At 41.4% G+C, this 57,671-nt stretch carries 46 protein-coding genes (2 of these 46 running past the window's edge); 27 read left to right on the top strand and 19 right to left on the bottom strand.

Annotated elements, in window-relative coordinates; genetic code table 11:
- Positions 1 to 901: the 5' portion of a S8 family peptidase gene (locus JF50_RS08790; protein ID WP_052262201.1), read on the bottom strand. It extends 941 nt beyond the left edge of the window; the window shows 901 of its 1,842 coding nt (coding positions 1-901); the start codon lies at positions 899 to 901; the stop codon falls past the left edge of the window.
- A gap of 423 nt (positions 902 to 1,324) precedes the next feature.
- Positions 1,325 to 3,166 carry a S8 family peptidase gene (locus tag JF50_RS08785; RefSeq protein WP_052262200.1) on the bottom strand — a complete coding sequence of 614 codons (1,842 nt, stop codon included), beginning with the start codon at positions 3,164 to 3,166 and terminating at the stop codon, positions 1,325 to 1,327.
- Between the two features lie 346 nt (positions 3,167 to 3,512).
- On the opposite strand from JF50_RS08785, the gene JF50_RS08780 reads away from it, so the two are divergent.
- The 6 genes from JF50_RS08780 to JF50_RS08755 all read left to right on the top strand — a co-directional run bounded on the left by JF50_RS08780 (position 3,513) and on the right by JF50_RS08755 (position 11,442).
- Positions 3,513 to 4,910 carry a TolC family protein gene (locus JF50_RS08780; protein ID WP_039609079.1) on the top strand — a complete coding sequence of 466 codons (1,398 nt, stop codon included), beginning with the start codon at positions 3,513 to 3,515 and terminating at the stop codon, positions 4,908 to 4,910.
- On the top strand, positions 4,897 to 6,219 hold the full coding sequence (locus JF50_RS08775) for an efflux RND transporter periplasmic adaptor subunit (protein WP_039609078.1): 1,323 nt from the start codon (positions 4,897 to 4,899) through the stop codon (positions 6,217 to 6,219). Before JF50_RS08780 ends, JF50_RS08775 begins: the two co-directional genes overlap by 14 nt.
- Positions 6,216 to 9,326, top strand: coding sequence for an efflux RND transporter permease subunit (locus tag JF50_RS08770; RefSeq protein WP_039609077.1), 3,111 nt, complete (start codon positions 6,216 to 6,218; stop codon positions 9,324 to 9,326). Before JF50_RS08775 ends, JF50_RS08770 begins: the two co-directional genes overlap by 4 nt.
- A 158-nt stretch (positions 9,327 to 9,484) precedes the next feature.
- Complete coding sequence (locus JF50_RS08765) at positions 9,485 to 10,039, top strand: elongation factor P hydroxylase (RefSeq protein ID WP_039609076.1); 555 nt, start codon at positions 9,485 to 9,487, stop codon at positions 10,037 to 10,039.
- The gene (locus JF50_RS08760; RefSeq protein ID WP_039609075.1) at positions 10,029 to 11,150 is read left to right on the top strand and encodes an ATP-NAD kinase family protein; all 1,122 of its coding nucleotides are present in this window, start codon (positions 10,029 to 10,031) and stop codon (positions 11,148 to 11,150) included. The genes JF50_RS08765 and JF50_RS08760 overlap by 11 nt, the downstream gene beginning before the upstream one ends.
- Before the next feature lie 13 nt (positions 11,151 to 11,163).
- Positions 11,164 to 11,442, top strand: coding sequence for a YfcL family protein (locus JF50_RS08755; RefSeq protein WP_039609074.1), 279 nt, complete (start codon positions 11,164 to 11,166; stop codon positions 11,440 to 11,442).
- Between the two features lie 55 nt (positions 11,443 to 11,497).
- Here the strand turns inward: JF50_RS08755 and JF50_RS08750 are convergent, their stop codons facing one another.
- Positions 11,498 to 12,709 carry an NRAMP family divalent metal transporter gene (locus JF50_RS08750; RefSeq protein WP_039609534.1) on the bottom strand — a complete coding sequence of 404 codons (1,212 nt, stop codon included), beginning with the start codon at positions 12,707 to 12,709 and terminating at the stop codon, positions 11,498 to 11,500.
- A 245-nt stretch (positions 12,710 to 12,954) separates the two neighbouring features.
- Entirely contained in the window at positions 12,955 to 13,830 is an 876-nt protein-coding gene (locus JF50_RS08745) for a LysR family transcriptional regulator (protein ID WP_039609533.1), read from the bottom strand.
- A gap of 123 nt (positions 13,831 to 13,953) precedes the next feature.
- Here JF50_RS08745 and JF50_RS08740 point away from each other — a divergent pair, with 123 nt between their 5' ends.
- From JF50_RS08740 to JF50_RS08725, 4 genes are all read left to right on the top strand, one after another.
- A complete protein-coding gene (locus JF50_RS08740; RefSeq protein ID WP_039609073.1) occupies positions 13,954 to 14,922 on the top strand; it encodes an aldo/keto reductase in 969 nt (322 codons plus the stop codon).
- Between the two features lie 36 nt (positions 14,923 to 14,958).
- Positions 14,959 to 15,447: a hypothetical protein gene (locus JF50_RS08735; RefSeq protein WP_039609072.1), complete on the top strand. Its 489-nt coding sequence runs from the start codon at positions 14,959 to 14,961 to the stop codon at positions 15,445 to 15,447.
- A gap of 415 nt (positions 15,448 to 15,862) precedes the next feature.
- A complete protein-coding gene (locus tag JF50_RS08730; RefSeq protein ID WP_039609071.1) occupies positions 15,863 to 16,915 on the top strand; it encodes a hypothetical protein in 1,053 nt (350 codons plus the stop codon).
- Between the two features lie 162 nt (positions 16,916 to 17,077).
- Positions 17,078 to 17,461, top strand: a complete 384-nt coding sequence (locus JF50_RS08725; RefSeq protein WP_039609070.1) for a nuclear transport factor 2 family protein — start codon at positions 17,078 to 17,080, stop codon at positions 17,459 to 17,461.
- A gap of 78 nt (positions 17,462 to 17,539) precedes the next feature.
- Here the strand turns inward: JF50_RS08725 and JF50_RS08720 are convergent, their stop codons facing one another.
- The gene (locus JF50_RS08720; protein WP_052262198.1) at positions 17,540 to 19,546 is read right to left on the bottom strand and encodes a spermidine synthase; all 2,007 of its coding nucleotides are present in this window, start codon (positions 19,544 to 19,546) and stop codon (positions 17,540 to 17,542) included.
- A gap of 135 nt (positions 19,547 to 19,681) precedes the next feature.
- On the opposite strand from JF50_RS08720, the gene JF50_RS08715 reads away from it, so the two are divergent.
- Positions 19,682 to 21,676 carry a winged helix-turn-helix domain-containing protein gene (locus JF50_RS08715; protein WP_052262197.1) on the top strand — a complete coding sequence of 665 codons (1,995 nt, stop codon included), beginning with the start codon at positions 19,682 to 19,684 and terminating at the stop codon, positions 21,674 to 21,676.
- 73 nt (positions 21,677 to 21,749) lie between these two features.
- Here JF50_RS08715 and JF50_RS08710 read toward each other — a convergent pair whose 3' ends face one another.
- Positions 21,750 to 22,613, bottom strand: a complete 864-nt coding sequence (locus tag JF50_RS08710; RefSeq protein ID WP_039609068.1) for a PD40 domain-containing protein — start codon at positions 22,611 to 22,613, stop codon at positions 21,750 to 21,752.
- Positions 22,614 to 23,082: 469 nt separating this feature from the next.
- Here JF50_RS08710 and JF50_RS26000 point away from each other — a divergent pair, with 469 nt between their 5' ends.
- The gene (locus JF50_RS26000) at positions 23,083 to 24,393 is read left to right on the top strand and encodes a cysteine hydrolase family protein (protein ID WP_052262196.1); all 1,311 of its coding nucleotides are present in this window, start codon (positions 23,083 to 23,085) and stop codon (positions 24,391 to 24,393) included.
- A 115-nt stretch (positions 24,394 to 24,508) separates the two neighbouring features.
- On the opposite strand, the gene JF50_RS25995 is transcribed toward JF50_RS26000, so the two are convergent.
- The gene (locus JF50_RS25995; protein WP_052262195.1) at positions 24,509 to 25,705 is read right to left on the bottom strand and encodes a helix-turn-helix domain-containing protein; all 1,197 of its coding nucleotides are present in this window, start codon (positions 25,703 to 25,705) and stop codon (positions 24,509 to 24,511) included.
- A gap of 154 nt (positions 25,706 to 25,859) precedes the next feature.
- On the opposite strand from JF50_RS25995, the gene JF50_RS08695 reads away from it, so the two are divergent.
- The 4 genes from JF50_RS08695 to JF50_RS08680 all read left to right on the top strand — a co-directional run bounded on the left by JF50_RS08695 (position 25,860) and on the right by JF50_RS08680 (position 29,452).
- Positions 25,860 to 26,294, top strand: a complete 435-nt coding sequence (locus JF50_RS08695; RefSeq protein WP_039609067.1) for a DUF6326 family protein — start codon at positions 25,860 to 25,862, stop codon at positions 26,292 to 26,294.
- A 92-nt stretch (positions 26,295 to 26,386) separates the two neighbouring features.
- The gene (locus tag JF50_RS08690) at positions 26,387 to 27,787 is read left to right on the top strand and encodes an FG-GAP repeat domain-containing protein (RefSeq protein WP_039609066.1); all 1,401 of its coding nucleotides are present in this window, start codon (positions 26,387 to 26,389) and stop codon (positions 27,785 to 27,787) included.
- Positions 27,788 to 28,174: 387 nt separating this feature from the next.
- On the top strand, positions 28,175 to 28,510 hold the full coding sequence (locus JF50_RS08685) for a hypothetical protein (RefSeq protein WP_039609065.1): 336 nt from the start codon (positions 28,175 to 28,177) through the stop codon (positions 28,508 to 28,510).
- Between the two features lie 243 nt (positions 28,511 to 28,753).
- Positions 28,754 to 29,452 (top strand): hypothetical protein, encoded by a 699-nt coding sequence (locus JF50_RS08680; RefSeq protein ID WP_039609064.1) that lies wholly within the window; start codon positions 28,754 to 28,756, stop codon positions 29,450 to 29,452.
- A gap of 364 nt (positions 29,453 to 29,816) precedes the next feature.
- Here the strand turns inward: JF50_RS08680 and JF50_RS08675 are convergent, their stop codons facing one another.
- From JF50_RS08675 to JF50_RS08665, 3 genes are all read right to left on the bottom strand, one after another.
- Complete coding sequence (locus JF50_RS08675) at positions 29,817 to 31,103, bottom strand: metal-dependent hydrolase family protein (protein ID WP_039609063.1); 1,287 nt, start codon at positions 31,101 to 31,103, stop codon at positions 29,817 to 29,819.
- Positions 31,104 to 31,284: 181 nt separating this feature from the next.
- Positions 31,285 to 32,835, bottom strand: a complete 1,551-nt coding sequence (locus JF50_RS08670; RefSeq protein ID WP_039609062.1) for a response regulator — start codon at positions 32,833 to 32,835, stop codon at positions 31,285 to 31,287.
- Between the two features lie 246 nt (positions 32,836 to 33,081).
- A complete protein-coding gene (locus JF50_RS08665; RefSeq protein WP_039609061.1) occupies positions 33,082 to 33,924 on the bottom strand; it encodes an HDOD domain-containing protein in 843 nt (280 codons plus the stop codon).
- Between the two features lie 212 nt (positions 33,925 to 34,136).
- Between JF50_RS08665 and JF50_RS08660 the strand changes: the two genes are divergently transcribed.
- The gene (locus JF50_RS08660) at positions 34,137 to 35,690 is read left to right on the top strand and encodes an AbgT family transporter (protein WP_039609060.1); all 1,554 of its coding nucleotides are present in this window, start codon (positions 34,137 to 34,139) and stop codon (positions 35,688 to 35,690) included.
- A 54-nt stretch (positions 35,691 to 35,744) separates the two neighbouring features.
- On the opposite strand, the gene cmoB is transcribed toward JF50_RS08660, so the two are convergent.
- Together cmoB and cmoA are read right to left on the bottom strand one after the other, a co-directional pair.
- The gene (gene cmoB / locus JF50_RS08655) at positions 35,745 to 36,713 is read right to left on the bottom strand and encodes a tRNA 5-methoxyuridine(34)/uridine 5-oxyacetic acid(34) synthase CmoB (RefSeq protein ID WP_039609059.1); all 969 of its coding nucleotides are present in this window, start codon (positions 36,711 to 36,713) and stop codon (positions 35,745 to 35,747) included.
- A gap of 10 nt (positions 36,714 to 36,723) precedes the next feature.
- Entirely contained in the window at positions 36,724 to 37,449 is a 726-nt protein-coding gene (cmoA, locus tag JF50_RS08650) for a carboxy-S-adenosyl-L-methionine synthase CmoA (protein WP_039609058.1), read from the bottom strand.
- Positions 37,450 to 37,566: 117 nt separating this feature from the next.
- On the opposite strand from cmoA, the gene JF50_RS08645 reads away from it, so the two are divergent.
- Positions 37,567 to 38,256, top strand: coding sequence for a DUF3334 family protein (locus JF50_RS08645; RefSeq protein WP_039609057.1), 690 nt, complete (start codon positions 37,567 to 37,569; stop codon positions 38,254 to 38,256).
- A gap of 38 nt (positions 38,257 to 38,294) precedes the next feature.
- Here JF50_RS08645 and JF50_RS08640 read toward each other — a convergent pair whose 3' ends face one another.
- Positions 38,295 to 42,059 (bottom strand): response regulator, encoded by a 3,765-nt coding sequence (locus tag JF50_RS08640; protein WP_080760176.1) that lies wholly within the window; start codon positions 42,057 to 42,059, stop codon positions 38,295 to 38,297.
- A 107-nt stretch (positions 42,060 to 42,166) separates the two neighbouring features.
- Between JF50_RS08640 and JF50_RS08635 the strand changes: the two genes are divergently transcribed.
- The 8 genes from JF50_RS08635 (at position 42,167) to JF50_RS08600 (ending at position 51,206) form a co-directional block, all read left to right on the top strand.
- On the top strand, positions 42,167 to 43,276 hold the full coding sequence (locus JF50_RS08635; RefSeq protein WP_039609056.1) for a response regulator: 1,110 nt from the start codon (positions 42,167 to 42,169) through the stop codon (positions 43,274 to 43,276).
- Positions 43,277 to 43,455: 179 nt separating this feature from the next.
- Positions 43,456 to 44,298: an isopenicillin N synthase family dioxygenase gene (locus tag JF50_RS08630; protein WP_039609055.1), complete on the top strand. Its 843-nt coding sequence runs from the start codon at positions 43,456 to 43,458 to the stop codon at positions 44,296 to 44,298.
- A 247-nt stretch (positions 44,299 to 44,545) separates the two neighbouring features.
- A complete protein-coding gene (gene nagK / locus JF50_RS08625) occupies positions 44,546 to 45,457 on the top strand; it encodes an N-acetylglucosamine kinase (RefSeq protein WP_039609054.1) in 912 nt (303 codons plus the stop codon).
- Positions 45,454 to 46,578: an N-acetylglucosamine-6-phosphate deacetylase gene (gene nagA / locus JF50_RS08620; RefSeq protein WP_039609053.1), complete on the top strand. Its 1,125-nt coding sequence runs from the start codon at positions 45,454 to 45,456 to the stop codon at positions 46,576 to 46,578. Before nagK ends, nagA begins: the two co-directional genes overlap by 4 nt.
- Positions 46,579 to 46,645: 67 nt before the next feature.
- Positions 46,646 to 47,773 carry a transmembrane glucosamine N-acetyltransferase NagX gene (gene nagX, locus JF50_RS08615; RefSeq protein WP_039609052.1) on the top strand — a complete coding sequence of 376 codons (1,128 nt, stop codon included), beginning with the start codon at positions 46,646 to 46,648 and terminating at the stop codon, positions 47,771 to 47,773.
- A gap of 255 nt (positions 47,774 to 48,028) precedes the next feature.
- Entirely contained in the window at positions 48,029 to 48,823 is a 795-nt protein-coding gene (gene nagB / locus JF50_RS08610) for a glucosamine-6-phosphate deaminase (RefSeq protein ID WP_039609051.1), read from the top strand.
- Positions 48,824 to 49,079: 256 nt separating this feature from the next.
- On the top strand, positions 49,080 to 50,033 hold the full coding sequence (nudC, locus tag JF50_RS08605) for an NAD(+) diphosphatase (protein WP_039609050.1): 954 nt from the start codon (positions 49,080 to 49,082) through the stop codon (positions 50,031 to 50,033).
- A 3-nt stretch (positions 50,034 to 50,036) separates the two neighbouring features.
- The gene (locus tag JF50_RS08600; RefSeq protein WP_039609049.1) at positions 50,037 to 51,206 is read left to right on the top strand and encodes a cystathionine beta-lyase; all 1,170 of its coding nucleotides are present in this window, start codon (positions 50,037 to 50,039) and stop codon (positions 51,204 to 51,206) included.
- A gap of 41 nt (positions 51,207 to 51,247) precedes the next feature.
- Here the strand turns inward: JF50_RS08600 and sbcB are convergent, their stop codons facing one another.
- On the bottom strand, positions 51,248 to 52,717 hold the full coding sequence (gene sbcB, locus JF50_RS08595) for an exodeoxyribonuclease I (protein ID WP_152614491.1): 1,470 nt from the start codon (positions 52,715 to 52,717) through the stop codon (positions 51,248 to 51,250).
- 387 nt (positions 52,718 to 53,104) lie between these two features.
- Between sbcB and JF50_RS08590 the strand changes: the two genes are divergently transcribed.
- Positions 53,105 to 53,422, top strand: coding sequence for a hypothetical protein (locus tag JF50_RS08590; RefSeq protein WP_039609048.1), 318 nt, complete (start codon positions 53,105 to 53,107; stop codon positions 53,420 to 53,422).
- A gap of 396 nt (positions 53,423 to 53,818) precedes the next feature.
- On the opposite strand, the gene JF50_RS08585 is transcribed toward JF50_RS08590, so the two are convergent.
- From JF50_RS08585 to JF50_RS08565, 5 genes are all read right to left on the bottom strand, one after another.
- Positions 53,819 to 54,832 carry an alpha/beta hydrolase family protein gene (locus JF50_RS08585; protein ID WP_152614490.1) on the bottom strand — a complete coding sequence of 338 codons (1,014 nt, stop codon included), beginning with the start codon at positions 54,830 to 54,832 and terminating at the stop codon, positions 53,819 to 53,821.
- Positions 54,833 to 55,054: 222 nt separating this feature from the next.
- Positions 55,055 to 55,513: a DUF2799 domain-containing protein gene (locus JF50_RS08580; protein ID WP_039609047.1), complete on the bottom strand. Its 459-nt coding sequence runs from the start codon at positions 55,511 to 55,513 to the stop codon at positions 55,055 to 55,057.
- A gap of 10 nt (positions 55,514 to 55,523) precedes the next feature.
- Positions 55,524 to 56,885, bottom strand: a complete 1,362-nt coding sequence (locus JF50_RS08575) for a tetratricopeptide repeat protein (protein ID WP_039609046.1) — start codon at positions 56,883 to 56,885, stop codon at positions 55,524 to 55,526.
- A 4-nt stretch (positions 56,886 to 56,889) separates the two neighbouring features.
- Entirely contained in the window at positions 56,890 to 57,549 is a 660-nt protein-coding gene (locus tag JF50_RS08570; RefSeq protein WP_039609045.1) for a hypothetical protein, read from the bottom strand.
- Positions 57,549 to 57,671: the end of an ExbD/TolR family protein gene (locus JF50_RS08565; protein ID WP_039609044.1), read on the bottom strand. 288 nt of this gene lie beyond the right edge of the window; the window shows 123 of its 411 coding nt (coding positions 289-411); its start codon lies off the right edge, out of view; its stop codon occupies positions 57,549 to 57,551. The genes JF50_RS08570 and JF50_RS08565 overlap by 1 nt, the downstream gene beginning before the upstream one ends.

Raw genomic sequence — 57,671 nt, 5'->3', positions numbered from 1 at the left:
AAACAGTTAAGTTCCAGAAGTTCGCATTTATTGGATCGGCTAAAGATGCATCATATGCTGGTAGTGCGTAACCATTTGGGTAGATTAAAGTGAGTAGTCCATTATCTCTGTCTAACCAGCGACCACCCATGAAGTGATCATTACCCGCCGCTTTTACGGCCATAGCACCGCGTCCACCATGACTTTCTGTTACTGCAATTTTAGTCACGTTGTCTAGATTATCAAAATACGCACGATAGTCGCCATAAATACTCGCGTCAGCAAATGTGTAACCGATACTTTGGTTTATTACGCGCGCATCTGTATGCTTGTTCATTGGTTGGACTGCACCATCCATATCCATGACTGCGCGAATTGCGAAGTCCAGATCAGCGTAGTTACCCTCTTTACCGATAAGGTTTGCACCGGTTAGCGTTGCAGCAGGTGCAACACCACGGCCGCCCTGACCGTTAAACGCAGCCGCTGCAGCAATACCTGCAACCATAGTGCCGTGGTTATCTACTTTAACACGGCCTCGTGACTCGTACTCGTAGATATATGGGTTAGGGTTTAGTGTGTCTCCTTGAGCCATATTTGGTGCAAGATCTGGGTGGTATGTAGCCAAGCCATCATCAATAATCGCGATGTTGATCCCTTGACCTAAAATACCGCGACGGTGTGTAAAATCGAGATTCAAATCAATGCCAGCAACTCCTGGTGTAATTGCACCAGCGTGTTGTCCATTATTTTGAAGGTGCCATTGATGTACAACAAGAGGGTCGCCGCCAGCTAGTTTATAAGTATATTCCCATACATGCTTAAATGGGTCATATTCCTCAGCGCTGTTGTCAAATGTTTGGGCGTGTGCTTGTCCTAACGCCAATAACAAACCTGCGGTAACAATATTTAATTTATTATTCATTATATTTCCACTTTGTTGATTGTTTAAGTAAATAAACGTTTCATTTCAAAAAAAATAACAAAGATTAAGAAAAAAAATTTAATTTTTGTTTTTAGTGCAAAATTTAATGGCTGGGGAATTCAAAATGTAAAAAAAGCATGTTTAAGTGGTTCACATAAAATAAGTGTTTCAACATGTTTTTGGGCTGAATTTTTTTGATATAAAAAGAACGAGTTATTCTAACGATTCGATTGAATATAAATAATATCATAACCGACTTAGTATTACTTGAGTCTGTGGATTTAAAAGTTAATAACCAGCGTTTTTAGTTTGCTAATTTATATCAAATATTGGTTGAGTAGGAGACTAAGCTGAAATGAGTTGTGTTTATGAGCTATAAATAATGAGAGAAGAGAGCTATGTGTATAGCTCTCTTTGGAGTGATTAGTGACCGTAGAACGTAATGCTCCAACCCGTTAACTGGCCAGGTTTAGCATTATTTGGTTGTACCTTATCACTGCGTTGAGGAACAACTGTGATTGAATCTTCAACAAATTTACCAGTGCCTAAATCGTACACTCGCTCTGCCCAAGAGTCTTTCGCATTGGTATCAATGATACGTAGTTTCCAATCACCTTTAGCTGACTCGCCATAGAAATGATTTGATAAAATGACATTGTTGTTAAACTTGTCACCTTCGATATCGGTACCTGCAGTTAAAATCACACTGCGCGTGTTACTCGGTGAGATCAGCTCGACAGATAAATCGCCAAGACGTTCATGTTCTAGGCTCAAGTGTACTTGTACTGCTTCCACTGTAAGGTCTTCTTTTTGACTGTGAACAGAGTCTGTGCCTGAGAAGTCACCGTCATAAATGAAGGCATCAGTAGCAACTGGCACGTCATATGATTTTATCTGTAAATCACCCATAATTGGGCCTGTTTGCAGCGCTTTCTCTACCGCAGCATCCACATTAACCAAACCAAAGCCATAGTCATAATGGAATGCATGTCCAGCCCCGTTCGTTTGCCAAGCAGGGATTGCTTCGTAATCACCAATCATACGTGGTTTTGAGTCTGCATCTACTTTGGTTGCGGTTGTGATCATCAGGTGTCTAACATCACGCCATGAAAGTTGGTGATTGGCAGACATGATAAGCGCGACTGCGCCTGACAGAGCAGGGGCGGCGGCTGAAGTACCATTCATGTTAAAGGCGTACATTGGGTTTTCGCATTGTGCTTCACTCGCATCTGTACACCACTTTGGTAAATCTGTTGTTACTGTGGCTGGGCTATAGCGGCCCCATTCACCAGCTGGTGCTGTAAGCAGTACAGCGGAACCACCTGTTGAGTATGCAGCAAGGTTACCTTTTGCATTTAGAGCAGAAACCGTTAAGTTCCAGAAGTTCGCATTTGTTGGATCTGCAATTGACGCATCGTATGCTGGTAGTGCATACCCATTTGGGTAAAATAAAGTAAGCAGACCTTTATCTCTATCTAACCAACGTCCACCCATAAAGTGACTGTTACCAGCCGCTTTAACCGCCATTGAACCACGACCACCATGGCTCTCTGTTACTGCTTTTTTAGTGACTGCATCAATATTGTCGAAGAAAGCACGATAATTGCCGTAAATACTTGCGTCAGAGAAAGAGTAACCGATACTTTGGTTGATGACGCGGGCATCTGTATGTTTGTTCATTGGTTGAACTTCACCGTCCATATCCATGACCGCACGAATTGCCACATCGCGACCTGTGTAATTCTTGTCTTTACCAATGAGGTTTGCACCCGTTAAAGTCGCTGCTGGCGCAACACCACGTCCGCCTTGACCATTGTATGCGGCAGCGGCTGCAATACCTGCGACTTTAGTACCGTGACTATCGACTGTTAAACGGCCTCTTTTATTATATTGATAAATATAAGGGTCTGGGTTTAATGTGCTGCCTTGTACAATATTTGGAGCAAGATCTGGGTGATAGGTCGCTAAACCGTCATCAATAATAGCGATGTTAATGCCTTGTCCTAAAATGCCACGACGATGTGTAAAGTCTAGGTTTAAGTCAATGCCAGCTACGCCTGGTGTAATTGCGCCTGCATGTTGACCATTATTTTGTAGGTGCCATTGATGTACAACAAGCGGATCCCCACCAGCTAGTTTGTAGGTATATTCCCATACATGTTTTGAAGGGTCATATTCTTGAGCACTATTATCAAATGTTTGCGCGTTTGCTTGACCTAGAGCCAGTAATAAACCAGCAGTAACAATATTTAACCTGTTGTTCATTGTGTGTTTCCATTTTTGGTTTTCTTGTTTGCTTTATTAAACGTGTTGTTTCCATAAAAATAACAAATAAAGTGAAAAAAATGTTTTTTTGTTTTTTAAACGTGAATTTTGTGAATAGAAAGCGTGTGTTAGAGGTGCTTGCAGTTTTGAACTAGGTAAGTAACGAATTCGATTTTTGATAAAAAACCCCTAATAAGGTTAGGTATTTTGATCGCAAATTGCCTTTGTTGGGTATGAATACTTCTACCTTGATGAATGTAAGGCTATGTAAAGTTCATTGGGTCATTGCATTACTTGTCAGTACACTAAAATAGTAATGTAGAGCTAAGCCTATAGGAATAAAATAATGCGGCTAAAAATGGCGTTGGTTGCAACTATGATAAGTTTACTGAGTGGCTGCGTAACAACGCACCATCTTGATGGGAACTATGTTGCGAATATCAAAACCCCTTCTAATTGGCAGTACCCACACACAGAGGGAAGCGTTCAGAGTGATTGGTTAAATCAAATTTCAAATCCACAGGTACATGCATTGGTTACCAAAGCGCTAGATAATAATTTACTACTGCGTAAGCAGTCTATTGAGATTGAATCTGCAAGACAAAGACTGATTATGAGTGGCAGTGCGCTTTGGCCAACGCTAACCTTAGCAATGGATAGTAGTAGGCGAAAGTCTGCTTCAGAGCAATATTCATCGGATCACGATTTATCTCTTAAAGTGGGTTATGAACTTGACCTTTGGGGTAAGTTAGGCGATTCAGAACGCGAAGCCAATCTTGAGGTGATGTCGAGCATAGAAAACTATAGGCAGCAAAGGCATGATTTGGTGGCAGACGTCATTATAAATTGGTTTGCCGTAATAGAAGGAAAGACGCAGCAATTGCTACTGGATCGGCGTTTACAAGTTGTAAAACAAAATCTAGATATCATTGAGTCAGGATATAAACAAGGGTTAAATAGCGCGTTAGATGTTTACCTTGCACGCACCGAGCTGAATAATGAGCAAGCTAAGTTAGCACAGCAAGCATCTACGGTTGGCAGTCGCATTCGCTCCTTAGAACGGCTAATCGGGACCTATCCAAAAGGTGCACTCGCCGTGAATGCTGCCTTGCCGCTGCTAGAGTCAACAGTACCAGTGGGGGTACCGTCTGCATTAATTAGTCGAAAGCCAGCGCTTATATCTAGCTGGTACGATTTATTGGCGCGAGATGCGGCGCTTGCTTATGCGCACAAGCAACGCTTCCCAAGTATTAATTTGAGTGCCAGTTATGGCTCAAGGGGAGACAACTTCGAAGACGCTTTTTCGTTATCCAATGTGGGTTGGTCACTACTTTCGAGCATTTCTGCGCCACTTTTTAATGCAGGCAACCTGGCTGCCAAAGAAGCATTAGCGAAAACTGAATTAAAAGCAAAAGAGTTAGCGTATCTTAACAGTCTTCAAGACGCTTTCGCCCTAGTAGAAAACAAAATCAGTGAAGAGGCGTCACTCAAACAACGTTATCAAGAAACTTTGGTTGCCCAAAAGAATGCTCAGTTAGCAGAGCAGCTATCATTTGAGCAGTATCAAAAAGGGTTAGTGAGTTACACCACGGTCCTAGATGCTCAAAAGCGCGCTTTTGATGCGCAAAGCAGTTTGATATCGATAAAAAACGAATTAATTAAGAATCGAGTAGAGCTTCATCTAGCCTTAGGTGGAGATTTCCAACAGACCCAGCCTGAGGAAGTGAGCAATGACATTGGCTAAACGATTTATATTACCTATCGCGATACTCACAGTGTCTGTTTTACTGGTTGTGTTTATTTCATCTAACCCACCCCAATCGAAAAGAGGGAAGGGAAAACCACAAGCTAAAATGGTTGTTGACTTTGAGGTGGTTAAAGAAAAACCTTTCACCATGATGATTGACAGCTATGGCATTGTAAAACCACGTACGCAAAGCGTTCTCGTGGCTCAAGTCTCTGGTGAAATTAGCTATGTAAGTGACAGCTTTAGAGATGGTGGCTTTTTTGAAAAAGGCGCATTGTTACTGCAAATCGATGAAAGAGATTACAAAGCAGAAGTGCAAGTTGCCAAAGCCGCTTTGCTTAATGCACAACAGAGTTTGCTAGAAGAAGAAGCAAGGGGTAAGCAAGCGCAAATTGATTGGTTACGGCTAGGCGATGGAGGAGAAGCCAGTGACTTGGTGCTTAGAAAACCCCAATTAGAGGCGCAAAAAGCCAATGTATTATCTGCTCAGGCAAAACTTGCAAAGGCTGAATTAGCTTTGGAGCGAACGCGTTTAGTCGCCCCCTTTGACGGTAGGATACTCAGCAAAAAGGTCGACCTTGGGCAAGTGGTAAGCAATAACAGCCAGCTTGCTGAAATTTATGCGACAGACTATGTCGAAATAAGGTTACCCATCAATAATCGTGATTTAGCGTTTATGCGCTTACCAGAGCATTTTAGAGATGGTAAAGCCAATACCCCTAACCCTGAGGTGTTTTTGTACTCAGATCTTGTAAAAGCGCAGCGATGGCGCGGAGCAGTTGTGCGTACAGAGGGCGCCATTAGTGAGCTTTCTCAACAGTTATATGTGGTAGCACAAGTGGACGATCCGTTTTCTGTGGAGCAGGCGGGTGACTTTGCTATTAAGATTGGTCAGTATGTGAATGCTCAAATAACGGGTCGAACACTAGAGGGGGCGATTGCTATTCCCAGTAGCGCTATTTACCAGGGGACCTACGTTTATATCCTTGAAGAGCAAGACTTATTGATGCGTAAGGACATCACTATATCTTGGCAGAATGATCAGTTTGCTATTGTCGATTCAGGGCTTGTCGCAGGCATGCGATTGGTAACGACCCCGCTTGGGCAGGTCAGTTCAGGGACACCCGTTGCACTGAATCGAAGTAAAACGGATGGTGCCCAAGACATGCTTTCAGAATCGCCAAAATGGGAGAAGTTATCTGAAAAACAAAAGATAAGGTTGAAAAAACTTGCGGAAAAACGCGGAGTGAGTATCGAGCAACTGTTGGCTGAGCGTGAACAAAAAGCGCGGGAGGCGGGCATATGATTGCTTGGTTTACACGGAACCCTGTTGCTGCGAACCTATTGATGCTGTCAATCTTGTTCGGTGGCTTGTTTTCAATGACGACAAAAATTCCTTTGGAAGTTTTTCCCTCTTTTGAATTGGACGTCATAAGCATCAATATGTCTCTGCGCGGTGCAACGCCAGAAGATGTTGAGCAAGGGATCTCAATACGTATAGAAGAAGCAGTGCAAGACCTTGAGGGAGTAAAGCAGATCTCCAGTCGCTCTTCAGAGGGATCTGCAAATGTCAGGGTTGAAGTCGATACAGGGTATGACCCCAGAGAAATGCTTGCAGACGTCAAAAGTCGAGTAGATGCGATAAATACGTTTCCAGCGGACGCCGAAAAACCAGTGATCTCCTTGGCTGAGCGAAAACGTGATGTGATCACTGTGACGGTAGCAGGGAATTACTCTGAGAAAGAGACACGCGAATTTGCTGAGCAAGTTCGAGATGATCTATTGCGTATCGATGGTGTGACACAAGTTGAGCTCGATGGTGTACGAGATTACGAAATTGCGGTTGAGCTTAGTCAAGATAAGCTTAGACAATATGATTTGACGATAAAGCAAGTGGCTAACTTGATAGGGCAATCCAGTGCAGATATTTCAGCAGGTAATTTAAAATCATCGGGCGGAGACATTTTATTGCGCTCAAAAGGGCAAGCATATCGCAAAAATGAATTCGCAAGTATTTCAATAAAAACCAGTGCCGACGGCTCGGTTGTCTATTTATCCGATATAGCGACTATCATTGATGGATTTGAAGAGACACCCGTACGAACACGCTTTAATGGTAAGCAAGCCGCATTTATTGAGGTTTATCGCATAGGCCAGCAAAGTGCAATTGAGGTCGCTGATAAGGTAAAGGAATATATCGAGGCGCGCCAAGACTCGCTCCCTAAAGGCTATGAGTTAAGTTATTGGGACGATGACTCGGTCATTGTAAAAAACCGCATCTCTACGTTAACTTCTAACGCACTTCAAGGTGGTATTTTAGTGTTAGCCTTGTTGACATTGTTTTTGCGCCCAGCCATCGCATTTTGGGTATTTATAGGGATCCCTGTCTCATTTATGGGAGCGTTTTTAGCGATGCCGTTCTTTGGGATCAGCCTCAATATAATGAGTTTGTTTGGTTTTATTCTCGTGCTGGGGATTGTGGTGGATGATGCGATTGTAACTGGCGAGAATATTTACACACATCTTAATAGTGCAGAGTCGGGGGAAGAAGCAGCAATAAAGGGCACGCAAGAAGTAGCAACGCCTGTGACATTCGGTATTTTAACGACCGTAGCTGCGTTTTTACCGCTGGCCTTTATTGATGGGGTTCGAGGTGCAATTTTCGCGCAAATTCCAGCGGTTGTGATCCCGGTACTGTTGATGTCACTGGTGGAGTCTAAATTTGTATTACCCGCACATTTGAAGCATTTGAAACCGCGTAAAAGCACACAAGAAGCAGGTCGCTTTAGTCGCTTTCAACAGCGCTTTGCAGATGGGTTTGAGCGGGCAATATTAAAGTACTATCAACCAGCATTGAAAGTTGCGATTTCTCACAAGGGAGCAACACTGAGTGCTTTTGCTGGTGTCTTTTTAGTTATTTTGGCCCTAATTACTAGCGGTTGGACTAAGTTTATTTTCTTTCCACGCATCCCCAGTGAAACAGTACGTGCAAATCTGACATTGCCGACCGGCACGCCTTTTGAGGTGACTGCAAAGTATATTGATTTGATGTCTGACAAGGCACAGGTCCTCAAAGATAAATACGTAGACCCAGATACTGGGGAAAGCGTGATCACGCATATTTTGGCAACAACCGGAGGGCGAGGTGGCGCATCTAATTCAGGGCGTGTGCGTTTTGAAATAACACCGCCTGAGTCTCGTTCCCTCAGTATTGACTCAAGGCAATTGGTGCGAGAGTGGCGCACTTTAATTGGCACTATTCCAGGAGCTGAAAGTCTAACTTTTCGGGCTGAAATTGGCCGCTCTAGCGACCCCATTGATGTACAACTGACAGGCACTTCTTTAGTTGTACTCAAAGAAGCGGCGCAACAGGTTAAGGCCAACTTGGCGACGTTTCCCACCGTATTTGATATTACGGATAGTCTAAGTGATGGAAAAGAAGAGCTGCAAATTGAATTAACCGCGCAAGGTAAAGCGCTCGGACTGACTAGAACAGACGTGTCAAATCAGATCAGAAGTGCATTTTTTGGCGCGCAAGTGCAGCGGATCCAACGAGGGCGAGATGATGTGCGCGTTATGGTTCGCTTGCCGTTAAATGAGCGTAGTAACTTAGCCACATTAAATACGCTGCTCATTAATACACAAAATCAAGGCGCAGTCCCTTTAAACCATGTTGCGACACTCTCTCCGGGTCAGAGTCCGTCGAGCATATATCGGATTGATCGATACCGAACGGTTAATATTACCGCTGACATCGAAAAAGAAAATACCAATATGACCGTGTTGCAAGAAGAGTTGAAGGTATTTTTAGATCAGCTTGTTGCACAATACCCTGGAGTGACGCATTCATTAGAGGGCGAAGCCAAAGAGCAGCGGGAGTCGTTTGGGTCACTGGGCTGGGCACTCTTGTTTGTGTTCTTTATTATTTATGCGCTGCTGGCTATTCCATTTAAATCTTATATACAGCCCTTAATCGTAATGAGTGTGATCCCATTTGGGCTAATTGGATCAGTGATTGGTCATTGGATTATGTCAATGGAGCTCACGATCATGAGTTTATTAGGCATGTTGGCGCTGATAGGCGTGGTCGTGAATGACTCGCTGGTACTCGTTGACTACATTAATAAGCAACGAGCTAAAGGCGGTGAACTCATGAATGCGGTGTTAACGGCTGGAGCTGCACGATTTAGACCAGTCATGCTGACCAGTATCACGACGTTTTTTGGTTTGATGCCGCTTTTGTTTGAGCAGCAAACACAAGCACAATTTTTGATACCCATGGCCGTTTCTTTGGGGTTTGGTATTGTCTTTGCGACTTTGATAACACTTATCTTAGTTCCAGTGAATTATTTATTGGTCGAGAAAGTGCAGCGCTTTAGCCGCAGTATTAGTTTAAGGCACGTAAATTCATAACGCGTTACCGATGGCGCTTGGCTGAGTTGGCGCCATCGATTCATAAATAGGTCATGTGAACGATAGCAGGTGACTTGACCCCGTGTCATATTTTTTACTTTCATATCAAAAGTACGTACAATCAGCGCCCATTGAAAAACCGCGCTCTATTGGCGTTTATGCACCAAATATCTGATCTAAGAAATATATTCGATACACAGTTTTTAAGCACACACAATACTCGTCTAGTTAGGGGGGGAGATGAACCTATCTACTTACCTGCCAATGATGAGTGTGCATATCATCAGGTGGTTTTTGCTCATGGTTTTTATGCCAGTGCTTTGCATGAAATAGCCCATTGGTTAGTGGCGGGTTATGCGCGTCGCTTATTAGAAGATTATGGCTACTGGTATTGCCCTGATGGCCGTGATAAATCGCAACAAGCTGAATTTGAAAATGTTGAAGTAAAGCCTCAGGCCATTGAGTGGGCACTGAGTGTGGCAGCTGGTTTTGATTTTAATGTATCGGTAGATAATTTAAATGGCGAACAAACCTGTCGTTTTAGTTTTCAAAAACGGGTTTATCAGCAAGTTTTAGTGCTATTAGACAGTGGGTTTAATTGTCGTACTGAGCGGTTATTAAAAGCGTTATCGGCGTTTTACAAAACGCCTTGGCCATTACAAAAAGAACAGTTTTCTTGGGATTGCCCACAGGAGTTAGAAGATGTCATTTAAACTCGGTTTAATTGTAAATCCCGTTGCGGGGTTAGGTGGTTCAGTGGCCTTGAAAGGCAGTGATGGTGCAGACACAGCACAAAAAGCATTGGCACTGGGCGCAGAACCCAAGTCCAATAATCGAACAAAGCTTGCGCTAGAACAGGTAGTGCCTTTTAAGGAGCGTATTCAAGTATATACGGCATCTGGTGAGATGGGTGAGCGTATCGCAAAAGAGCTTGGTTTTGATACACAGGTTATTTTTACTGCCAATGACCAAACAACCCCACAAGATACAGAGGATGCGGCGAAAAAGTTAATTGAACAGGGTGTTGATCTGATCTTGTTTGCTGGTGGTGACGGTACGGCACGAAATATATGTTCCGTGGTAGATGACAAGGCACCTGTATTGGGTGTGCCTGCTGGTTGCAAGATCCACAGTGGTGTGTATGCCATTACGCCAAAAGCTGCAGGTCGAGTGGTTGAAATGTTGATCAAAGGTGAGCTGGTTACCTTAGCTGAAGCAGACGTTATGGATATCGATGAAGCTGCATTTAGAGCGGGGACAGTTAAAGCAAAACGCTATGGCGAAATGCAAGTTCCCAGTGAAGTGCGTTATGTGCAGAGTGTTAAAAATGGCGGTAAAGAAAGCGATGAATTGGTTCTGGCTGATATTGCCGCATTCGTTATCTCTGAAATGGATGAAGAAGTTCGTTATATCATGGGTTCTGGCTCTACGGTTGAAGCTGTGATGGAAGAGCTTGGATTAGAGAATACCTTACTAGGGGTTGATTTGATCCAAGATCATGCGCTGTTAGGGCAGGATTTAACTGCGAAACAGCTGCTTGCGCTCACCAAAGACCAACCGACTAAGCTAGTGATCACCTTGATAGGTGGCCAGGGTCATATTTTTGGCCGAGGCAATCAGCAGTTGAGTCCTGAATTAATCAGACAAATTGGTAAAGAAAATATTATTGTGGTTGCGACAAAGCGCAAACTACAAGCATTAGATGGTCGCCCATTGATAGCAGATACGGGCGATCAAACACTTGATGATGAATTGAGTGGCTATATTAAAGTCGTCACAGGATACAATGATCATGTGATGTATGCCGTTGGGCATCAAGAATAAGTGAGGAGACGAAATGTCATTTGAAACCTATGTAGAGGCTGCACAGCAGTTTTTTGATGAATTAGTTGATCGTGCAGATGATGATGAACTCTTTGCTGGTGGCTATTTGCGAGGCCATTTTGATTTGGCTGTGGGCTACGCTCAAGTTGAGGAGCTCAATTTACAACCAGAAGAGTTAAATACGAAGATAGAAGAAAGCCTTGTAAAAGCCTACCGCAATGGCGAGCTAACAGATGAAGATAAAGAGCACGTTGTTAGTATTTGGGAGCAAGTTAAGGCATTAACTGCGTAATATATTGTCACTCATGACACATGGTCATGAGTGACTTTTATTTCCAAGGCTAACGTTATATAACCCAGCGCCATACTACAAATAATAGCGAAAACGAGACGAGGTATATTAGTCCCAACGTGGATAGCACTTTGACGGGTTTAGGCAATGACTTGTATATCTCTCCTTTGATTAAAGATAAGTTGAGCCAGGCAAAAAATGGCGTGGTTAAAAAAGCCATGGTCATCGCAAACATTAACATCTCTTTTAAGTTGCCTTTAAAGAATAATACAACAATCATACCTAGAGCAGACTGAAGTCCTATTAATAAGGATAAGCTGTGCTTGTAATTATGTGGCTTGATGATTTTGAGAGACTCATCTAATGTTCTAGCGTAGCCATCTAACACCGTAATGGTTGTGCCAAACATACATAAAAATGCCACAACGGCAATCAACCAACGAGACCATTCACCTATTGTCATTGCATACATGTCAATAAGTTGCTTTGAGAATGCTACGCCTGCCAATTCAATCTTTTGCTCTTGACCATATTGAAGTAGCACACCGAGTGCGAAAAACACTAATGCGAGTATCAGCATCATGGCGTATCCGAGGTTAAAATCAAACAAGCTTTGTCGTCTGGTAAGATTGGCTGTTTTTAATTTACTCTTTAGCCATAGAGAGTTGATGGCAGAGACTTCAATTGGGGCGGGCATCCACCCCATCAATGCAACCATAAAGCCCAATAATGCCAATTCATAGGGGGAAGGGGCCACTTGCGGCGTAGGGTGCGCTGGGCCATTCATTAATGCAACAATGAAGGCTGCGGCTGTGGCAATGCACAAGAATACCATGATCACCTTACTGGAGTTGTCCAGCAGTTTATAATGGCCAAAGATGAGAATGCCTAAACATACAAATAGCAGTCCAAAGCTCAGCGTTGTTAGTGATAAATCACCGGGTAATATATATTGCAATAGTGCTGCGGTAATCAGCAGTACACCGGCTGTGTTAACAACGGCTGCGAGTAAATTGACGATGAAAAAGAGATAAAAGAGAGAAGGGTTTTTATCTTTGTAGCCTTGCACCAAACTCTGGTTAGTGCGCAGGGTATATTCTACGCCAAAGCGAAAAAATGGGTATTTGAGTACGTTGACTGCAATGATTAGCCAAAGTAGCTGCCAACCAAAAAGCGCACCAGCTTGAGTTGCTGCAACAAGATGAGAGCCTCCTACCGATGCCGTGGCCATCAATATGCCAGGCCCAAGTGCCTGACTTTTAGACATAATGCTTGATAACACGTGAGATCCTTGTTTTTGATTGTTATGGTAACGTGTTAAAAAAATTATCCAAGTGAAATTTACGATTAAAAGATTCATAAATTATGAAACGCTCGTATCGCGTATACACACGTAGGTGCAGCGTGCAGTGTAAAACCTAAGTTATGAGGAAATGTGCTTTCAGGCCCGCCAGCGCCAGAGGCGATTAATAAAGGATATATGTAGGGCCTGTTGACACGTTCCTTTAAAAATTATTCTGAATCCAGGATAAAATAGTTTTTTATAAAATCAATGAATGTTTTGATTTTATGCGCTTTTTGACTTGATTGAGGGTAAACAAGAAACATCCCATTTTGTGGAGACTGGTATGCCTGTAGCACCTCAACCAGTTGTCCATTGTCTAATTGTGTTTGTACAAAGTAGTCTGCGATGCGGATAAGTCCTGCGCCTTCAATAGCATATTGTTTGATGAGCATATTGTCATTACTAGACATCCAACCATTCACCATCACGTGCGTATGTTCAAAATGCCATTTAGATTGTCCATTGGCGACGATGCAGGCTTGCGCGGTGAGATCACTGGGTTGGTTGATATGAGCGTGGCTTCTTAAGTAACTGGGCGATGCGACAATAATATGTCTGTAGTCAAATAGCTTGATGGCCACCATATTAAGTGGAGGAGACACGGTTGCCCTAAATGCAACGTCGTAGTCTTTGTCATTTAAATTGTGTGTTGTATAGCTAGAATTAATAGAAAACTCCACCTTAGGGTAGCGTTTTTTAAACTCTGCACAGAGCTTTGGCAGATAGATTTGCGCAAACATACGTGGCGCTGTAAGCCGAATTATACCTTCGACTTTTTCTGTATTGACACTGCGTTCTAATTCGAACAGTTGACCTCTGATCGATTTTCCTTGCTCAAACACTTGCTGGCCATATTGGGTAAGCTTCACACTTCGGGTTGTTCTGACCAACAATGGGGCATTAAGGACTTGCTCAAATCGTTTGATTTTATCTGAGAGCTGACCTTTAGAGATCCCAAGTGCTTTTGCGGCTTTTGTATAGTTAAGTTCTTCAGCTAGCTTGACAAAAAGCAGCAGCAATTCAACGCGTTTATGTTCATTCACTCGATCTTTCCAATACTTATTGTTCATATAAATGAACACAGATTTCTTTTTTTGGTACTTTTATTCAAAATATAGAACAATATCATATAGCCAGATATGTTTTACGACTAGCTGGAATAAAGTATGAAAACGAACTTACCGATTCAAAAGTATTTTCCGACAGTAGGCCCAATTGCCTATGGGTGCATGGGACTAGGCGGACAAGGCCCACACGTTTTAGACGCTGATGTATTACAAGCACATAAAGTCATTGATTGTGCCTTAGAGTCAAATATTCACTTTTTTGATCATGCTGACATTTATCGAGATGGGCGAGCAGAACGTGTATTTGGCATAGTACTATCTGAAAGGCCTGAATTGAGATCACATATGGTCATTCAATCTAAATGTGGGATACGAAAGAAGAATAAGGAGCATGTGGGCCTTTATGATTTTTCTGCTGAATGGGTGCGACAATCAGTGGATGGAATTTTGGCTCGTTTAAACTTGGAGTATTTAGATGTACTGATGCTGCATAGGCCCGATCCCCTTATGGACGTAGAGCAACTGGCCATGCAGCTAATAGAACTTAATAATCAAGGAAAAATCAAACATATAGCTGTATCTAATATGAACCTCCACCAAATCTCATTCTTACAAAGGGAGTTAGACTTGCCCATCATTGCTAACCAAATAGAAATGAGTTTAGCAAAGCTTGATTGGTTGGATGATGGTGTAATGGTTGGTACTCAAGGCAGTAACTTGGTTGACTTTGTAAGTGGCACAATCGAGTACTGTCAAAGCAATAATATTCAACTACAAGCCTGGGGAAGTTTGGCAAAAGGGCAATTTTCTGAACACGGGTTATACTCTGATGAGCTAAGAGTACGAAAAACCACGGAATTAGTTAAAACACTGGCAAATAAGTATCAAGTGAGTGGAGAGGCAATCGTACTGGCGTTTTTATTACGTCATCCAGCTAAGGTTCAGCCAGTGATTGGTACAACCCATGAGAAAAGGATAAAAAATGCAACACAGGCAATCGAAATTTGCCTTGAGAGACATGATTGGTATGACTTATACGTGACCTCAAGGGGGAATCCTTTGCCCTAAGTAAAATAGTGAGATCATAGAGCGAGGGGTATAACTATGACAACACATCCATTTGACACGTTTCAGACAGAGTCTGGATATACATTCTTTTTAACGCCATGTCCGGGTACTAAAGGCGTTGCACTCTTCTCTTCCTTGAAGCAACTCAAAGAGGCTAATGTAGCAGGCGTGATCACGCTGATGAGTGATGAAGAACTCATTCAAAGTGGTGTGACTGGGTTACAGGCTGGTTGCGCTAGCGTGGAATTGTACTGGTGGCAATTTCCAATGCCTGATGACGGGGTACCAAATGAAGAGTTTAGACTGCGTTGGCAAAAGCATTTGCAGCATATATTACATGTCATAACACAAGGACAGACTGTGGCGGTGCACAGTAAAGGCGGATCCGGTAGAACGTGCTTAATGCTTGGCTTGCTTTTGTTGGCACTTGGTCACACCAAAGCACAATCCAAACGATTAGTAACAACCGTATGGCCTGACGCGTTAACTAAGTCTCCCCAAGCTCAATTCTTTGAACACTTCTAATCTATAGGTATTGGATTGTCGCGACTAATCTAATACCTATTGCTCTAAGCAAAAATATCTGTCATATCTGTAATACAATCCAAAATTTAAATTAACTTATTGATTATAAAATACTTTCTGTGTTTTTCTTGTTCTGTTCTTCAATTTTATTAGATGTAAAAATCATCAAGTGGTCGTATCAGTCTGCTAACTTTATGAAATTACAAAACTAACTAGCTATTTTGAGCAGAGTTGTTCCTTTTATGATGTAATACCAAAAGCTCATTTTTAAAGCTTTTAGTAGAGCTTTTGTTTAGATATTGGTAATAATAACTGCAACTTTTGACATGGTTACTTGCTGAAAATTGGTACTTTGGTACTGGCTACCCAGGGATGCTTGCTTATGACAGCTCGACACACACCGCTGGAGTGTTTTATGCAACTATTTGAAACTGATACTGCTCGCTTAACGAATGGCGCACGTCCATTAGCAATTTACGTGCTTTTTACCTTGTTGTTATTATTATTAACGCTTGTAAGTTTTCCCAGTAAAGCCTTGGTGGTGATGTCTGGTGAGTTAGATAAGCATTTAAAGTCTTACAATTACGGTACAAAAGCAGACAACAAGTGGGTCCAGCCAAGCCACCAGTATCAAATGCAGTTTCAGATGTTATTTGAAGCGTTTCATCAGCAAAATTGGCCCATGGCCAGTGAGCTTGCAAACGATTTGGACTATCAAGTCATTCAATTTAATGATGTAGATACAGATAAAACATATTATTTACTGCAAGAGAAGTATCAACTTCCAAGCGATAAGTTTATTGGTGGTGGGACCTATGTACTCAATACTTCGGGCACCAATGCTGTGTTACAGGCACCGCATCCAAAAAGAGATTCTTTTACGGGTACGCAAGCGATAGACGCTTTTTTATATACACAAACAAAGTTACTTATGCTGGCTGGCACACGACGAGACAGCAGTCATGAGATCAGTGAGTGTACAGGTACAAATTACTCAGCCAGTGATGTTGCGCATCAAACCGAATCTTTGTTTCAAGTGGTGCATGAATACATGAGTGATTATGACTTAGCCACTGTTTTTATTCAGTACCATGGTTTTGGCAAAACAACACGAGCAAAATTACAAGCTCAGTGTGGCACTGATAATGATTTAATGCTTAACCTGAGTGAAACAGTCCGTTATTCAACAAACCCTAATGAACATAGTATTTTGCACTCTATACGTCGAAGTGTAGAAGATGAAGGAGTGATCAAGGCATGTGTGTATGGTAATGATACGAAAAGCTTAGGCGGCACTTGGAATGTGCAAGGTCGTCATAGTAATGACTCTGTTGATAGCTGCCACAAAAGTGCTGAGGCATCGTCAAAACGTTTCATTCATTTAGAGCAAAGTTATGGTGTTAGAAAGTACCATCGCGCTGCAATGCAAAGACACCTTAAAGTGGCTTTGGACGAATTTTTTCAATAAAACAATCTCCCAATCAGTAAACCGAGTTGCTAAAGAGCAGTCACCGCTCTTTAGCAACTTTTATACTTCCAGTCGCTTATCTAGATTTGATCCTTTGATTTTTTAGTGCTTTGTCTGTAGGTTGATATTTAATCAGCTATTTTAAAATATAAGGATGTTAAAATGCTAGAGCGCGACAAAACAGCACTCATCAATCAATATATCGAGCGTTACAATGCGTTTAATATTGAGGGTATGCTGTCGTTATTTGATGATAGCATTGTGTTTGAAAATGAGTCTAATGGTGAGGTGAATGTCAGGGCCGAAGGCAAGCAAGAGTTTGAAGATCTTGCCAATGAGTCTGCAAAACTGTTTAGTCAAAGAAAGCAAACAGTGACTCATTGTATTGTCAACGACACAATGGCACAGATTGGCATTGATTATTTAGGCGTACTCGCGGTAGATCTGCCAAATGGGCTGAAAGAGGGCGATGAGCTTAAAGTACAAGGTAAATCTTACTTTGAATTTAAAAATGACAAAATTAGTTATATTAAAGATGTAAGCTAGGCAATATGCAGTGAATAGTATTCGTGTAGCCATATATTACAGTGACTACACGAAGTTTTATCAAAATGGGATCTAAGCTCATAACTTTATATAGGGTAATAAACTGTGCTTTTCATCTGTCCATAGTGTTGTTAATTGGTTTTTAAATGCATACCTATCTACGTGAGTAGATATCGGCATTGATTTAAGAAATGCCTCATTGTTTGTCATAATGACCCATTTAGAACCCAACTGAGAGTTTTCATTTCCTTGAGAGTTAAAAAGCAATAGTGACTTATTAAACCGTAAGCTTTGGCTTGCCATAACAGGCATGAGATCAATATGATTATTGGAAATATGCATGATCAATACACCATTATTGTGCATTCTTTGCCAATATAGCTCAAATGCTTCAATGGTGAGTAAATGCGTTGGGATCACATCACTTGTAAACGCATCAATGACAATCGCATCGAGTTGAAAGGCGCCTTGGGCGATCTCTTTGGCAACCAGTTGTCGACCGTCACCTATCTTAACGTTGATATCGGCCAAACTATTATCTAGATAGCTGAAATACTGTTTAGCGATGTGAAAAACCGCTGGGTTTAATTCATAGAAAGTGATGGTGTCATGTTTTTTACCATTTTGTGCAAGCACTCCTGCACCTAGGCCAATAACCCCCAAATTTATAGGACCATTTACTTGTAAGGTCTCAATGGCTTTAACAACACCGGTATTTTCATGGTAATAGCCTAAATCTAAGCCGACACCATTCATTAATTCGTAACCATGAATGGTTGTTCCATCTATGAGGCGGCGTTCAATGATGTTGTTAATCGTGATGTCTTTAACCGTGAGTATCCCATAGAAGTTCCGTTCGGTGGTCACGTTAAGCTTTGTGTACGTGTTATTTAACACCATGAAACCACAAGCAACTGACATTAAAAGACTTATGTATCCGAATTTCATGTATTTAGAAACAGAGCGTTGGGTATAGTGATATACATGCACGGAAAAAATCGCGATGAGCGTAAGAGGATATTCTATTGGCAGGTTAAAGGTTACAGGTGCTAAAACTGAACTTGTTAAACTCCCAAGCACACTGCCAAAAGCGACACAAATGTAGAATGAGGTCATTGAATATTGGTTAGGGGCAATTCGTCTAAGCGCTCTGTGACAGCTCAATGTACAGATAAATAAGATGAGCGCATACATGCTCAGTTGAGCGACAGCATTAAATTTGCTACCTAAAAAGTACATCAAAATGCCTGCCAAAGTTGCAAATATCAAAGCTGGGTAGGTGTAAAAGCTGCGCTTTTTTACAGTAAGAGAAAAAGCAATGATAAAGGTGATTAAATAAATCGCTAAAGGCATAACCCAAGTTAAAGGCATTGGCGGTATGTTAACGTTGATCATAAAAGTGGTAGAGCTCAAAAGTAGGGAGCTCAGTGCTGCTAAAGTGATACATCTAAGCGGGTTATTAAAATGAACTGAGGTTGGCTTTATTGGGTTTAGAGATGTTTTTTGAGACATTTTGGGTATGAGCAATACCATAAGCGCGAAAAACAACACCACGAATACCAGCAAAGCTAAAAACCATAGCTCTTTGAGTGTGGTGAGCCCGAAGTAAACCTCAAATATAAAGGGAAAAGTAAGCAAAGCTACAAGGGAGCCAAAGTTTGAGAGTGCATACCAGTGATAAGGTACTGAGCTTTGATTTATCAAACAGTACCATTTTTGTAGCAGTACGGATGTCGTACTTAACATGATAAAAATGGGGCCTATTTGTGCGGCAAGAGACACAACCACTGACCAAGGAGGGGGTAACATACCAAGTATGTTTTTCTCAACGTGTGTATATGTAACGGCCACTGCCATGATTAACAAGATTAGGTGCAGTGCAACTTGCCATTGTAGTCGTAAGTGACGGATAAAGTGAATGTATAAGTAGCCCAATAATACGCACGTCTGGAAGAAAAATAAGCCAGCTGACCAAACAGACGCGCCTCCGCCAAATTGAGATAATTGCTCTTTAGATAAAATAGGTTGAATTTGAAACAACAAAAATGCGCTGAGTAAAATTATTAAGGTAGAGAGTACTGCCATGATTCGTTCTTGTTTTTTGTTAAGTGAGCGGGCAGCGTGTATTAAAGCGTACTATTTATGCTATAAAATCCTGCTAGAGATTGCCTTAAGAAAACCTTAGTATATGAATCGTAAGCTTATTTAGGAGTCGTTGAGTTGAAGTTAGAAATAGGGAGCTATCACGTAGATGCTAAACGGTGTCAAATTACTGGTTTTAACGAGGTAATTAACATTGAGCCGAAAGTCATGGAAGTGCTGGTTTACTTGTATTCCCATAAAGGGGAGGTGGTAAGTCAGGAAGAGATTTTTAGTGCAGTGTGGCCGAAAGCAATATTTAACCCAAGTTCAGTTCAACGATGTATCGCCATACTCAGAAAGGCTTTTGATGACGACGCTAAGCAACCGTCTCTTATCATTACTCACCCTAAAAGAGGGTATAGTTTAGACGTACCAAGCCCTAAATTAAACGCTTTTAAGCTCGTGTTGGGAGGGGGTGTTACGTGTTTGATAATTGTAGCGGTTTTCATTTCAATCTTTTTAAATCAATTGCCTCATAAAAATGATTTTTCAGATCTGCTGCCTATTAGCAGTAGTTCAGGGAATGAATTTGCATTTATGACGTCACCCAATGGCTTGTATATTGCGTTTATCCGAGAAGCGAAAAACACGAAACATATCTGGATCAAACAACTTGATACAGGCGTGGAAAAGCGCATTTCTCGCCAGTCGGCAGATTATTTAAGTTTGGGGTGGAGCCCAAATGGTAATGGATTGGTATTTACAATAAGAGAGCAGGCTGGTTCATCTTTACAATTTACCACACTGGATTTGGTTTCGATGAGCCCCTTTGAGCAAGAGGAAGCATATCGTACCAAGGATCATGTGATCTCGAGCCATAGATTAGATTGGGCTGCTGATAATACGGTTTATTTTACCGAAAAACATCGGGCAAGCAGTGATACACAGCTCGTTTCATATAACCTCATCACAAAGAAAAAGCATGTTTTGCACCAATCAAAACAATCGGATTGGCTCTTAATGCAATCATTGTCCCCTGATGAAACCCATATAGCATTGGGTTTTGAAGCGGGTCAAAATAAGTATCGAGTGGACTTACTTGACCTAGGTAGTGGACACCTGAAAACGCTTGTGACGGTTGAAGATGGGTTAAGTGGGCTGAGCTGGCATCCTAATAGAAAAAGCATACTGCTGAGTAAACGTAATGAAATACTCTCTGTTGATCTGCAAGGGAGTATATCTAAGTTACCGTTTAAAAATTATCAAATTGTACGAGATGCAACTTATTCACCCAGCGGGCAAGAAATTTTCATGGAGCTTGTAAAGGTGGATGTCGATATTTTAAGCGCCGAGCGAGAAAATATTAATAACTTAAAACCCTTAGTTAATTCCTCATCGGTAGACTTTTTGCCTGTATTCTCACCCGATCCTACTGTGTTTGTATTCGAGTCACATCGTTTTGGTCAAAAGCAATTATTTATATATGAGCAAGGCCAAGAGCGGCTATTATTTAAAAACCCAGACAATGTTGAACTGTTTGGCATTGCGTGGTCAAAAGATGGTAAATCTGTATTTACGGCGAGCAAAGATACAATATTCCGCATAGAGGTTGCATCCAATAAAATGGAAGCGATCCCACATACGCACAGTTCTTTTTATCTTCGCGAAGCATATCATCATAGTGATGCTTTATTGGTATCTTATCGCTCACCGAATGGTACAGGGTTTCACGCAGCAAAGTTCGATTTGAAAACAGGTGAATTGAAAGACTTCGAAGCTAAAGGTAAGAGATTGTCTTGCTATTCAATGGGGTTGGATGAATCGGATAATATATACTTTTCGAATGCATCAGCAGTTTTTAAGCGTGGTGGCGCTGGTGAAGTTGAACGCATTTGGCAATCACCAGATGCAGGGATAATCGGCGTGACAACCGAATCAAATACACTTTTTGTCACTTTAGAGCAGGGTAATCAATACACACTGGTTGAGCATGACTTATTGTCTGGTAAAACAGATATGATATGGATTGGTAATAAAGATGGCAAAATGCTCATCAACGCTGCATATGACTATTCGCAGTTTTTATATCTCACTGAGCCAACACGTCAAAAGCAATTAGCTCGATTGAGATAAAGCAAAATGGCCGAAGCTTGCTGCGGCCATACAAAATGATTGAAGAGCTCATTGTTCTCAACGACAATGAGGATTAAGGTCTAAGTGATTCAATAAACTCTGAATCTATCCAATAGATATCACCATTTCCCGTACTCGTCGTTCTATTGAAAAAGAAGTACTGACCATCTGGAGACATATAACCGCCTGCTTCACCAGCGTCAGTATTCACTGTTGGTCCCAAATTAAGCGCTTTACCCCAGTTCCCGTCAGGTTTTCGAAAACTGATATAAAGATCAGTGTCCCCGTAACCTCCGTTTCTTTCTCCATCCCAAATAATATAACTGTCATCAGGGGCGATAAATGGATGTGCATTCCATTTACCGGTATTAATTTGTGCAGGTAATGGTTTTGGTGATTGCCGAACCCCATTTTTTACCTCAGAAATCCTAAGTAAATCACCATTTTTATAATCATCGAGGATATAGGTACCTGAAGATGATGAAGATAAACGCATAATACCCCAATCCTTGTTATCGAACATTGGACCTAAGTTTTTGATTGGTGACCAGCCTGAGTCTGTTCTAGCAATATACTTATTGCCAAGGTGTAAGGTATTACCATCTGGCGATAGAGTGGGACGGCCCACTCTTGGCGCTAATGTGGCACCATACCAGCGATTGTTGTTTTGCTTGTACGTCATTGTCCACCACTTGTTAGTATCAGCGTCCATTCGCGTATAATAGAGTTCCTTCAAATCTGGGGTAAACGAAATCGTGTACTCTCGGTCTTTTGGTGTGCTCAACAACCCAGGTGCAAAAACTTTAGCTGTTTTACCTGGCGGTGTTTGTCCTAAGTAAGGGCCATGCAATTCAGTGTCGACCTCCTTGGCCATAATTGAACTGGTGGCAAAAATTGAGTTTGTAGCAATTAACAAGCAGTATATTGTTTTTATCATGGGTTCTCCGGTTTTGTAGTGTTGGTTTCGCTTTCAATAAGGAGAATCTACCTGAGCTGACTTTAATGGCTTGAAGTTGAAGTGACTTTTGCTTGATGTTTGAATTTTTATAAAGTAAGCAAGTATTTCAGTGGTTTATATTATTTTAGAGGGGTAATTTGGTGTTGGCACTGGTCGTATATTGAGTATGATCGCATACATATCGGACGATGCGAGGTTGGCCTGTATGGAATTGCTCAAAGTATGGTTGTCTTTTTATTTCCTCATGTCACGTATTGAGTCTCAGTTCACTAATTTTTGAGTGCTTTTATTGCTTGCTTTTAATCTGATCGCTTAAAAGCAAGCAATCAAGACAAAAATCGCTTGATTTATCCTCGCTTGACTTTGTTAACAAAACGTTGAAGTATCGATGGTTGTTTAAAAATCAACCGTTAACTTACTTTGAAAAGGATAATTAAATAGGTGATTTATGAAAAAGTCTTTATTAGTACTGTCATTGGCGTTTGGACTGTCGGCTTGTAACATTGATGAGAGGCTGCAATTCGCTCATGAAACCAAAAAAAGCGAACACGTTCATTTGAGCGCTCAAAATACGGGCTTGCTCATCATCGATGCTCAAAAAGGATATGTGATGGACAGTGACGACTTTTGGGTCAAGGTCTTCTATCCAGAGCTGGAAATACCAGCGCAAAATGTCGATCCTCAGTTGCATTCTAGCATTGACCGAATCGCACAGTTGGCACAAAAAGCCAATGATTTGAATATGCCAACTGCCATTACATATGAAGCCTTCGAAACCGATATGGGTTTAGATTATACGCCCTATATAACGCGTATCGAGCAAGCACTTGATGAAAATACGCAAAGCTATTTTAAACAGACGTTTAACTCAACACGCGAAGCTGACATACATGCGGCCATGGAAGCCTGGTCAGATGCTGGTATTTCTCGGGTAGTTGTTGCGGGTGCAGAAACGGATGTTTGTGTGATGCAAACCGTGTTAGGGCTTAAAAAAATGGGCTTTGATGTCTATTTAGCGAGTGACGCGACGTTTTCGACAGAAATTTATGAACGTCCCACTTTCAAGCGGTTACAGCAAGCTGGGGTTAAGTTAGCAAAGGCCAGTGAAATTATGGAGTCGATGCAATCTAAGGACAAATTGATCTACAGCCCACGCTATGCAGTTGGAAAAAGAAATGAGCTGTATCAAGGTGAACGACATAAAATGGCGATGATCAATTTTAATATGGATGATATGAGCTTAAATAAGGCGGAGCATGATAATAAACCAGCCACGGAGCCTAGGTTTACATTTTTAGGTTTAGAGCAGGAGTTTTTATTTAGCTACATGCCGAGTTTTCATGTGAATAAAAAAGGTAAGCCTTATACATCAAAATATCGTAAAAATGCCAATGTTGTGAATTATAAAAATATTGCCCCTGTGATTGCTGACATTAAAGCGGCAGGCAAGACACAAGCGGTGATTTCTGGCGTGGTATCTCAGTTAGGTTTGTATGATGCAGTTTATCAATTAATTGAAGCAGGGATAACCCCAATTATTTTAGAGGATGCGCTATTAGGGTCAGATGTAGACCCAATTCACTATTTAGACTACATCTATCAATTAGGCGCGGTGCCAAGCACACAAAAGTCGCATGGCTATGAGATGTATGTCGAAATACAATTAGGCGATTTTACAGAAGAGGAAATTGCCGCATACTATCAAATGATAGAGCTTAATGAAGCTGTGATCCCAGAAATCTACCCGCGTTTACGTTAGGTCCCTAACCCAAAACGATTGAAGTGGATAAGCGGTGATATTACTATCAAGCTTATTCACTTTTACACGCCCATAAGGCGCCACCCTATCATGCGCTCTATCCGAAGTAAGGCTGTTAACTTTTCACATGCGCTTTGCGATATTCGCTGGGAGTTTGTCCTGTTACTTGTTTAAATGCTTTATAAAAAGAAGAACGCGCATTGAACCCTACCTCCAATGCAATATCTAGCACAGTACTGCGATTGGCTAAAATTTTAGGTTTGGCAGCCTCAATCCGCCATTGATTAACAAAATCAAAAAAGCTAACGGATAACGTTTCATTCAACGTCTGGGATAGGTAGTTTGGTGAAACATTCAAGTGTTTTGAGAGTTTGTGTAGTGACAAGTTTGAGTCTAAATAGAGTTTGTCTTGCTCCATTGCTGAGTTTATTTTGGTCGCAATTCGTGTTGATTGTGTTTGATCTAAAGCGGAGCGTTGGTATTTTTTTGTCGCGCAGCGCTGATCATGTGTTGTGTTATCGTCAGTAATGATAATTTCACTTTTATCCTGATTTATGTCATCACTCTCTAAACGTGCTAAGGCGGGCTTTTGTTGCAAACCAAAGTGGGTCATACACCATATCAAAATCAAAGAGAGGATCATTTCCGTGTTGCTATTGAATAGGGCATGATTAAACAAACTTGAGGAAAATACAGTAACTACAGAGCATAACCATACACTTACGGAAATTAAAAGCAGCCAATTCATCCAGTTAAGATTTTTATTATCGTGATTAGAAAAAACATCTTTGAGCTTTTTACGGTATTGGTTCAATCTGCGGACAATTTTTAACAGTGTATATGCGCATTGCAACAGCCAAAGTAGCATCATAATTAAAATACCGATAAGAAGTGTGCTGATAAAAGGGTCGTTGATCTCTTTATCATGTACGAAAATGGCGGTATGAATTTCTTTGGGTAAGGTTAATATCATCATCGAGAGGAGTATGGCTGGTGCTGTTAAAGCATACTGTTTAAGCCATCTTTTTTTCAATTGCCAAGGTGCATCGGCAGTGAGCCCTTGAACATAAAGCCATAAAGAAGGGCAAAGCATAAATAAAGTTGGGAATGCGACGGCTGTGTAAATAGGGTAGTAAGCAGGCAATACCGCAGAAATAGCCGAATTTAAGGCCAAAATGCCACTGGCGAGTAAAAATAACGCCAAGGGTAAGTTTATCGCATGCGTTGCTACACGCGAAAAAAGAATAGGCACACTGATACATACTTGCCCAACAATCATCATCGTCAGGATAATTTCGATAGGGTTGGCCAAACTTTGTTCCTTTTATCACTTTCCGTTGAGCGGCTCAATCAAAATAAAGTGTCCGCGCTTATAGTCTCGGACGACCTAACTATTTATAAGTTATATCGTTTAGCTCCGTCAACTACTGCCTAACTCAAGGCTCAAATTAAACAGCGGAGCGAATATGAATACGACGAAGGATATTTCTACCCCATTTGAAGATTATAAAATAAATGTAAAGCTTAAGATTTCAGCGCTTTGGATAGCAGTGATGTTTTGCTATGTCTACGGTGATTACATTGAAGTGTATGTACCTGGTGTTATGTCTGAGGCGCTTTTAGTCAGTGCAGATAGAAAGGGAATTCAATATGAGTTTTTCGCTGTTGCGCTGTTAATGTCCATACCAAGTGTCATGATTTTTCTCACTTTGGCACTAAAACCCACTATTAACCGAAGATTAAATATTATCATCCCTGGTTTATTTGTTGTGCTACTGATAGCCCTTAACCTAGAAACTGTTTGGGGGTTTTACCTTTATCTTACAGGTCTAGAAGTGCTGTTGTCTCTGATGACTATGTGGTATGCCTGGCAGTGGCCAAAGAGTGAAATGACCCAGTAGAAATAGTAAAGAAACAGACGAAAATAACCAGCGATATTAAATTTTATCTAATCATTACAAAAAAATACGACATATTTCAATGGAATTAAGATATGAAAAGACTACTCCCTTTGGCTTTATTTAGCAGCTTGATTTACGCATATGACCCAATCAACTTACAATATAATGCCGATGGCAAGCTCATCATGTTAGACAAAGACTCAGCCTTTGTGGCTGGTAATGATGAAGCGGCCTATTTGCAAAAAATCGATCTAAAAAGCAAGCAAACAAGTCTATTGTCTCTGCCTGACAAGCCAATTATGTATAGCCTTGGTAAACTTGCAAATCACCAAGGTGCCCAAGCATTTGTGTTGACTGAGCAAGGTGTTTTTCACGCAGGGTTAACAAAAACACAGCAGCTGGTAAATACCAGTTCTTTATTTACGGCTGATGCTTTTTCTTATTTTAAATATCAGACATTTACGTTAGATGTGAATGGGGATGGCCTGACCGACTTTTATTTACCAGGTATCGAAGAGCAGACCGTGTATGTGCAACAACAGAACGGAAAGTTTGCCTCTATTGTACTTCCATTACGCGCAAAAACAGAGGCTCATGTCACTGAGCAACACTTTACTGTCAGTCATACATTGCCTCAATTTCCTACACTCGCCGACATCAATGGAGATGGTATCGATGATTTGATGTTTTACGAGCAAAAAGCAGTGCGATACTTTTTGGCAACCAGTCAAGGGCCGAGCAAGCAATTGCAAACACTTATTGAGATTGACAGTGAAAGTAAACAGCGAATTGAAAAGTTAAGAGACTTTAACAATGATGGTCTTCCAGATATCCACATCATAGAGAGCCTCACTGATGATACCGATAAAGACAAAGATTTAGACAGTGAAAGTATTCATCGCATTTTCTTTTCTCAGCAAACGAATAATGGGCTGGTTTTTAAAGACAACCCTGATCTCCAACTGACTTTGGAAGAAACGAGTTCTATTGCTCACATTGGCGACTTTGATGGAGACGGAGTCAATGATCTAGCTGTGATCTCTTTTGATATTGGCTTTATGGATATTATTTCAATCGCCAGTGCTGCAATGGAAAATAAAGAGGTGACGCTTGATAGTGCGATTAGCATTTTTAAAGGTAAAAAAGATAAACAGTTTTCGAAGAAGGCGGCGTCAAAGAAAAGTTTCGAGATAGCGATGAATATGAATGAGTCCAGTAGTGGAGCTGGAAAAGGGATTATTTTTAAAGATTTTAATGGTGATGGTTTAACGGATTTGCTGATTAGAGCTGACACCAATGAACTCAAAGTGTATTTTGGTGATGAAAAAAGAGGGCTATCACGAAGGGCGAAACGAATTAAGCGTTCGTTACCAAAATCTTCAAGCGATATTTATAGCCATGACCTTAACCAGGACGGGAAAGAGGAAATTGTTTTAAAGGTGAAGGACAAAAAAGAAGGCTTTAGATTGGAGGCCATTCAAATCAGTAAATAAAGCAAATACACTTACTGGCAATAAAGAGTCACTGCCTGTTATGGATAAGTAACGATATAAGCAGGCAGTGTTCAAACTTGCTCGATACATTCTCTCGGTTGTGCAGAAAAAATACTCGGCTCATTTCCTCTTTATTAGTAATTTTTATTCTCTATACCTTTTTAAGTGACTAATTTTATTGGCTATATGCTCCTTTTTATGGTGGCCACAATACCTATGCATTTATTTGTTTTTCTATGAATTTATGAGAGTGTGTAACTTCTGTTGATTTAGCTATTTACTTACTCAATTTATGAAATAGAATTAGCACCCTGAGTGAGGCTCTCATCACGTATGTTGTGAGATACCTGTGATATTGCGTTAATTTACGGTTAAACAAACAGAAATATGATCAAATTTATTGAAACCACGCCTTGGTGGTTCTTAATACTTCTTTATGTCACTACGTTAGCTCTGGGTACTTTAGTGGGTGCGCCACTGGTGATCCAAGCTTATGACCTACCAAATCCTGTTGAAGTTACACGATTGTTTGTATTAGTGCCGTTAATAAAAGTACATTACTTGCTTCCTTTACTCCTGCTTGTCACTTTTGGCTTGAAGTACGTGAAAAGCAAACAAAAGAAACAACTTACGCTATCTTTCATTGTAGCAAGCATCATGCTTGTTCCTGTTATTTTCTATGGTTTGCAGCTCTCTGACATTTACTTGTATGCAGAAACTTAAAATAAAGAAGTAAGTTTATCCACACGGTGATCTTCCATGTTTGCTACGCTATCAGAATCCATTGGTAGCGTAACCCCATCAGTGGTGGTGAAACTACATATTGTGGAAAATCACGCATATTAAAGTGTATATTTTTTGTTTTAATAAACGTTTTTGTTAAATTTTATGTAAGCACTTTGTTTTGTTGGTTATTTGTTGTACCTTTTTTGAGTGTTATATTTGCACAGGTTAAAAAGGACTGAAATGAAAATAAGTAATAAAACATTAACGGTTGCCAGTACTTTATTGTTGGCATCAATGTGGAGCCAAGCATCACACTCTCAGCAAGAGAGTCTGCCTTTTCTTGATGAAAGTTGTAGCGGTCAATTAGAGAGCAAAGAAAAACAAAATCACTGTATTGATATGCTTCGCGCCTCTGACTTCGATACTGGCTATTCGATTCAATACTCACCTTCACTTGTTGATCCCATTTATATTAACGGGGTTAAATACACTTTAGATTTAGCAAGAGATTTGAATGTCACCACAGTAAGGGATATCCTTCAGGCCCCATGGAGGCACGGTTTTTGGGATCTAGATGGTCATTGTGCCAATAGACATGAGTTTTGGGATGATGATTGTCGTCTAGAAGATCTGCAACAGCAGTATCATCTAGATGCTGTTTATGAAGCCAGTGCTAGAATCCCGGTGAGTGGTGATAACGGCCAACTGTTAAACTTTGATGTGTTCGGCAAAATCGACAATGCAGTGGCATGGTTTAGTGTTCGTTGTGGCTCGTTTAGAGAAATAGACATTAGTGATAATATCATCATATCGAAAACTGAGCGCACTACGTTTCCCTGCGATGAGATACAAGTGTATTTCAAACCTAGACGACCTTTTAATTATCAGGATCCTACCTTAAGGGGCTTCTTATCGATCATTATTTCTGAAGACTTCTAGTACGAGCGGTACTGTTTTAAAGAGGCACTTTTAGAAATGAAAAAGGGCTTGCGAGCATGTGACGCCAGTCCTTTTTTATTGTTCAATGTTAAACATTTTCTTGTGTACTAATAAATCAAAGCTACTTTTTCAATAGACTTTTCGTTGAGATCAGGCAGAGAACATGCACCACTTTACCTTTTATTGGAAACCAGTTGTCTGCATTTTGTGGGTGGTTATCCCGCAGGTCATTCTAACAAGAGGAATAAGCAGACGCTTAAACTGCACATCAGGCGTTTAAGCGTTAGTTAAAAAATAATTCGCACTGAAGCTGTAAATATCTTCTCGACTTTTATCTACGGTGCTAAAAAGTGATGTTCAGGATTTACTGCGTTACGCGTCTATCAACCTCAACTTTCCCGTCTTTAATAACAAGTGTGACGTCTTCCATCACCGTGATGTCATCTAATGGGTTACCTGGTACCGCAATGATATCGGCAAGCTTTCCCGCATCTAAAGATCCAAGGTGGTCTTCTAGCTTAAGTAATGTCGCCGAATTAATAGTAGCGGCTTGCAGTGCTTGCAACTCTGTCATACCAAATTGGACCATTCGGCTGAACTGCTTTGCATTATCGCCATGCGGATAAATACCCCCATCAGATCCAAATACCATTTTTACACCTGCTTTAACGGCTTTAGAAAAGCTATCACGTTGAATAGAGCCCACTTGGCGCTCTTTTCTCAGACTTTCCTCGGGTATACCCGCTTTGGCGCCTTCTCCTAAAATGTACTCGGTGGTGTAAATGTCCATCGAGAAATAAGTGCCATGTTTAAGCGCCAGTTGTATCGCTTCGTCATCTAAAAAGCTCACATGCTCTACAGAATCAACGCCTGCTCGAATTGATGATTTGATCCCACTTGTTCCATGCGCATGAGCGGCGACAGTCAGCCCTCGCATATGTACTTCGTTTACTAATGCTTGCATCTCTTCAAACGAATATTGCTGAGCACCAACTTTTGTGCCTTTGGACATAACACCGCCCGTTGCACAAAATTTGATAACATCCACACCGTATTTAACGTTTTCACGCACTTTGTGGCGAACTGCCCAAGGGCCATCTGCAACGCCTTCAGAAGTTACACGATGCTCATGTGTAAACGCGTTATTATCGCAATGCCCACCAGTAATTCCGATTGCGGGGCCTGACGCGAAGACTCTTGGGCCAGGTATATCACCATCATAGATGGCGTCGCGTATAGCAAGGTCAGCAAACCCTGACGCACCTAAATTTCTAACAGATGTAAAACCAGCTTCGAGTGTTCGCTGCGCGTTAATCGCGCCGGTTATCGCTGAACGAGGCACTGTTCTACGAAGCCGCTCATAGCCATGTACTTTTGCATCTCCTGTTAGATGAACGTGCATATCGAATAACCCAGGGACTAAGGTGTGGCCTGTTAATGTAATGACTGTGGCATCAGAACTAATCGAGTCTTGGGGTGTGTGTTCTGACACGGATACGATGGATTTATCTTCGACAACAACCGTGGCTGGCTTAATAAGTTTACCTGTTCTGACGTCAAGGGCGGCGTCAGCTTTGAGGATGAGTGTATTCGCGAACGCGCTACTTGTACTTAGAATGAAGGCTGTACTGAGTAATGTCTGCTTAAACATATTTTCTTCTTATCATTTTTATTTTTAAAAAACAGTCTAATCAGAGTCAGAATAGGGACGCAAGGAAATTACGATTGATTGTACAAATAGCGTGATGGGTTTAGTAAAGATCACATAAAGCTTGTTTACAGTGGCGATTGGATCTTGAAAGCATAAACTAGTAAAGAAAGATTAAAGTAAATTAACTGACAATAGTCACTCGCGGCTTGCCGAGGTTTAAATAATGAATGTAGTCCTGTTCTTTTAATCCAGCTTCACGGCTCGAACGTAATAACAAATCATTTAGTGCTTGGTCGTTTATACCGCTACGTAATGCTTTACTGCACATTTTGATCGTGTCTCTATATTCACCGGAATCAAATAGTCGAGAGGCAAACATCATATAAGCTTCTTGCTGATCGGTTTCATCTTTATAAATTTTTGCGAACACTTCACGGTGCATTAAGCCCGCTAATACGTAATGACTATTCCTATGTTGCTTGCCAAGCGCTTTGTGTGCATTGAACAGCATTTCTTTTGAGTGATCCATATCATTCACAAGGTAGAATAAAAAAGCAATGATGGTTGCAACACTTGGGTCGTCTAACATGCTTTGACTGAGCTGTAATAGTTTAGCGCTGGCATCGGTGTCTTTGCCCTCTAACAGCATCATCATGATCAGCAGTAAGTTGAATTCGTCAGCGCAGTATTTTTGCATGTTTGATGCGTGGCGAGTAATGGCAGATTTCAGGTCATTTTGAATTGACTTAAGTACTTTAGGGTCAATTGTATCTTTTATGTCTAATGTTTCCAAAAAGCGTATTTTAATGGACAAGGCAGAGAGTAGAGTAGATAGGGCTGGGTCTTCGCTATAAGTACGTTCTTTGCGTTTAATTAAATTATCAATGGCATCATGTTCTTTACAGACATGTAATACCATTAGGCTTAGCCGAAACATACTCGGTGACATATCTTCAACTGGAAATGCCAGCACCTGAGCTGTTGCTAGATCCCGGTTATCTGTTTGGAAAGCGATGTATATCTGCCAATAAAAAACGCGAATAGGGTAGTCTTGTCGAGTTTGCGGCTCAGACAAAAATGCTTTACACGCTGCAAAGTCCTTCAGCTCATAGTTAACATGGAACAATGACCACTTTGCCCACTGGATGTTGCGATCAGCCAATGGTAAAAGCAGTTTTTTTGCTAATGAATAATGCCCAAGTTTGAGCAATAAATTGACAAGTAGCTGATTACGCGCTTTTTTTAAATAGTTTGGGTACTCTTGGTTACGTAACTCTTTTAGTTTTAATAAGGCTTTTTTGTATTTTTTAGCCCTAATAAATTGGTAAGCAAGTTTGAACTCTTTAACTTGTAACGTATGTTCTTTTAATATCGTAGCGAGATCCTGCGGCGTATACGGTACTTCTAGCAGCTGGTTACTGTGAAATGGATATTCACAAGCGTAGTCGAATGCACTTTGCCTTTTTGCCATATACACCAGCCTAGTGGTGGGGGGCAGTGTTTCGTTGTAAACCAGCTCACTAACGAGGTCATAAAGATTCTTTATTGTGTCTACTCGATTATCCAAAAAAACAATATCATAAGTATTTTGTTTAGCAGAACGCTCAAACGCCTGACCAGAGCGGTAAGAACGAACATGAGACACGCCTTGTTTATTTAATAAAGCTTCTAAAAATCTTATGTTGTCGCTGTTATCGTCGACTATTGCAATTTTTAGGTCTGAATAATGCACTCGCTTTCCTTTAATCAGCCCACGAATAGATTACCGCTGCTGAAAAAATACTCTGTTTGTAGTTAATTTTGGAACTCGCTATTCTAATCGTTTTAAAAACATAATCAAAGTGTTAAATGCATGTTCATTTACATTTATTTAAAATTCATGCAGTGTTGAACCAAATAGATGGTTAATAAAAAGTGAACACGGCAAGCTAAATAAGGAGAGTGTTTTTAGCATGCCATGGTGTTGAATGGTGTGTTTTTAGTTAAATATTTCCTCGACATCATCTTTGATATCTTGGTATGCATCCTCGTCTAATTCCAATAAATGCAGTACATCGGTTTTGATATACGCCCAATCGGGTACTGACACAAAACGTTTGTTGACCTGAACAAGGTGCTCGGCCATTTTGAGTGTGGCCATAGTGCAAGCATGTTCAACGTCATGGGTTTCTTTGAAAAACTCCATATCATGATGTCGGAGAATAAGCTTACAAATCGGTTTTGGGAGGTTCCAGCTATTTGCTAGAAAATAGCCAATTGTGGCATGATTCGTGTTGTAAATCGCTTCTTCTTGGTCAATTAGTAACATGTCGTAGTTACTATTTGCGCAAGAGAGTACGTTAGCATAGTCGTCAAATTTTAACGCCATTGCTGGGATCCCTGCATCGTGAAATAGACCCAGCATATGGAGACTTTCCAGTGGGATTTTTACTGGGATTTTGCGTCCGATAATCATCGCAACTTCCGAAATTTCGTTTGCGGTATCCCAAAATCGCTCCAAGCTGATGCAACACCGTGATTGATCAAACGCTTGTTTCAATAAAAAGCCTGTCACTAAATGTGTAACACTATTTAAACCAAGAAACATGACTGCTTGGCGAATATCTGTGATTGTTCGTGAAAAGCCATATGATGAAGAGTTAATGACCTTTAGAACTGCAGCAGACGTTGCAACATCTGTGGCAATTAAATCTGCAATTTGCCCAAGCTCTGGCTCGCTTGATTGGAGTAGTTCATGTAAATGTGTGAGCAATTCTGGTTTTGGTGGGAGAGAAAAACCTTTTTCTACATCATTAAGAACGACATTATCTATCTCTATCATAGTTCTTCCATCTTGATGCTGGACATCAAACTAAGGTAATTACACGGACGTTAAAAGAGTATAGCCGTACCTGCTAAATTTTGTGCACTTGAGGCAAATTTTGTTGCTTTTGCACGTTAAGTAATCAACCAGTTGGTTATTCAGGGACGATTGATTGCTTTCATTCGCTTTGTTAAGTTAAAGTTAGCTAATTTTACTGTTTGGGAATAATTATGAGTCAATCACCAGAAGCGGCAGCGCCGAGTGGGGCAGTTGCACGTTTTCTTAACGGGATCGAGCGTGTGGGGAACAAACTCCCTGATCCTGCTATCATTTTCTTGTCAGCGATGTTGCTGATATGGTTCCTTTCTTGGATTTTTTCGAGCACGACGTTTGATGCGATAGACCCACGCACTGGTGAAGCTATCGTTGTTCATAACTTACTAAGCGGTGATTCACTTGCCAGTTTCTTGGCCAACATGGTTAAGACGTTCACAGGATTTGCACCTTTAGGTGTTGTTTTAGTAGCTATGTTAGGTGTTGGTGTTGCTGAGCACTCTGGTTACATTAACACGGGCTTGAAGCTTATGTTAAAGCGTACACCTCAAGCATTGTTGACTCCATCAATCATTTTAATTGCGATTGTGAGCCACACAGCAACTGATGCCGGTTATGTATTGGTTATTCCATTGGCTGGTGTAATTTTCTATGCCATGGGCCGTCACCCACTTGCCGGTATTGCAGCAGCGTTCGCAGGTGTAAGTGGTGGATTTAGTGCTAACTTCATCCCATCAGGTATCGACCCGTTACTACAAAGCTTTACACAAAGCGCAGCGCATATTATCGATCCTGAGATTGCAATTAACCCACTGAACAACTGGTTCTTTACCTCAGCTTCTAGTTTGTTCATCATCTTATTAGGCTGGTACATCACGGACAAAATCATTGAGCCACGTCTAAAAAATACAGAGATCGATGGTGACACAAACAGTTTGCCTTCTTTTGATGAAGTGAACGCAAAAGAAAAGCGTGCATTTTTGGCTGCCTCTGGTGTGATGCTAGCAGGTATTGCGTTATTAGTTTACGCCGCAAGTGGTGAAGACTCGGCGCTACGTAGTCCAAATGGCTCACTAACCGAATTCACAGCGCCGCTTATGCAGTCTATTGTACCGCTAATCTTCTTACTGTTCTGGGTACCTGGTGCGGTCTACGGCTTCTTAGTTGGTACCTTTAAGTCCTCAAAAGATATGATTGATGCCATGAGTAAGTCAATGGGCAGCATGGCTTATTATATTGTAATGGCGTTTTTCTGTGCGCTATTTATCAGTGCATTCAGTCAGTCTAACCTTGGCGCACTGCTTGCGATTGAAGGAGCAGAAGTACTTAAGGCATTGGCATTACCAAGTTCAGTCACTGTGGTCGGTATTATTTTCCTGACTGCTTTTGTGAACTTATTTGTTGGTTCAAGTTCTGCTAAGTGGGCATTGCTAGGCCCTATTTTTGTTCCTATGTTGATGCAACTTGGCCTATCACCTGATTTGACTCAAGCGGCGTACCGTGTAGGTGACTCAAGTTCGAATATCATCACGCCGTTAATGCCATACTTCCCATTGGTTGTGGTTTATTGCCAAAAGTATGTTAAGAACACAGGTATTGGTACGCTCATTGCTCTTATGATCCCGTACTCTATCGCTTTCCTAGTTGGTTGGAGCATCTTCTTGTTAGCTTATTGGGGCTTAGGCATTCCTTTAGGCTTGCAGTCGAGCTACATTTATCCAGCAGGATAAGCAATAAAAAAGCCGCTCATTTGAGCGGCTTTTTTCATATTAAGAGATTACTACTTATGCCTCTGCAATGAATATTGCACGCAGTGGAGCGGGGTAGCCCTCAATGGTTTTACTTGGGTCTAATGGGTCCAAGAAATCTGCGAGTGATTCCGTTTCCATCCACTCTGTCTTACGTTGTTCATCTAACGACGTAGTGTCTTTGTTGACGACACGTACATTCTTAAATCCAACACGCTCTAACCACAGCTTGAGCGCATCGCAGCTTGGGATGTACCAGACATTACGCATTTTGGCATAACGGTCGGTTGGCACCAGTACTGTGTTCACATCGCCTTCAATGACTAAAGTTTCAAGAACAAGCTCACCGCCTTTGCGCAATTGGGCACGGAGTTGGCTTAAAAAATCGATAGGTGAGCGTCTATGATAAAGCACACCCATAGAAAATACCGTATCGAATGCTTTAAGCTCAGGTAACTGTTCTACGCCTAATGGTAATAAGTGTACATTTGGATCTGGATTAAAGTGTTTAACCGCTTGAAATTGACTTAAAAACAGGTCTGACGGGTCAATACCAACTACGAAATCAGCACCAGCGCCTTTCATGCGCCACAAGTGGTATCCAGATCCACAGCCAATGTCTAACACTGTTCTACCGTGTAGATCACTAATGTGTGGCAGTAGTCTGTCCCATTTCCAATCACTGCGCCATTCAGTATCAATGTGAATACCGTGAATATGAAAAGGCCCTTTTCGCCATGGCATCATGCGCTTTAATAGATGACTTAATTGCTTTGTATGCCCTTCTGAAAGCTCTTCACTTAAACCAAACTCCACGCGATCCGCGATATTAATGTGGCTTGTATTTGACTCAGGTAAGTTTTTAAGCACTTTTTCCCACTTTGGCCAATCACCATGCTGAGCTTCTTTTTGCCAGTGTGTAAGCTGGGCAGGCAAAGTATCTAACCAATGACTGAGCTGGTTTTTTGCAATGGCTGCGTAAAAGTCGTTAAACCAAGTATTCATAATATCCTCGTTATTTTATTGCGACCATTGAGCAAAAGTTAAAGCACTGGTACCAAACTTGGGTGTTAGAAAAGCCAACTGTTTCAAGTCTTTCGATATGTGTGCTTAAAGCATCTGTGCGCATGATGTTTTCGATAGCGGTTCTTTTTTGGCTAATTTCTAACTCTGAGTATCCATTTTGACGCTTGAAGTCATGATGAAGGTCGATAAGCAGGTTATCTTTAATGTCATTTTCGCCTTTTATCTTTTCAGATAAAAGCAGCACACCACCTGGCTTCAAGCCTGCGTAGATTTTTTCAAGCACAGCCTGCCTTTGGTCTTGAGGGATAAACTGTAGTGTAAAGTTCATCGCAACGACACTTGCATTTTCAATGTTGATGTCGTTAATGTCGCCCAGCTGCACACTGACAGGCACGTCTGATTTAAAGCCTTTCAGGTGTATTTTACAGCGCTCAACCATAGGCGCAGAATTATCAATGGCGATGATATGGCAGTTTTCTTTGTTGATGTTACGACGCATGCTGAGCGTCACTGCACCTAAAGAACACCCTAAGTCATATAAATTTGAATTACTTTGCGCAAACTGACCCGCCAATTTACCCATTGTACTGACCATTGTGGCGTATCCAGGAACTGACCGTTGGATCATGTCTGGGAACACTTCGACGACATTGGCGTCAAATGTAAAGTCTTTTACTTCTTGCTCTGCGGCATAAATACTGTCTTTGCCAGTCACAATACTACTCTCATACAAAAATAATCTCGCTATTTTAGCATTTTATACTGGATAGTCAGTGATAAATTGAGTAGCTTGGCTACTATTAGTCATAAGAAGTAAAAAATGAGATAAAAAATGGCGAAAAATAAAGTTGTCAGTACAGAAGATATCCTATCAACCTTGTGTCATTCAGTGACTGAAGTGCTATCTTCGGCGAGTGGTAATCAAATATCCTATTCTGCGATGGTGCAAAAAATTACGCGCACCTGTATGCGACCGGATATCGGTTGTTTTGTGTTGTTTGATGGTGGGTTTACAGGACTCGTTGTGACTAATTTTACCGCGCAGGCAGCGATGGAAATCTATCAAGATTACATGCGCAACATGGGCATGCCGGAAAGTGAAATTGCACAAAGCCACTTATCAGATGATGTATCAAATGTAATGGGTGAATTGATGAACCAAATTGTTGGTGATTTCACGGGTAAAGTGAGAGAGCAATTACATACCTCAATTACGCAAAACCAGCCAAAAATGATGGCAATTAATAAGCAGGTACAAATCTCGGTTGATACAACCATGGATAGACCGCAAGCAAGACGAGTCACATTTACCACGCAAGGACAGAATATTTTCTATCTTGAGTTGGCAATGGACAAAACAGAGTTTATAAAGCTGCATGATTTTGATATCGCAGAAGCCGTTGACCCTGATGACATCATTGCGAATCAAAGCTCTACTTCTGCAAAACCTAAAGCGACAAAACAAGCTGCACCTCAAGAAGATGCAGCTGATGATGACTTCATGGCAGAGCTAGGACTCTAATCCTTTTATTAGCCCACTAAGTTAATTGGTGGGCTATATTAACTTTCTAATTCACTGGCTGTTACTTGAAGTAGGTCAAAGGCTTCGGAAAACTGAAATCTTGATACCATCACCTTCAGCTCTTTTAATGTTGCCTCATCTAATCCTTCATTTAAACCAATTTGTTCGACCATCTCGGTCGCTTTTGAGTCATATTCTTTTAAAGCTTGAGCAAGCTCTTTGAGTGAGTATGTCTGTTTAGGGGAAGTAGACTTTTGGCTCCGCTCTAGTAGTAACGCGGCTTTTCCTTTGAGCTCTTGAAGGTAATTGGCTAGTGTGTCTATGTGCTCAGAGTCAATGTTGTCTTGTTTTACTTGTTCTTCTAAAGTAGCAGCAACTTCTGAGAAGTAATCCATAGAGAGGTTAGCACCAGCACCTTTCATCGCATGTAAAATATCCAGAGCAAGCTCTAAATTTCCCATGCTGATTGATTGTTTTAAATTAATCACTTCTTCTACTTGCTGAGTGATAAATTTGTCAAGCAGCTTAAAGTAAACAGCTTCGTTGTTTGCGGCCCGTTGCACGCCTTCAGCAATGTTTACGCCTTCTAAAACTAGGTCAATATCAGGATCTTGCTGCGGTTGTTGAACAACTTGAGTTGCTTGTTTTGGAATGTCGCTGGCAAGTGTGTCCAAAATGGATTTTATAAGACCCTCAACGTCAATTGGCTTAGAGACATGCCCATTCATGCCTGCATTTAAGCACAGCTCAATATCAGGCCCCATAGCATTGGCGGTCATCGCAAGGATCGGAAGCTGTTCAGCAGGGATTGTTTCACGAATGGCTTTTGTCGCTTCAACCCCATCCATGATGGGCATTTGCATATCCATAAGTACAATATCAAACTGTTTATTTTGCACAGCCTTTAGCGCCATTTCTCCATTGCAGGCGACGCTGACTTGCGCGCCATGGAAACTTAAAATTTCAACGGCAATTTCTTGATTAACCGGTTGGTCTTCTGCAACCAAAATATGTAAATCTTTAAGTGCGTTACGGTTTTCTATTGGTGTTTGTTTTACTTGCTGCGTAGCTTCGACACCAAAGCACTCCTGTAAACAGTCCAATAGACTGGAGGGGTTAAAAGGTTTAAACAGCATGCTGTCAATCATGGCTTGGTGTGTTTCTTTGAATCCGACTTCATGACCGTGTGCAGTGACCAACACAAAATAATTTTGTAGGTTTTGTCGCTTTAAGTACTCGATAGTGTCAATACCATTTAAATCAGGCATATGCCAGTCAACAAAGATGATATCGAATTTTTCAGTAGTCGGGTTTAGTTGATCCACAAAATGTTTACCACTTTCAAATAGCGTGACATGGAAGCCTAATGACTGGAGCATCGTTTCGAGAATATCTCTTGCATCTTCATTGTCGTCAATTACACAGGCTGTTTTACCACTGAATGTAAGTGGTTTTTCTACAGCGGTTGAAGCGTAATTATTAATTTCCATCGCTAAAGTAAAATAGAACTCAGAGCCTTTATTAAGCTCACTTTCAACGAAAATTTCTCCGCCAAGTAGCTTTACCAGTTGTTGTGAAATCGTGAGGCCAAGCCCCGTTCCGCCATACTTACGTGTGGTGGATGTATCTGCTTGAGAAAAAGATTGAAACAACTTTGTTTGTTGCTCTGTACTCATACCAATCCCACTGTCTTTGACAGAAAAAGTTAATTTAGCTTTATCTGTTTGAATATCTTGCATGGAAATGGATAAGGTGACGCCGCCACTTTCGGTGAATTTGACGGCATTTCCCGCAAGATTAATAAGCACTTGCGAGAGTCTCAGTGGGTCACCAAGAAAGTTGTTTGGTAAGTCAGGAGGGATGTCGAAGACTAAATCTAGCTGCTTTTCTTGTGCTTTAATACCAACAATGGTTGTGACATTATCGAGTACTTTATCCAACTCAAATGGAATATGTTCAATTTCGACTTTCCCTGCTTCTATTTTAGAAAAATCTAAAATATCGTTGATAAGCTTAAGTAATTGTTTGGCAGCGTAGTCAATTTTCGTCACGTAGCCTAGTTGTTTCGGCGATAGATCTGAGTTCATTGCTAGATGTGCCATACCGATTATGGCATTCATTGGCGAGCGGATTTCATGACTCATATTGGCGAGAAATTCGCCTTTTACTTGAGCATTTTTATCGGCTTCTTCCTTTGCGCTGAGCATTTGACGCTCAAGTTCATTACGTTCAGTGACATCTAAGAAAGTGCCTACTACACCACCAACTTCGCCGAGGCTATCAAAGAAGGGCGCTTCATAAACAACTAATTCTCGAGGTTCTTTAAGACTATTCTCCATAGAAAGGGCGAACGAGTGGGCCTCTTTTTGGTCAATAGTGCGCTGGGATTTATGATCTAAGTATGCAGCGGTTTGTCCATCAAACACGTCGTTCAAATGAGAGTCGGTTACTTCGACTTCAAATTTGTCTATAAAAGATAAAAAAGCACGGTTAACACCCATAAATGTGCCTTTTTTATCTCTGTAATAGGTTGGGTTTGGAATGGCGTTAATAATGTGTAGAGTAAGCTCTAGGTGCGCTGCTAGCGCATTCTCGGCTTCAATTTGCTTTTGGGTATTTTCGCTTAACCTTAATTGTATGCTTAAATCTTCACACAAAAGTTTGAGGCAGTGTTTTTGTACTTCTTTAGGCGGATGAGCGAATGTGATCACCACAGTGCCAGTCAGCTCGTCACTCATTATCAACGGGATATACAAAACCGTATGTAACTCTAGAGTTAACCCATCTTTATGTAACACCGCATTACGCCCTTCACTTACATACGCCTGTGTTTGTCTTTCAGAGACGAGCTTAGAGACTTGAATAGATTGTTCATCGAAATAAGCTGCAAACCCTACTAGCGTGTGTTGAATAAAGTGTTCATCCTCATAACGGTAGAGTGAAACACTCGGACTTTGAAAATGATCAGCGAAGAAATTGGCTGCCAAAGTGCGCATTTGAGAGGGGGAGTTACAGTGGCGAATTTCTTCACTAAAAGCATGCCTTATTTTTGCAATATCAGCGCGTTCATCAAGCTTTCTATACGTCAACGACACGGCTTGAACAATGTCAGCGACTTCTCCTCGCAGCTCAGCAGGCAGTGAAATGCTCTGGCCATTGTAATTTTTATCGATACAAAATGCGCGATGCAACAAAGTGAAAGGAGTGATCAATCTTTTATTTAAATAGTAGAAAATAAATAAGGCGAAAAGCAATAAAGTGATAAGGCTCACCCAGAGGTAAAAGAGCAAGTTGCTGCTGCCTTGGTGCAGCAGTTGTTTTGCTTGTTGTAATTGTTGTTTGGTTGATTTAATTGCGACATCGATGGCATTGGTTGTTTGTTGATGGACATCGATTAACGCCTTGTCTTGAGCTTGATGATATGCGCCTTTGTCAATGGACTCGTATAGTGTTTGCATTACTTTATAAGTGTTAAAGGCTTGAGTTAAAGCATTATCTTGCGGGTAAATGCGCGTTTTTTCGGTTAAGGCATCGAACGTTACTCTAGAGTTAATAAGTTGCGTCTGAATGAGTGTATTGGCCTTGGTAGTATCTTGCTTTGAAATATGTGTGTTAATACTGAAAAATAAAGCCAAATTGGTCGTTTGCAGTTGATTTAATACATCGTATTGGTCGTTGAGTTGTTCAATCTGTTGCTCATGAACTGTCATCTTACTTTCCCAATTAGACATCACAACAAGGCTAATGACGAGCAGGGCAGGGAGTAGTATAAAAAACGAATGAAACATTGTTTTTATTGACATAACTTACTTTCCAAAACTTGACTAATATTAACCATAGTCGCACGCACGTAATTAACAAGCGGTGTGAATTGTCTGAAGGAGCTGGATAAAGCAAGAAGGGGGCTAAAATGGCAGAAATACTCATTGTTGATGATGTCGCAGAAAATCTACAAATTCTGCAATTGATATTAAGGAATGAAGGGCATAAGGTGTTTGCTGCGATCAGTGGTGAACTTGCATTAAACATTGCTCATAAACACTCACCTGAATTAATTATTTCTGATATCAACATGCCTGTTATGGATGGTTTAGTATTATGCAAAACCCTCAAAAGTTCGACCAAAACGCAAGACATCCCGGTTATTTTTGTCAGTGCCGAGCGGGAGACTGATAATATCGTTGCTGCTTTAGAGGTCGGCGGCGTTGATTACATCACTAAACCCTTCAAACCAGCAGAAGTATTAGCCAGAGTAAATACCCAATTGAAGTTATTGGATGCACATCGTCTGGCTGTAAAACAGCAGCTTTCTCAAGTAATGAATCAAATGGTAGTTGGCATTGCGCATGAAATTAATACGCCATTAGGTGCAGCCATCACGGCAGTGACGCATTTTGAAGGTATAGTAATGCAATTATTGAATGCGTTTGAGCAGGAAACATTGAGCGCTCAACAGCTGAAGGATGGGTTGGATGAGTCTAAACAAGGCGTGGCTTTGTGTGAGCGCAATTTGTCACGTGTTGCACAGTTCGTAAAAGTATTAAAAGAAATAGCAAGGGTCGAGCGCCCGACAACACCAACAAAGCTGAGTGTGGTTGCTTTTTTAAACGATCTGAAATCGGCTTGGGAAAAGAAAGATGTTCAAATTCAGATCAGCGCAGTCGAGGCGGGTTTTGTGTCTGATCGTGACATTTTGATGTCGGTATTTAATAACTTGATTGAGAATTCAGTTGCGCACGGTAAGCTAAAAAGTGGACAAGCAATCTCGATCGAAGCAACATCAAAAGCACAGCACATTGAATTTATGTATTACGATCATGGAGAGGGTTTACAAGGGATTTCTATTGATGAACTACTAAAACCTTTTAACACCACAAAACGCGGTAATAGTGGTCATGTTGGATTGAGTGCGCCTGTCACAGCAAACTTGATTAATTCAGCGCTTAAGGGGGCTTACCAGTTGCTTGATAGGGGAAGAGGGTTAGAGTGGGTAATAGAAATCCCAGTAAATTCAGATTGATCTGAATCAACGATTGACAAATATCGATAGAGATGAGGACATAAGTCCTTATGTGGGAGGCTTTATTTCACTAAGCTCGCGGGCAAAGATATTATATCTTTGTTCGAGTATTAATTATAAATAATTCTTATGATTAATGTTTTGAATTGAAGTCACGCAAAAAAATTGGTGGAACCATTATGCAACAGCTACCTACAGTTGATTATAAGTCATCTACAGCAGCAAAAGAATTTGTTGAGTCTCTTCGTAACACAGGTTTTGGTGTACTTAAAAATCACCCAATCCCGAAAGAGCTTGTAGAGTCTATATATAAAAACTGGCAAGAGTTCTTCTACACAGAAGAAAAGCACGACTTCCTATTTGACAAGGACACTCAAGACGGCTATTTCCCACCGGAAGTTTCAGAAGTCGCTAAAGGCTTTACTGTAAAAGATATTAAGGAATATTTTCACGTTTATCCAAAAGGTCGCGTTCCTGCTCAGCTTGAAGCTGAGATCAGAGAATACTACCGCCTCGCAAACGAGTTTGCAGCTGAGCTATTAAGCTGGGTTCAAGCGGAAGCACCAGAGGATGTACGTGCTAAGTTTTCGATCGATCTTAAAGATATGATCAAAGACTCAGATCAAACGTTATTACGCGTTTTACACTACCCACCGATGACTGGAGACGAAGAGCCTGGTGCTATTCGCGCGGCAGCACACGGTGATATTAACCTACTAACTGTATTACCAGCTTCAAACGAGCCTGGCTTACAAGTTCAAAGAGGTGACGGCAGCTGGTTAGATGTACCATGTGATTTTGGTTCATTGATCATCAATATTGGTGACATGTTGCAAGAAGCTTCAGGCGGTTACTTCCCATCTACAATTCACAGAGTAATCAACCCAACGGGTAAGGCGAGTGATAAATCACGAATTTCATTACCGCTGTTTTTACACCCTAAACCAGAGGTTGTATTATCTGAGCGTTATACAGCAGACTCATATTTGCAAGAGCGCTTAAGAGAACTAGGTGTAAAGTAAGTATCTGATTATAAATCGAAAAGCGGCCTTAATATGGCCGCTTTTTTGTATTTAAACACGGCTGATTTTTGAAATTTTCCTGACAATTAGTTCAAAGTGTGCAATATTAAAATTTCTCAAACTGAGAAAAAATAATAAAAAACTTAATGACAACGCTGTCATTTATTGTGTAACATCAAATCAACATGACTGAATACTGTGTCGCGGACAAATTCGCGTTCATATCTTATTTTTTAGGGGTCGCTTAATGATGGCTAAACAGGTTGAACAAGACCAGTTGTATATAGGTATTGATGGGGGCGGTACAAAATGCCGAGCCACTATCTACTCAATCAAAAACGGCGTTTTGGGAACTGGTCTAGGTGGGCCTGCTAATCCTCTTCATGGTTTTGAAAGAACCATTGAGTCAATTATGGTATCGACTCAATTGGCACTGCAGGATGCAGGACTAAGAATTGAAGCAGTTCATAATCTCTATGCGGGACTTGGTCTTGCGGGAGTAAATCTGCCAGCACTACATGAAAAAATAATGCGATGGGATCACCCATTTAAGCAAATGTTTTTAACAACTGATCTTCATACTGCGTGTATTGGTGCGCATGAAGGCGGTGATGGCGCTGTAATTATTACGGGTACTGGTTCGTGTGGCTTTGCCATGGTTGATGGAGTGTCTGTTAACTACGGTGGCCATGGGTTTGCACAAGGTGATATGGGCAGTGGCGCTTGGATGGGACTTGAAGCGGTAAAAGCAGCATTGCTTTCAATTGACAAGCTAGGTCCAACAACAACATTAAGCGACACTTTAAAACAGCACTTTAATACCACAACCGCGATGGGTATTGCTGAGCAAATGGCGGGTAAGCCTTCGAGCAGTTATGCGCAATTAGCTAGGTTTGTATTAGCCGCAGCAGAAGAAAAAGATGAAGTTGCATTGAATATTGTCAGGGACGGTGCTGACTATATTAGTAAATTAGCCCATCGTTTGATGGAAAATAATCCGCCACGTCTTTCAATGATAGGTGGTTTATCTGAACCATTACGTAAATGGCTTGACCCTGAAATTGCAAAGATTGTTGAATCTCCTAAACAGCCTCCTGAAATGGGCGCAATTTTCTTTGCAATCCAAAGTGTCGAGCAGCAGTCTGAAAAGGCGGTATGAGAATGAAAAAATATTTGGCGAGTCAATTTTTTGATGGGCACAAATTAAAAAATAATGTTGAGTTTTTGGTTGTTGATGGAAAAATTTCATTTTCGACTCAAGACTGTGAAGGCCAAGCTGAGATCCTGGAAGGCTTGGTTGCGCCAGGCTTAATTGACGTGCAGGTAAACGGCGGCGGTGGCGGCTTTTTTAACGCGGAACAAACTATTGAATGTTTGAGAACCATAGTTACAGCACACGCTAAGTATGGCTCAACCGCGCTTATGCCTACACTTATTACTGATAAAGTAGAAGTCATGGCGCGAGCAGCCGATGCAACTGCACAAGCGATTGCGCAAGGCGAACCCGGGGTTGTGGGGATCCATTTTGAAGGCCCACACTTATCGCACCCCAAGAAAGGCACACACAGCGAACAATATATTAGACCGATTTCTGAAGAAGAATTTGCCATTTATGCAAGACAGGATCTCGGTATAAAAATGGTGACGCTGGCACCTGAAACGGTGCCATTGGCAGACATCAAACGCTTGATTGACCTAGGTGTTAAAGTCAGTGTCGGTCACTCAAATGCGGATTTTGAAACCACCATGGCTGCACTTGAAATTGGTGTAGATGGCTTTACGCATTTGTTTAATGCGATGTCGGCATATACATCAAGAGAACCAGGTGTAGTTGGTGCCGCGCTTTGGGAAGATAACTCATGGTGTGGTCTTATTGTTGATGGTCACCATGTACACCCAGCATCTGCAAAACTGGCGATCCGTTCAAAGCAACGTGGTAAAATTATGCTTGTGACGGATGCAATGCCACCTGTTGGTACTAATGATATGGAATTCGACTTTTTTGACGGTCGTAAGGTCATTAGAACAGGTGATAGATTGAATTCAACAACAGGTGAGTTAGCGGGCAGTGTGCTTGATATGGCAAGTGCAGTGAGAAACACGGTTAACACACTTGATGTGACATTGACTGAGGCATTGAGAATGGCCTCTTTATATCCTGCTCAATACTTAGGGTTATCTGACAAAGGCCACCTTTTAGAAGGGGCTGATGCAGACTTTGTAGTATTAAACAACAGTCAAGAAGTTTTGAGTAACTTCATTGGCGGAAAAAAAATTTAAAGTTCCCTGGGTAAAAAACCCCGCTGCAGTTTAGCGGGGATTTTTTGTTTTTACAGGAAAGGTATTGATGACGAATAAAAAACAACGACTGGCTTCATTAGATGCACTGCGTGGCATGGACATGTTTTGGATCTTAGGTGGTCAATCTATTTTTGCAGCACTGTTTGTGCTAACTGGATGGCAAGGCTGGAAGCTTTTCGAAGCGCATACCGTTCACAGTCCTTGGCATGGCTTTACATTCTATGACTTAATATTCCCTTTATTTATATTCTTATCTGGTGTTGCCATGGGCTTGAGCCCAAAGCGCATTGACCATTTACCTCTTAATGAGCGCAAGCCTTATTATCAAAAAGCAGTGAAGCGTCTGTTTCTGCTGTGTGGCTTGGGCATTATGTACAACCATGGCTGGGGTACAGGTATTCCGTTAGCGCTTGATGAAATTAGATATTCTAGTGTACTAGGTCGGATTGCCATCGCGTGGTTCTTCTGTGCCATGTTGGTGTGGCATACCAGCCTCAGAACGACGGGTATTGTCGCTGGTGGTATTTTAGTTGGATATTGGGTACTACTGAACTTTATCCCAGTGCCAGGTGGCAGCGCTGGTCAATTAGCCGCACCGGGGACTCATAGTTGGAATGCATGGTTTGATCAAAACTTACTACCAGGTATAACTTATCAAAACAGACCTGTAGATCCTGAAGGGATACTATCGAGTGTGCCTGCCATTGTGAATGCGATAGCTGGGGTATTTGCAGGGCAGTTGATAGCACGTGCAGATAAGCTTGGACAGTGGAAAACAGCTGGGTGGTTATTTGGTGCAGGTGCATTGAGTGTTGCGCTTGGTTGGTTGTGGCATTTACAGTTTCCAGTGAACAAAGAGTTATGGACAAGCTCTTTCGTACTTGTCACTGTCGGCTGGAGTGCGATTTTACTCGCTGTATTTTTCGCCTTGGTGGATATTTTGAATGGCCAAAGGTTTGCGTATCCATTTGTGATCATAGGTGCTAACTCAATCATTATTTATTTAGCATCGAGTTTGGTGAATTGGGAATTTGTCAGTAAGAGTGTGTTTGGTGGCTTTATCAATGCGGTGGGGCCTGATTGGCAGCCTCTGTTTGCTGTTGTCGCGCTGCTACTAGTGCAATTACTGGTGCTACACTGGATGTATAAACGCAAAATATTTGTCAGCGTTTAACACGTAAAATATTGAGAAAAACGGCCACCTTTTGATGGCCGTTTTTTTATTGGCTCAAAAAAAATACAAATTTTTCTTCACTTTTACTTTACAAAGACTTTTTTTCTGATAATAATGACAGCGTTGTCATAATGGTAATAACCTAATACAGTGTATCCCAATTAGGTTTAGATCTGACCTTGTTTTGATTGCACGCGAAGCAGGGTTCAGATCCCATTTTTTCTTATTTCAAACTCAACAACGAGCTTTAATATCATGCAAATAGTAATTTTAAAAAATGCTGCTGAAGTCGCTGCTTATGGTGCAGATATATTTGAAAAACAATTAAATCGCAAAGCAGAGTCGGTGTTGGGTTTAGCAACTGGGTCGACACCTGTTGCTTTGTATCAAAACCTTATCGAGAAGAACAAACAGGGCGATATCAGCTTCAAAGATGCGATTACGTTTAACCTAGATGAATATTTAGGTTTAGAGGGCACTCACCCTCAAAGCTATCGCTACTTTATGAATGAGCAATTGTTCAATCATGTTGATATCAACAAAGACCATACACATGTACCGCCAGGTAATGCTAAAAACCCAGTTGAAGCATGCCAAGAATACGAAGCGCATATCGCAGCTGCCGGTGGTATTGATGTTCAATTACTGGGTATTGGTCGTAACGGACACATTGGTTTTAATGAGCCGTCTTCAGGTTTAACCTCAAGAACACGTGTTAAAACCCTAACTAAAGAAACGATTGACGATAATGCACGTTTCTTTGGTCCAGATGAGTACCAACCACATCTATCAATTACGATGGGGATCGGTACTATTTTAGATGCTAAGAAAGTTGTGTTACTAGCGACTGGTGAAAACAAGGCTGAAGCGATTAAAGCGACAGTAGAAGGCCCATTAACGGCGTCTTGTCCTGCATCAGCACTGCAATTACACCGTGATGCAGTTATTGTGATTGATGAAGCTGCTGCCAGCAAGCTTGATAATATTGAATTTTACAAACACATCGAAGCTGAAAACCAAAAGCTTCAAGCACACCTTGCCTCTCTGTAGTGTGAATTCACACTGTAGTTTAAAGCCCGAAAGGGCTTTTTTTTTGCCTAAATACTTGGCAAACAACGTGACTATTGTTAGCGTGACAGCATAGAAACTAAAATTAGTTTTTGTACATTAATAGTCGTGTTTTCTTTGATTAAATAATGACTGCTTGGCTGCAATTAATTGGCTTTTTTGTAGCAAAGGACTCAATCATTTAATCAAGAATGGGCTTCTGCTTTGATTAGGTAACCCACATTAAAGGACAAAGTGCTTGTTGTACTATACACAAATGACGCTAGATAGAGCGTCAGCTCAGCGTAAAGATAAAAATTGGCTGTTAACTCAATATGGTGAGAAAAGCCGTTGGTTGCTCATTCATAATGACCAAAATCTCTTCACTGCTGACTTAACCGAGTTAGCTTTTATCCAGCAGTCACAAATAGAACACCTTGATAGGCGAGACGCCATCTTTTTAGGTAAAGATGAACAGTTTTCCTATTTTGCCTTAGATGTCTCCAGTATTGATTTGAGCGAGTTACAAAAACAACTAGGTGTTTGTACAGAAGACCATAATGATGGGCAGTATCGCTTTGCCGACATGAGAAAAGTGGGCCCTAAGCTTGAGCGCGTGAGTGGCTCTGTAGGGGTGTTAGCACGGGGTTTAAGTTATTGGCACAAAACCCATTGCTATTGCGGTCGGTGCGGTCACAAAAATATCCCTGTCGAAGCGGGTCACGCGAGGCTATGTACAAATAAATCGTGCAAGCATATGACGTTCCCAAGAACCGACCCTGCTGTGATCATGTTGGTCACGCATACGTTTAAAGATGGGGTAGAACGTTGCTTATTAGGCCGTCAAGAAGCTTGGCCAGAAGGGGTATATTCAACGCTGGCAGGCTTTGTCGATCCTGGTGAAACATTAGAGCAAGCTGTTGCCAGAGAAGTCGAAGAAGAAGCCGGTGTCATTGTAGATGACGTGCAATATTTGGCATCTCAGCCATGGCCTTTCCCATCATCATTGATGCTGGGTTTTATCGCAACCGCCAAGACCACAGATATTTTTGTTGAGCAGGATGAACTAGAGCAAGCACATTGGTTCTCAAGAGCCGATCTTGATACTTTTGGTCAATGGGGCGATGACGCGCCTGGTTTTAAATTGACAAGACCTGACTCAATATCACGTTTTTTAGTTGAACATTGGCGTCAACTTCCAGAAAAAGAGTAACGAATGAAAAAAAATACTAGATTAGCCAGTGCAGGCCGAAAATCTCAATATACTCAAGGAACCGTCAACCCGGTTGTACAACGAGCATCGACCGTAGTGTTTGATTCTGTTGCGGATATGCATGAAGCGATTAAAGAGCGCGGCAATCGCACTTTATTTTATGGTCGCCGAGGCACAAACACGCATTATGCTCTGCAAGATGCCATTACTGAATTAGAAAATGGTGCTGGGTGTGCATTGTACCCGAGCGGTGCAGCGGCCATTAGCCAAAGCTTGCTGTCATTTTTAAAAGCTGGTGATCATCTATTGATGGTGGACACCGCTTATGAACCAACTCGTGATTTATGTGACAAGATTTTAGCTGGCCTTGGGATCACCACAACCTATTATGATCCTATGATTGGTGCGGGTATTAAAGCGCTTATTCAAGACAATACCAAGGTGCTGTTTTTAGAATCGCCGGGCTCAATTACCATGGAAGTGCAAGATGTCCCAGCACTGGTTAAAGAAGCCAAAGCACATGGCTTAATGACCATGTTAGATAATACATATGGTAATGGCTGGCATTATCGTCCACTGGACCATGGTGTTGATATCAGTATTCAAGCTGCGACTAAATACATTGTTGGTCACTCTGATGTGATGATGGGCGTGGCGGTCGCCAATGAAGAATATTGGCCTGTACTTAGAGAAAACTCTTACTTGTTAGGCCAGTGCACCTCGGCAGATGATGCATACCTTGCACTACGTGGTTTGCGTACGATGCCGGTGCGTTTGCAGCAGCATGAGAAGAGCGCACTAGAGGTTGCAAAGTGGGTGGCACAGCATCCGCTTGTAGATCATGTTCGCCACCCAGCGTTGCCTTCAAACCCAGGTCATGAACACTTTATGCGTGACTTTGATGGCAGTAATGGCTTGTTTTCATTTGTAATGAAAACCGGAAATCAAAAAGCCATTAATCGCTTCTTAGATAGCTTGCATCACTTTAAAATGGGGTTTTCTTGGGGTGGATTTGAGAGCTTAGTGACAGCGAATCGCTCGATGGCGGCATTAAGAACAACAACTGGCTGGGAGCATGGACCAATTATACGATTGCATATCGGTCTGGAAGATGTTGAAGACTTGATTGCAGACTTAGAGCAAGCGCTCGCAGTGTATGAATCGCACCTATAAATAAATGTAAAAGAGGCTGTTTTTCAACAGCCTCTTTTTCTTTATAAGCTCTGTGCGTAGTGATAAAGCGCTTTGAGTATGGTGACTTTTTTCTCGTTGTCTTCGTGCTCATAGACAAGGTTTTCAAGTGTCAGCATGAAGTCTTGCGCATTGATTGATGGGTTGTCTTCACCGTGCATCAACTTGCCTTGGCAATATTTTCTCCATGTGTCTAATTCAGACTGCGATAGGCTTTCAGGCCAGTTTCTCGCACGATATCTAAACAGTAAAGTATGGAACTTCGGATCTTCAAACTCTAGCGCTAAGCTGCCTAATTCAACGGGAGAGGCATTGCGAACAATCGCCAGTTTGGCTTTGTCCGCTTTACTGATAAAGCCGTTGTAAAGCTGGTAGTCAGGGTTGGTTGTATCACTGAAGTCACCTTGCTCAGCAAATACTTGAGAGACTTTGTCGCGCAGTTCTGGATGTGCTTTTAAAAACTTTAAGTGCTCCAAGCATTGCTCTCTATCAATACCTAGCCTTGCTGCATTTTCTGGCAGTAAGGTTTTTGCAGGGGCAATGATTGGACACTTGTTTAAATGCACAAGCTTTAGCCCAACAGGCAACATGCCTTCTTCAAGCTCGGTGTGTTTGGTATAGAGTCGCTCGCGTAGTTCTTCAACAGATAAGTCAACCAACACGCTGGGATCATGCGTAAGATTAAAGCACACCACGGCATTTTTATTAACCGGATGAAAGCTCATTGGTGCAATCCAAGTCGTGCAGCCTTGTGTTGCAGGAATGCGTGATGAGGTGTGCACTAAAGGCTGCATGTTAAACACATCAACAATGTCTGTGAGCGCCTTTTTGGTTCTCAAGTTAAAGAAAAACTGATAAAGCTTTGGCTGTTTTTCTTTGATCAGCTTAGCCAGCGCAATGGTTGCGGTAACATCGCTTAGGGCATCGTGTGCAGCACTGTGTTCAATACCATTGGCAACGGTGAGCTCTTCGAGCCTAAAGCTGGGTGAGCCATCTTCTTTCAATGGCCATTCAATACCTTCTGGTCGCAGTGCATAGCAAGCTCTGACTAAGTCAATAATATCCCAGCGGCTATTCCCATTTTGCCACTCGCGTTCATAAGGGTCATAAAAATTACGGTAAAGGCTGTAGCGCGTTACTTCATCATCAAAGCGAATGCTGTTGTAACCCGCAACACAGGTGTTTGCTTTACTAAACTCGGCGTGAATTTTTGCCATAAACTCGCTTTCAGGCAAGCCGTGTTTCAGTGCATGTTGCGGTGTAATGCCGGTGATCAAACAGGCTTCTGGGTGTGGCAAATAATCTGGTGCAGGTTGGCAATACTCAATCAGCGGCTCGCCAATAATGTTTAAATCGTAATCGGTTCTGATACCTGCAAACTGACTGGGTCTGTCTTTTTGAGGGCTTGCCCCCCAAGTTTCGTAATCGTGCCAATAGATTGTGGGGATGTTTTCGTTATTGTTTTGATTCTTCATTTGGTCATTATTTGTCATAAAATCATTGGCTTATATAAAGTATGCTGCTTTACTCAATCTGTTCATCACGCTTACAACATCACATCAGCGTGTATAAATGTGTGTATAAAAAACTTGTAAGTGTGTATATGGCCGTAAAATGCTATTAGATGCAAAATGCGCAAATCTAGTATATAAGAAAACGACCAAGTGGCATTATCTCATAGAGATGGCTTGCGCGTAAAACTAAAGATGAGTGGGGCTTTGTGATGTGAATATTTATTTTGGTTTGATGGTTGGACAAAGCGTTCACGGTATTCTCACTTAAACAAGACTACATCAAGCATGTAGCGTATTCACTCGTCCAAAAAGCAGGCCGACTAGCAGCGTTATGAAGCCCGAGAGTCGGCTATTGCAGGTTGGGATGTGCTTAACGACGAGCAATTAGCAGAACTGCAGCATAAAGGTCATGTCTTGGTTGGGCGCCGTATATACCATATGCATAACGGCATACTTAACTCGTTTAAGAAAGTAAAGTTCAATGATTTGGAGCAATTTATTCCTGCCAAACCGAGTAATGTGCATTGGTTTCATTCAAGGGAAGTGGTTGGTTTAGCATTTTCCTTTGTAGAACAAGAGCAAAGGGAGTTAACCATTAGTAACGAATTTAATAAAAACCTACTTATCATTGGTGATCTTGAACTGACTGAGTTGGTGCTACAAGGTAGTGTAACTCCCCCATAAACTGAAACAGTTCATAAGTAGAATTTCTATCAATATAAGTAGGCAAATCTACGATGCTTGAAAGTAAGTTCACCGAAACACAGATAGTTTATGATCTAAAAAACTCTATCGGGTGTGCCTGTACCAGAAATATGCCGTAAACATGGTGTTGGTTAAAGTACCTTTTATAAGTGGCGTTCTAAATATGGTTGGATGGAAGCCTTTGATGTGAAGCGTTGAAAAGAGCTTGAAGATGAAAATCGCAAGCTAAAAGATATGTTTGCGACTCTCAGTTTAAAACACTCAGTGCTTGAGAAAACCCTCTCAAAAAAGCTGTGAAAACAAAGCTGGGTGAAGGTGAAGAACGCTTAGGCTCATCTAAATAGTTGAACCTTTACTAGCAATATGCGCACTTAATCATAAATGCGCATTAAACCAATTTGCCAGTTCTAAGAATGACTCTCTTTTGTTCAATCTTAAGTTGTGATAATCGTCTGGGTATAGGACCAGTTTGTGCTCAATGTTGTGCAAGGCAAACGCTTTGGCTAATTCGACGGAGTGTTCATGGGAGACGCGTCTGTCATCGGTACCGTGTAAAAGTAGGATAGGGATATTTTTTGGTAGTGTGTTTGCAAAGTGCAGCACTGAGCGCTGGCTCAGCGCTTGTTGCTTGTTGTCTTTATAATTAGGGATCCTGTATTTGTAAACGCGTTCCATTTCTGGTCTTCTTTCGAGCTGTTTTGTGAGATCAGAAACCCCAGCAATGGCGGCAAGGGCTTTGATGCTGGGCATCTTTTTAACTGCAAGGTAACTTTGCATTGCGCCTCGGCTTGCGCCATACATACCTATTCGTTGACTGTCAGCACCGTGAATATGAGGAATAAGCTCGTTAAGTGCGACGACGTCATTGACATCGGCTCCGCCAAATTCATCTAATGGGACCTGTGGCTTTTTGCTCTGTCTATATTGACTGCCGATGATCACAAACCCCTTATCAGCAAGGGGAAATAGATTCGCCACGAGGGGACCCAGGGTCATGTTACCAAAGCTGCCATTACCTCCACGATTGTAGATCAAGACAGGGAGCTTACCTTTGCGGGACTTGGGTTTAATGACATAACCGTCGACTTCTAAGCCGTCGACAGAATACGTAAAATGCTGACAAGCCAAATTACTTTTATATTCATTAAACTGGCTTTTTGGAAACCATTTAACAAACCGCTTCATCGCCTTATCGACTTTTTCGTCTGACTTTAACCGCTTGGTGTATTTATTTTTCATGGTTGCTTGCCAAGATTCATAGCTAAAACCAAAACAAGTACTGTGCGCTTTTACATTGCTGTGCTGAATAAGTGGAGAAATTTGTGTTTTAGCCGCATGTGAGTTGCTTGATAGCATCATGATTGCAGTAAAGATGGCGAGCTTTTTCAATTGTTTATACTCCTTTCAAATTGAAATAATGAATTATAATGGGCCTAATTAAACTAAAGCTGAACTGAGGTGTTTTATTTAATCTATGACTTCAATCTTGAATATCGCATTTTCTTTAAAACGGAGCGGGTTTAGGGGTTAAGAGTTAAGTTATGCTTTGATATTGAGAGGAGGGTAAGCTGACAAATCAAATTAATCGTCAGCTATTGCTAACCCATTAATTCACTTTATTTCTACTCTTGGCTTTTTTTTGCTTATTTGATTTTGTTTATGTCGATATACTTCTCTTTTTTGTCTTGCCATATATTCGTCAATTTCAGTACGTTTACGCTGTCCATGTGCAAAGCCTTTTTGATAATCTAGCTGTAAATCAAATGGGCAAATATCAGTCTGAGAACTCCCTTCAGTTGCGTGCTGATAGCCCGTCTCATAAGTACAATATTCAATTAAACCAGCACTATAACCGCTGACAAATTGATTTTGTGCATTGGGGTTTAGGGTATCTCCACAAGTTTGCTTCACAGTATCAAACAACCTGACATTGTCGCCTGACAGAGCTGTTTCATGACCAAGTGCTTGCCAGTCTTGTGAACCACAATTGGCGTAGTCGAATGTATACTTAGTCGAGCTACATCCTACTATGAATATGATAAAAATAGGCCAGAGTGTGAAACGAATCATCTTATTCTCCTTATAATGTGCTGGTATTTTGAATATCAATGATATTTGCAAGTAAGTTTATTTTGTCTTGAATACCCAGCGTATTTGGGTATGCGCGTTTTGCGTCAATGAGTAATTGATAAGCGGCTTTTAATTCATCTGTATTGATATATAGTTGGGCACGACCTAAAAGTGCTTGTAATTTTATTGCTTCAAATGTTTCAGCACGAATATACATTTGCTCTGCTTTGATAAACTGTTTCTGTTGTAACAGCAGGTGAGCAAAGTTTAGCAATGCATTTTGATTATTAGGATCCGTGTCTAACGCATTTTGATAGTGAGCTAATGCCTCGGTGTGACGGCTTTTGGCTTCCAGTATTTGTGCTTGAGTCGAGAGCATGAGGCTTTTATTTTGTTTGCTCAGTGTGTTTTGTTCATTAAGTTTGGTGATTAACCACTGGCTATCTTCCCATCGGTTGGCTTGATTGAGCCAAAGTAGGTAGTTGCGAATGTCTGCAAATGCAAGACGCTGACTTTGGACATGGGTTTTGAGCAAGGCAACGGCACGATCAAACTGTGCCTGTTCAAAATGCAGGCTGATCATGATTAATAAATTTTGCTGGGAGATATCACCGAGTAATAGCGCGAATTCTAAAGATTGTAGCGCGAGTTCATGGGCATCTTGCTCAATATGGATAGCGGCTTTGGTTAACCAGTATGATTGATTGCTTGTATCTTTTGCAATGAGCTCATTTAACAATGCAAGCGCTGGTGAGTGCATTTGGGCTTGTACTAAAGAGGTTAACAAACCTTGCTGCCATTGCGCATTGTGTGGCTCTAAGCTGTATGCTTTTTGATAGGCATAAACGGCACTGAGACCGCCGTGTTGTTGGAGATTCAAGTAACCTAAATGCCCGTGCACTGTGGCATTGTTAGACCCATACGAAATGGCTTTTGCAAAGTATTGCCTCGCTTGAGTAAAGTTGTCTGTCATCAGATAAAGCACCCCAAGCTCTTCATGCGCGCGCACTAACTGAGGTTTGCGTTTTAGCACCAATTGGTACAAGTGAATGGCTTGGTTGTACTCCTTTAATGAGAAGTAGACTTGGGCTTTGATCATTAAAAGCGCGGGGCTGAGTTCAACATCATAATAGGCGTCGAGCATTGATTTAACTTGCTGAAAATCAGTGTTGTTAAGGAGTGATTTGAGTTTTTCAGCTAATTCATATTCACTTGGGGCAAGCGACACTTCGCGCTCTAAATACTGTTCACTAAATCCTGGTATGACAAATTTTACGGGGTTAAGCTCGAGTCGATATGTTTGTGCACTTGCGCTAAATATGACGATAAAGCTCATTGCAGCTAACAAAGTGAGTACTGTCTTTTTATTCATTCTATTATCCATAATTGAAATTTATATCGTACAAATAAACAGCTTGTACGGCTTTCCCTTCTTTTTTCGGTACCTCGAATTTGGCGTATTTAACCCAAGTTTTGATGGTTTCTATCATTTCTGGAAATGCTGGGTTGATGATTTTTTTGATAAAGGGTTTACCTGACTGGTCGATGATCAGCTCAACCGTTGTTTTGATCCTTTTTTGTCCATATTTACGGACTGACTTTGGTGGTCTTACGTAACGTTGTGAGACAACTTTGGGTACTCTGTCTAGCTGTTCCACTTCTAACATCGGGACTTTGGACGCATAGAGATCACGCATCTCAAAGCGTTCAGGGGAAAACTCAGGCATAGAGACATCGGTGATGTTAGGCGTAGCCATTTTATTTTTTATACCAAAATTGACCTTTACTGTGCCTGCGAGGTCTAAGACATTGAGTGTACTCATGTCATTATTCATGTCATTGGCGTTTGTTATTTGTGGCGGAGGCGGCGGTGGCGGGACGAACACCGCCACATCGAGTTGAGCAATTTTTATTTTATCTGGCGGTGTGGTGTTGGTGCCATCGAGCAGTATCAATAGAAAAAACAAAGCGGACGAGAGCCCAATAGCAAAGACCATCAAAGTAAATTTAGTCACACTCAATTGAGACACTCGCATTACTGAGCGCCCTGTGTAGCCAAACTTATCTTGGTTATACCAGCCAACTTCACTTGGTCAATTACCTTAACGAGCCGCTCCGTGGTGACCGCCTTATCTGCTTGGATGATAAGCGGTCTTGC

The sequence above is a fragment of the Pseudoalteromonas luteoviolacea genome, from assembly GCF_000814765.1.
GTDB lineage: Bacteria > Pseudomonadota > Gammaproteobacteria > Enterobacterales > Alteromonadaceae > Pseudoalteromonas > Pseudoalteromonas luteoviolacea_H.
Note: the sequence above shows the minus strand (reverse complement) of the source record. Positions and strands in the feature narration are given on the sequence as shown.

Excerpts from the sequence above, each read along its gene's own strand:
- JF50_RS08785 (WP_052262200.1), bottom strand. The coding sequence starts at position 3,166 with ATGAACAACAGGTTAAATATTGTTACTGCTGGTTTATTACTGGCTCTA.
- JF50_RS08780 (WP_039609079.1), top strand. The coding sequence starts at position 3,513 with ATGCGGCTAAAAATGGCGTTGGTTGCAACTATGATAAGTTTACTGAGT.
- JF50_RS08775 (WP_039609078.1), top strand. The coding sequence starts at position 4,897 with ATGACATTGGCTAAACGATTTATATTACCTATCGCGATACTCACAGTG.
- JF50_RS08770 (WP_039609077.1), top strand. The coding sequence starts at position 6,216 with ATGATTGCTTGGTTTACACGGAACCCTGTTGCTGCGAACCTATTGATG.
- JF50_RS08765 (WP_039609076.1), top strand. The coding sequence starts at position 9,485 with ATGCACCAAATATCTGATCTAAGAAATATATTCGATACACAGTTTTTA.
- JF50_RS08760 (WP_039609075.1), top strand. The coding sequence starts at position 10,029 with ATGTCATTTAAACTCGGTTTAATTGTAAATCCCGTTGCGGGGTTAGGT.
- JF50_RS08755 (WP_039609074.1), top strand. The coding sequence starts at position 11,164 with ATGTCATTTGAAACCTATGTAGAGGCTGCACAGCAGTTTTTTGATGAA.
- JF50_RS08750 (WP_039609534.1), bottom strand. The coding sequence starts at position 12,709 with ATGTCTAAAAGTCAGGCACTTGGGCCTGGCATATTGATGGCCACGGCA.
- JF50_RS08740 (WP_039609073.1), top strand. The coding sequence starts at position 13,954 with ATGAAAACGAACTTACCGATTCAAAAGTATTTTCCGACAGTAGGCCCA.
- JF50_RS08735 (WP_039609072.1), top strand. The coding sequence starts at position 14,959 with ATGACAACACATCCATTTGACACGTTTCAGACAGAGTCTGGATATACA.
- JF50_RS08730 (WP_039609071.1), top strand. The coding sequence starts at position 15,863 with ATGCAACTATTTGAAACTGATACTGCTCGCTTAACGAATGGCGCACGT.
- JF50_RS08725 (WP_039609070.1), top strand. The coding sequence starts at position 17,078 with ATGCTAGAGCGCGACAAAACAGCACTCATCAATCAATATATCGAGCGT.
- JF50_RS08720 (WP_052262198.1), bottom strand. The coding sequence starts at position 19,546 with ATGGCAGTACTCTCTACCTTAATAATTTTACTCAGCGCATTTTTGTTG.
- JF50_RS08710 (WP_039609068.1), bottom strand. The coding sequence starts at position 22,613 with ATGATAAAAACAATATACTGCTTGTTAATTGCTACAAACTCAATTTTT.
- JF50_RS26000 (WP_052262196.1), top strand. The coding sequence starts at position 23,083 with ATGAAAAAGTCTTTATTAGTACTGTCATTGGCGTTTGGACTGTCGGCT.
- JF50_RS08695 (WP_039609067.1), top strand. The coding sequence starts at position 25,860 with ATGAATACGACGAAGGATATTTCTACCCCATTTGAAGATTATAAAATA.
- JF50_RS08690 (WP_039609066.1), top strand. The coding sequence starts at position 26,387 with ATGAAAAGACTACTCCCTTTGGCTTTATTTAGCAGCTTGATTTACGCA.
- JF50_RS08685 (WP_039609065.1), top strand. The coding sequence starts at position 28,175 with ATGATCAAATTTATTGAAACCACGCCTTGGTGGTTCTTAATACTTCTT.
- JF50_RS08680 (WP_039609064.1), top strand. The coding sequence starts at position 28,754 with ATGAAAATAAGTAATAAAACATTAACGGTTGCCAGTACTTTATTGTTG.
- JF50_RS08675 (WP_039609063.1), bottom strand. The coding sequence starts at position 31,103 with ATGTTTAAGCAGACATTACTCAGTACAGCCTTCATTCTAAGTACAAGT.
- JF50_RS08665 (WP_039609061.1), bottom strand. The coding sequence starts at position 33,924 with ATGATAGAGATAGATAATGTCGTTCTTAATGATGTAGAAAAAGGTTTT.
- JF50_RS08660 (WP_039609060.1), top strand. The coding sequence starts at position 34,137 with ATGAGTCAATCACCAGAAGCGGCAGCGCCGAGTGGGGCAGTTGCACGT.
- cmoB (WP_039609059.1), bottom strand. The coding sequence starts at position 36,713 with ATGAATACTTGGTTTAACGACTTTTACGCAGCCATTGCAAAAAACCAG.
- JF50_RS08645 (WP_039609057.1), top strand. The coding sequence starts at position 37,567 with ATGGCGAAAAATAAAGTTGTCAGTACAGAAGATATCCTATCAACCTTG.
- JF50_RS08640 (WP_080760176.1), bottom strand. The coding sequence starts at position 42,059 with ATGTCAATAAAAACAATGTTTCATTCGTTTTTTATACTACTCCCTGCC.
- JF50_RS08635 (WP_039609056.1), top strand. The coding sequence starts at position 42,167 with ATGGCAGAAATACTCATTGTTGATGATGTCGCAGAAAATCTACAAATT.
- JF50_RS08630 (WP_039609055.1), top strand. The coding sequence starts at position 43,456 with ATGCAACAGCTACCTACAGTTGATTATAAGTCATCTACAGCAGCAAAA.
- nagK (WP_039609054.1), top strand. The coding sequence starts at position 44,546 with ATGATGGCTAAACAGGTTGAACAAGACCAGTTGTATATAGGTATTGAT.
- nagA (WP_039609053.1), top strand. The coding sequence starts at position 45,454 with ATGAGAATGAAAAAATATTTGGCGAGTCAATTTTTTGATGGGCACAAA.
- nagX (WP_039609052.1), top strand. The coding sequence starts at position 46,646 with ATGACGAATAAAAAACAACGACTGGCTTCATTAGATGCACTGCGTGGC.
- nagB (WP_039609051.1), top strand. The coding sequence starts at position 48,029 with ATGCAAATAGTAATTTTAAAAAATGCTGCTGAAGTCGCTGCTTATGGT.
- JF50_RS08600 (WP_039609049.1), top strand. The coding sequence starts at position 50,037 with ATGAAAAAAAATACTAGATTAGCCAGTGCAGGCCGAAAATCTCAATAT.
- sbcB (WP_152614491.1), bottom strand. The coding sequence starts at position 52,717 with ATGACAAATAATGACCAAATGAAGAATCAAAACAATAACGAAAACATC.
- JF50_RS08580 (WP_039609047.1), bottom strand. The coding sequence starts at position 55,513 with ATGATTCGTTTCACACTCTGGCCTATTTTTATCATATTCATAGTAGGA.
- JF50_RS08575 (WP_039609046.1), bottom strand. The coding sequence starts at position 56,885 with ATGAATAAAAAGACAGTACTCACTTTGTTAGCTGCAATGAGCTTTATC.
- JF50_RS08570 (WP_039609045.1), bottom strand. The coding sequence starts at position 57,549 with ATGCGAGTGTCTCAATTGAGTGTGACTAAATTTACTTTGATGGTCTTT.